The following is a 55,439-nucleotide window of genomic DNA, read 5'->3' as shown; positions in this document are numbered from 1 at the left end:
CTCATGGCCCGCGTGGTCACCGCACTGGCCACCGGGACCTTCTGGTGCGTCGGCGCGGTCGTGGCCACGACCGCGGCAGGGCCGGCAGCGACGTCACGGGCCCTGGGCATGCTCCTGGGAGGACTGACCGTGGCCACCGTGGCCGGCGTCCCGCTGGGCGCGTGGCTGGGGCAGCTGTCGGGCTGGCGCGGGCCGTTCTGGGTACTGGCCGCACTGTCGGCCGGCGCGGCGGCGGTCATCGGCCGGTACATCCCCGCCGACGAGCGACGCGAAGCGCCGTCCGTGCGGGCCGAGTTCGCCGCGCTGCGGGATGTCCGAATCTGGCTGACACTGAGTTCCATGACGCTGCTGATGGGCGGCGTCCTGGCGACGTACAGCTACATCTCTCCCCTGCTCACCGAACGGGCCAGCATCCCCGCTGAGGCCGTGCCCATGGTCCTGACCGGCTACGGCCTGGGCGCCCTGCTGGGCACCACGGTCGGCGGACGCCTGGGCGACCGCCGACCCCTTGCCACACTCCTCACAGCCGCCGCCACGACCACCCTGGTCCTGCTCTTGTTGACCGTTCTCTCCACAAGCCCCGTGGTGACTGTCGTCCTGGTGACACTCATGGGTGTGACAGGCTTCGCCGCGAACCCGGCGCTCGGCGCACTGGCCCTGCGCTTCGCCGGCTCCGCGCCCACCCTCGCCTCCGGCCTCAGCGGCGCCGCGCCCAACGTGGGCATCGCCATCGGCTCCTGGACGGCAGGCATCGCCCTGACCTCACCACTGCAGCAGGCCGGGCCCCCGCTGGTCGGCACAGCGGCGGCCGCCCTCACCCTCATACCGCTGACCGCACTCACACTGACGCACGCCACTCACTCCGAAACACCAGCCTCCCCGCCTCAGCCCCCAGCAGCCGCAGACCAGTCGGTCGGCTACAGCACCCAGGACGTTGGCTGACTTCGGGGTCTCCCGGAATTGCGGAGGAGGCGGGCCATGTCTCATGCGGTGTGATCGGCGTCGGTCACCGCCCGGCCCTTGACGTCACGCTCCTGGTGCAGCTTGACGCCGTGCATGCCCAAGCGTCGAGAGGCGTCCCTGCGGTAACGGGGTCCGACGTTGGTGGCGCACTGTGAGGCCGCAACACGGTACTGGCTCCCTCCTGCGCAAGGGGGAGGGAGCCAGTACCTGGTTCGGGGCGGACAGGGTGAGCGGGACGGGTTGCGTCAGCTCGATTCCACTCCCACCGTCAGGGTCCCTGCGTACCCGGCCGACGGTGAGCTGCCCAGGGACGTCAGGGTGAGCAGGCCAGAGGCGGCGCCGCCGCCGTCATAGATGGAGTCCTGGGTGAGCGTTGTGCGGGGGACCGTGTTGCTTCGGTACGGGGCGATCGCCGCGACCGCCCTGGTGACGGACTCCGCGAAGTAGAGCTGGCCGGTGAAGAGTTCACGTCCGCCGGTGAACGAGCCGTCGGGGGTGAGCCGGACGTTGACGTGGACCTTGAGGTGGATGTGGACGCACCGGCCGCGGTACCAGCCCGGGTAGACCGTGTTGATCCGCGCGATACCGCTGGAATCCGTCAGGACGCCTCCGCGTAGGAAGGTGCCGTTGTCGGGCTCGTTGTGGCCGTTCTCGCCGACGAACCCGGAGTACTCACCGAGCACGTCGGCGTGCCAGATCTCCACCAGAGCATTGTTCAGTGGGGCACAGGTGTCGTCGTCGACGACGGTGAGGGTGAGCTGGAACGGGATGCCCGTTTTGTTCTCGCGGATGTTGGAGCGGACGAACTGGCCGTCGAGGTAGTAGGGGCCTTCGGTCATCTCTCTCGTGAGGGTGCAGACGGCCGCGGCGGCCACGGGGCCCGTGTTCTCTGTGTCCATGTCGGCTGTGGGGGCTTCAAGTGTGACGGTGGCGCCCACAGACAGGGCGGCGGCCGTGGCGCCGGCGGCGATCAGGACGCTGCGGCGTCCGACCGTGGTCGGCTGTGGGGGTTCTGAAGTGTCTGTCATGTACTCGACAATAGAGTGGAACCTGTGGATCCGGTGTGGATTCCGTGAAGTGAATTGATGTCAAGTCCCTTCTGAGGCAAGCGAGTTGGGGAACCCGAACGGCTGCGGTACGACCGTTGGGGGTCACCTCGCTCCGCGGCAGGTTCTCGATATCGATGACAGCCGTGCCGCGTGTGGGATCGTGAAAAACGAGCCGTTCCGGTGTTCGGTGGCAGGCATCCTCGGTGAACAAGATGGGCTGTCGGTTGCTCGCAGACGAAGTGCGGGTCACCCCGACCGCATTGGCGCAGCGGCGCGGAGTTGACGGCACCCGCATCCGATGCCGGTCCTGGTGTCCGCTTTGTTGCCGCGTCTGCTGCGGCTCGGCATCAGGGAGACCAGGACGACTTCTTCCGTCGGACCAGGGGGCTCCTGCGAGAGCTCACAGGATGAGTTGAGCTATGCGCTTCAGCGGGGCTGATCGCCGCACTCCCGACCAGCCCCCACGGAGCAGCGCCTTGTTGAGTGGGCGGCTCAATGTCCGGCATGGAGGCCGGCCTCACCGGTTCCAGCAGATCCGTTCCCTACGGTCGTCGAGCGATCGTCAGGTCTGACGGGCGGTATGGGATGTACGCGGCGCCGTCGAGGTTGAGGGCGGTCGCTGACTGCTGGAGTGCGCTGGGAGTCGCGGCGTTGCCCCAGCGGCCGGTGTCCAGGCGGTGTTCCACGGCGTTGAGGGCGGCGACCGTTTCGGCGACGGTGAAGAAACAGTGGCCCTGGCGCTCGATGTATGCCTGGCGGAGGAGGGGGGCGTCTCCGGCGGCTCGGACCCGGGTGGCGAAGCGGGATTCCTGTTCGACGGGGACGAGGTCGTCGGCGACGGTGTGGATGTTGAGGAGGGGGACCGCAAGGCCCTGGCCTGCGGAGGACGTGCGTTCGGCCGTGGCGACGGCGGTGGGGTCGGCGGTGATGGTGGCGTTGGCGGTCAGGTTCCTGAGATCGGCTCGCAGGTCCAGGCCGGCCTGCTGGTAGAGAGCCTTGACCAGGGGCGCGTGCTGAGAGGTCGCGAGCACCCGCGCGTAGTCGACGCCCTTGTTGCCGGAGTTGTTGCCGCCCAGGGCCTTCTCGACGTGGTAGCGGGCAGGCTCGACGCGGTTGAGGACGCCCTGCGCGAGCCACTCGTACTGCTGGGCCTGCTGTTCCGCCCAGTCGCCGGCGGCGGGGCGGTCCTTGCCGGGTGCCCAGGCGGGCAGGTTGAGGTAGGCGGCGGCGAGGGCGATACGCGCGCGGCCCTCGGGGGTCCCCTGCGCGGCGACTACGGCGTCGGTGAGCTGCCGCCCGGTGACGGCGCCCTCGGCCTCGGAGGCGAAGTCCACCAGCTTCACAGGCGTGCCGGGAAGCAGGAGCCGGGCGATCGTGTACTCGGCGTCAAGCTGGTAGCTGTGCAGGTCGTTGGCGCCGGCCACGAGTCCGCAGAGGCCCAGGGCGCCGTCGATCCCACCGGCCCCGGAGCGGGCGAGCTGGGCGTTGACCAGGCCACCCATGGACTGGCCCATGGCGAGGGTGCGGGTGGGTTCGCCGATCTTCTCGGTGACCGCCGCGATGGTGGCGACCTGGTCGCGCTCCGCGCTCTCCAGGCCCCAGAGGGTCTCGCTCACGTCGTAGGAGGAGCCGGTGAGCGCGTAGCCCTCTTCGAGGAGGCGCAGGCGCACGGCCTCGCGGGGCGCGTTTTCGGCCGCTGTGCCGCCGAAGCCGTGGCTGAAGACGATCAGGGTGCCGTTCCAGTTCTCGGGAACGTCGGCGATCCAGGTGGCGCCGTCGGCGAGGATGCCGTTGAGACGTTGGACCGTCGCGGCGGTGGCGGTCGTGTCCGGGGCGTTCGCCGGTGCGGCCGAGGCGCCGGTGAAAGAGAGGACGACAGCTGCGGCCAGGGCGGTGAAGGTGCGAGCAGTTGAGCGGCGAGTCCGTAAAGCCATTGGGGGTGGCTCCTGTCTGCGGATAAGGAAGGGCGCGTGGCGCCCGGGGATTGGTATGCCCGAGAATGTAGGGCTGAAATATTGCGACCGTCGAGTCTATGCACAACATTCTGTGAGGCGTGGCGCGGAATCGATGATTCTCGTCGGCACTCCTCGGCCCGGGATCGCAGTGTGTGGCGCCGGTGTGACGGAGGCCCGCTGGTGGCCGCTCGGGTGGCCATCCCCCTGAGGTGTGGGGGTTTTTCTATGACGTCGCATTTTTGCGTGTCCTTACGGGGATGTTCGTCCCACTTGCGCGCCCGATGGCAGCGGGGTTGGGCCGAGACGAACCGGGGCGTGGCTCCGGACGCGGCATGTCGCAGCCGTGGTCGAACGATCGGCCGAAATCCGACGTTGGCGGCCCTGCGTGGTGCTGCTGGGCTCCGCGGAGACCCAGGGCAGCCTGCGAGCCGTCGCGGCGGGCCCGGGCGACCTCATCCAGATCCACACCATCGTGCCGCCAGTTGTCGGCTGACATCGGTGGAGAGGCAGTCGAGTTCGGCCCCGAACTTGTCGCGGCTGGTCATCTCCGGCGGGCCGCTCGGAGCGACTGGCACCAGCTTCTGCATCGTCTTCTCCGGCACACTGCGGCCTGGAGCAGGGCGGTGCCTTTCCCCGCGGCGGCCTCCGAGTCCATGACGAACGAGCCATCGGTCATCAGCCGCTCGCACGATGCATGGCTCCGGCTGACAGGAGCCAGTGAGATGACCGGTGGAACGAGCGCGTCGGTGGAAGCGACCCCCGCCCGCACGGCCGCCCGGGGGCGTATCAGATCCTCGTCGCACCGACCGCGTCGCCGGCGAGGCGGAGCGCAGCGGATCGGGATGAAGGGAAGGCGCGCAACTCGGCCGGGATACCGATGCTTCGGAGGAGAACATCCCTGAAGAAGCCGGTCCCGGGTCGACGAGGCGAGGCTGTCCGACTCGGCCCTCGGCCGTAGGGGGCTTGCGTCAACGGACGCCATGCTGTGCCCACGCACTGATGGGGCTCACCACCACCGAGGCGCGCACGGAAGGATTCCGCCAGGGACACGACGGTCACCCTGTCGTACAGCGGGGTCACTTCGTGCTCGGCATGCCGACATCGGCCAGGCAGTCCCCGCTGAGTGCGGCGGCCAGGGCCATATCCAGAAGGATCTTGCCCGGATCGTGCACCGTCCCGCGGCTTGCGCCACGGCGCCAGCGGCCCCGATATCGCGGTGTCCAGCCCCACACTCTCCGCTTATTTGATCAAGACGTGGACGAGCATGCTCATGAAAACGCGAGGCTAGAGGTCCAAGTCAGTGCCGGGGACCTGCCACCGGCGACGAAGGGGAGGCCGGTGGAACAGCGACGGCCGTGGTGGTGACGGAGGTGGTGTGCTGCGGAGCGGTCTGACGGGTTCCGGTTCCGTGGGCGAGTTCTTCGGCGAGGTCGGCGAGTAGGCCGGACGGGGTGTAGACGGAGGCGCGAATGGCCCAGGCGGGGTGGTCGATGCTGGGGCCGGCCCAGATGGTCCATGTGTCGAGGGGAGTGTGGGGTGCCTGGGCGGCGAAGGCGTCGAATTGCACGCCGGCATCCTCCTGAAGGGTCTGCCAGCGCAGCCAGCGTCCGTCCACGGTGTGCGTCCAGCCTGCTTCGGTGAGGGGGCGGGTTGCGTCGGTGACGGTCTTCTCGGTGACCGGGCTACCGACGGCTGTTTCCCATGCGTCTTCGGCGGCGAGGACGGTCAGCAGGGTGTTGAGGACGGTGGCGGGTGTGGTGGCGGCAATGGTCATGTGCCACATGCGGTCGCTGACCGGTGTCTCGTACGCGGCGATGGTCCACTTCGGGTCACGGGACCGGGCGTCGTGGTCGAAGAGGACGCGCAGGGTGAGCGATTCATGGACGGCGATGGTGGTGTTGTCGTCCCAGGTGCGGTACTTCTCCCAGTCGTTGTTCTGCGTGAGGAAGTCGTTGAGCAGGGCTTCGTGATCGCCGGGGCCGACGGCGTAGGAGGGGCCCCTCTCGATACGCGGGGTGGCGGGGGCTTGCGCCGTGTCGGGTGAACGGAGGCTGGTGCGTGCCTGGGCGGTCTGCTGTTCGATGTCGGTCATGGGTGCGGGTCCGGGGCGTACGGCGTCGCCGTGGAGGCGTTGGAAGGAGGCGAGGGCCTGGGCGGGGGATTCGAGTCTGTCGGCGATGGAGCGCAGGTGGTTCTCGCCGTGCAGGGCGACGGTCCCTCCGTCGAGGTAGGTGCCGATGGCGACGGTGGTCCAGCCGTCGTGGGCATGGGCGTGGATGATGAGTCGGCCGTGGCGGATGTCGTCGTAGATGGTCTGGGCTGCGTTGGAGACCTCCCGTACCTCGGCGCGGGTCAGCCAGTGCATGGGGTAGTTCGCCCAGGTCCATTCCTCGTCGATGGCTTCACGTAGCCGGGGTGTGATCTCGGTGGTGATGCCTTCGGCGTGCAGGGCGTGGGTGGCTTGGTGGGCCCAGTAGGGCTCTTCGTGGTCGATCCGGGCCAGGACCATGGTGTGGTCGTCGAGGTTCTCGAAGCCGCGGGCGGCCAGGAGGGCCTGAGCGGCGCGGTGGTGGGTGCCGGTGAGGGTGGCGGTCACGGCGCTGGTGTGGGCGGGGTGGGTGTCGAAGCGGACGTGGGCGTCGATCGGGTGGTCGGACATGGAGGTGGGGCTCGATTCGGGTTCGGTCCCGGATGTGGGTTGGCCGGGCCCGGTGGTCATCGGTGGGTGCGTGCGGAGGTGAAGGCCGGCCGGTGAGGCGGACCGGCCCGGGGGGCCGGGGCTGGGCGTGCCGAGGGCCGGGTGGCGGGCGACGGGGCTGGAGCGGTGGCGCGGTTCCAGCGGGTGCGCAGGGAATTGAGGTCGGCCAGGGCGCGGCGGCTGCCGGTGATGAGCTGGTGGGGGGTGTTCGCGGGGTCGTCGGTGTAGGCGGTGATCCGGTCGGCAACCGCGTGGGCGCGGGCGAGGAGGGCGCGCTTGAGGATTCTCTCGCCCCAGTACTCGGGGGAGCCGGCGGGTATGGAGACCAGGGCCATCAGGTCTTTGGGGGTGAGGGAGTTGGTGAGCAGTCCGTGGTGCTGGGCCTCGCCGAGGACGGTGACTGGGTCGACCATGTCGCCGCGGTGGACCAGCGCCGTGATGGACTGCCAGAGCGCGGCGTGCAGCGGCAGCAGGAAGTCCGCCTCGGTCAGCCACCGCATCTGCTGGACCTCTGCCGGATAGGCGGTGGCGGTCGCCAGGAGGAGGCGCTCTTCCTCGAGGTCCTCCTCGCTGGCTTGCCGTGGGACATCCGGGGGGAGTGCTGTGCGGGGGAAGGAGCCGGGGTGCGGGGCGAACTGTTCGGCGAGGGAATCCAGGACGCGGCCGATGTCGTTGGCCAGGCCGAGCGTTGCGGCTACCGGGTTGGGCAGGCCCGGGTCGGTTGCGGTGGACGCGAGGCGCTCGGCGTGCCCGCGCAGAATCCGGCGAGCGTTGTCGGCGTGGATCATCCTGGCGTATGCCGCAGCGTGCTTGGGCTGCGGGCAGAACTGGATGAGGGCGTGGAGGTAGGAGGCGCTCAGGCCGCGAGCGTGAGGACGGGCGTGGTCCAGCACCGCGTTGAGCCAGGCGGTGTCCTTGGCGTGGGCGGCGGGGTCGGGCGGCGGGAGCGTGCGGATCGCGGTGAACAACGCGGCGTGGGTGTGGCTGTCGAAGTGGTGGGCGATCAGCGGCTCGGTGTCGGCCAGACGCGCAGGCTCGAGGAGGAGGGCGCCGAGCAGGGCCTGCTCGGCGTAGTGCACGGGCTTCGGCGCCGGGACGCGGTCGAGGCCGTCGTCGTCATGGGGATCGGGGGTGTGGGGCATCAGGCGGCGAGAGTGAAGTCAGCAGGGTTGAAGGGCTTGTTGAGGTGCGGGGCGAGCAGGTGTGCGGCCAGGCGAGGGGGGACGGCGTTGCCGATCTGCGAGAACATCTGGCCCTTGTTGCCTTGCCACGGATAGTCGGCGGGGAAGCTCTGCAGCACACCCGCTTCCCGGGCGGTGATCTTGATCGGCTCCGGTGTCGACCCCGCTGCCTCGACGGTGGGTTCGGCGACCCAGGTGCACTCGTTGGCTCGGTGGCCGAAGAAGAGCGTGCCGGCGGGTTCGTTGGACCGGCGGATGGTGGCGTTGGTCTGGTTGTTGCTGCGCAGTGACCACGACCAGCGGTGCGCCTCGGCAGTGAACGTGGGGGTTGGAGCGTCTGCGGGGCGGTTGTCGCGGGCGCCGTGCCGGGCGGTCCAGCCGGAGCCCTCTCGCTGGGAGGCCAGGACGATCTCGGAGTCGGGGCGGGCTGCCCAGGTGCCGCGGGCGCGTGCGTCGGTGAGGGTCTTGCGGGAGCCGGAGGGGAAGGGTTCTGGGCCGCCTCCTGGTCCGCCGCCCGCGCACACAGTGGGCACGGGCCGGTCGGTGGCGCCCCAGCCCAGAGCCTCCGCCATGGACACCCAGCGGGCACGGCCGGGCCCGAACAGGCTTTCCGGCTCGGCCAGTTGTGCATGCGTGGGAGGTGGGGGCTCGGCGATCCGTACCCGGGAGGCGAGCAGGAGCGCCCTCCGCCGCGTCTGCGGGACACCGTAGTCGGCGGCGTTGAGAATGCCGACCCACACCGAGAAGCCCCAGGTGCGCAGGATGGCCGCGTACTGCTTCCACAACGGCAGAACGTCGGGGACCTCTTCCATGGCCACCCACTCGGGCTCGCCCACGGTGTTCAGGGCGTGCAGGTAGCGCATGGGCTCGGCCGCCAGGAGAGAGCGTTCGTCGGCGCACGCGGCGAGCAGCTGCTCGCGGGTGTCGCGTCCGGCCGCGAGGTCGGCGACGGCCTGGTGGACGAGCGGCTGGTCGACCAGGCCGAGCCGCTTGCCGGCCATGCTCCATGCCTGACACGGAGGGGAGGCAATCAGCCCGAGGATCCGGCCGGAGAAGATCCACGTCGGATAGCGGGCGACATCGGTCCTGATCGTCAACTGCCCTGCCATGGCCCGGGTCTTGCAGGCCCACTCGTCCCACTCCAGGCCGATGTCCCGCGCGCCGAGGACGGTGAGCGCGTGGCTCCAGCCGCCGGGCCCGGCGAACAGATCGAGGATGATCCTCCTCACGAGGCCAGTCCGAAGTCGTCCTGCACCGGCTCGTACTCGGAGGCTCCGCGGCAGGCCCAGGGAGAGCAGCCGTCGACCACGCCGTTCTCCAGCTCCTCCACCATGACGGCACCGTCGTCGAGTTCCTGCTGGCGCGCAGCCCACTCCGCGGCGGTGACGTGGTCGATGGGGGCCTGGTCGAGGGGGACGCGGGAGCGGTGCAGGAACGCCTGCCCGAGCAGCCGGTTCCCGGAGGCGTTGGCGCGGGCGTTGCCCTGGCGGATGGCCGCGTCGAACGCGACCACGTCCGCCCATTCCGCCGGACTGCTGTCCCGGATATTCCTCCACTGCGCGTTTCCGTGAAATGGACAGCCGAGGCAGCTCGATTTTGGAGTGTCGGCCAGGCCGATAGAGGTCAAATATCGGATGCAGTCTGCGCGTGACCAGCCGAGGTCTATGAGTGGATGCCGGTTGCGCATGTACTTGACGTCGGCGTCCTTGGCCCGGTGGAATTCATCCGTCGAGATGCCGACCCACTGTTCGACGAATATGTCCTTGGGGATGTGCTGGGGGTAGGGGTATCCGAGAAGTTCTCGGACCTTCTTCTTGATCGGTTTTATTTTATATTCCCCGGTGCACTGGCGCCTGGTCATGCCCTGTTTCCCGTCCTGGTTGAGGATGTACAGCGGCATGGACGCGAAGCGGTGCTCGGGATCCAGGGCGTCGTCTCGAATGTTTCCCGCGGTGACGCGCAGGACGGGTATGCCTGCAGGGGTGGCGATTTCCTGTTCGAGGCGGTCGAGGTGGGAATAGACGACTTTGGGTTCCCAGCCAGTGTCGGCGAAAATGGCGTAGTCGACCTTGGGGAGGATGCCTTCGGCGGACAGGGCGAGCATGGTGCTGGATTGAATTCCGGTGCCTAGTGAAATCGCATGGAAAGCGGGGAGCTTGGAAATAGCTGGTCCTGGGGGTGATGGGGCTGGCCCGGTTCGGCGGCGAGGCGGGCGATGCGGGCGCTGATGAGGGCGGCGTGGCGGATGGGCAAGGCGTGTGTGGTGCGGGGGAGGACGTCCAGTGCGGCGGCAGGGAGGTGGGCGGCCAGCTGCTTGGTGTGGGCGGCGGGGATGTGCCGGTCGTCGGCTCCCGCCATGAGCAGCAGCCGGTCGCCGAGCTGGCTCAGGACGGTGAGGTCGCGCGGCTTGTAGTCGCGCAGGGACTGCCACAGGGCGGCGAGATCACCGGTCGCGGTGTGGCGGACGCCGTGGCGGCACGGCGGTGGCCCGTCGGCCGACCGGTTGGGGCCTGGGGCGAGGCGGTGGGGGTGTGTGGCGGGCAGCCTTCGGCGCAGGAGATCCACCGCGCGAGGTGCGTGGGCGCAGGTCAGGGCAGCGAGGCTGCGCCCGGCGGCCAACAGCCAGGCGCACGGGCCGCGGCCGGGCAGCACCGTCGCACCGCGTGCGGTGGGAGACAGCAGCACCATGCCCCGTACGCGGGTCAGGTGTTGGGGGTGCAGGTCGGTGAGTTCCTGCAGGACCAGGGCGCCCAAGGAGTGGCCGGCGAGCACGAGCGGTCCGGAGGGGACGAGACGGGTCAGGATCTGGTGCAGGTCGTCGGCGAGCTGTTCGACCGTCAGAGGTGCCCGGCCTCGGGAGGTGTGGCCGTGCGCGCGCTGGTCGTAGCGCAGGACGCCCAGGCCCAGACCGGTCAGGTGCCGGGTGTGCAGACGCCACAAGTCGGCGGTGACGGACGCGCCGTGCACGAGGACGACCGTCGCGCCGTCGCGACGCGGGCGCACAGGCGTATCGCGGTAGACAGCCAGGGGTGTGCCGTCCGCGGCGGAGACGGACAACACCTCCGTGACAGAAGGCGGATGGGACATGGGCGTGGACTCCGGAAGGTGGGATCGCTGGAGGGGCAGCCGTGCGCTGAGGGCGGTGGAGACAGCTGTTGGACACCGCACTGCGCTTGTCGCTGTGAGTGGGTGTAGGCAGGTACCGGGGCCCCGAGACTCCGAGGGGGCCGGGCGTTCAGCCCCGTACCGCTGGCCTTTGGGCGCCGAGACGATTAGCGGTGGCGTGCCCAGGGCGGCGTAGCGGTGGGCGTGGCGGCGATGGCTGGAGCTTGGTCCCGAGCCGGTACCGATGAGGGCAAAGATCCGTCGGCACGGCTGATCGCTGAAGGCGTCGTGCGTGTAGTTCCAGCCGAACAGGTGGATCAACGGACCGAGCGTGTCGCCGATCCGGTCCAGTCCGCCGCCGGCCAGGTGGCGCGGGGAGGCCAGGACGCGGTCCGTCGGGGTGAAGCTCACCGTCTGCGGCACGCTCCCTGCTTCGTGGCAGGAGGCATCACGGCCGCTGCTCGGGCGGCAACTGTGGTGGGCTTGTGCTGGGCGAGGGCACGCCGGCCGTCGGCGGTGACGTCGAGGCGCTGGCCCTGGTGCAGGGGTGTCGCGGTGTCCACCTCGACGAGTCCTCGCTTGATCAGGGCGTTGAGGGTGGCGACGTGCACGGTGGCCCGGTCCTTGTCGATGGCCTTGAGCACGCCGTGCCGGCTGATTACGTAACGGGTGCCGCCTCCTGCGGACAGCCGGGCGAGGACGGCGTACTGGCTGGCCGTGATCTCCGGCACGGGTGTCGCCTGCTGCTGTTCGGCGTGCTGTTTCAGGTCCCGGGAGATACCACTGGCGAGGTAGTAGCAGCCGGTGTGGGCCAGGTCGAGCTGGTGGGCGGCGTCCGCGAGGTGCTCCGCAATGGCGGGGACGGCCTCCGTGTGCCGTACCGTGCGCACGGCTGCTTCATCGGTCGGCGGGCCGGGGAACGCGGCGCCCTCCAGAGGGTTGGCCTCCAGCGCGCCAGCCAAGTCGGATGCGGCGATACTGGCGGCGAAGACGACGGAGGCGAGCGCTTCCAGGGACGGGCGGCTGCCGGGTACGGCGGCGTACTGGCTGCCGTCGAGGGCGGCCAGGCGTTCCATGGCCTGTTGGACCAGCTCGTTCGTGGACAGGATCTTCGACGTGAGCTGCTGCCGGGCGTCGGTGCCGGGTGTGAGGGTGAGTGAGCGGACTTCGCTGTGCAAGTCCTCGAAGGCGCTGCCGAGTTGCCGCAGTTGGGCGATCTCGGCTTGCAGGTCGATCTGGTGAATGGTGCTGCTCCGGGTGAGGGCCGGGGGGCTTGGTGGTCAGCGGCTGCGTCGGTGGGCCTGGTCCGGGGAGGGTGCCGCGGGCGTGGCTGGACGGCGGGCGGGCGCGGGCGGGATGTCCTGGAGGGTCGGGATCCCGAGGTCGACGCGCACGCTGGCGCCGAGCGTGTAGAGGTGGGATTCGGCACAGACCACCGCACCCACGGCGTCGGATTCACCGAACTCGGCGGGAAGTGTGTACTCCCGCGTTGCCTTCGTCGAGGTGAAGCCGTGCTGGATGAGGACACCCCTTGCCCGGTCGGTGACCGCGGTGGCGGTGACCGTGCCGTTGCGGAAGCGCATGGTCGCCTCGGGCTCGGCGTCGGTGGTGCGGGGGTAGCGCGTGGTCCAGGCGAGGTCGACGAGGTCCATGGTGTGGGACAGGAGCCCGTAGAAGGCGACGCCGGCGCGCTCATGCGCGTCCTCGGCGGTCCCGGGCGGCAGGAGGTAGAGGGTGCGGCCCTGGTGCTGGCGGGCTGTGAAGCCTGCTGCGGTCAGGTGTCGGGCGGCGTTGCGGATGGGGCGGTTGAGGACGGCGAACGTCCATCCGTCATCGGTCGAGCCGATGAAGACGTCGTGGTGGTCGGTGATGGCTATCGGTCATCCCGGTGGCTGGGTACAGGTGGGGCAGCCCGGCGGGGTGCTCGGGCGTGGTGGGTGGTCAGGCGGCGGGGCCGTAGTCGCTTTGCTGCGGGGCGTGCTTGGCGATGGCGCGGGTGGTGATGGCCTTCGATGCGCGGGCGGAGGCGGCAGTCAGTGCGTCGGCGTCGGGCTCCGCGTACCAGGGGCGCAGGTCGAGCATGGCGGCGCGCATGCCGGTGGCGAAGCACAGGGCGGTGCCCTTGGGCAGGGCGCGGATCGCGTCCGCGGGCAGGATCCGTTCCTGCCGCATCGACACGGAGGTCGACTTGCCCGAGTCGGAGATGGAGGTCGAGGTGGTCTCCACGTCGTGGTCGCCGATGAGGCGGGAGAGTTTGTCGGCGAAGTCGGGATCGTCGATGCCGGAGCCGATCACCTTGACGGTGCTCGCGGACCACATGGCGTCCATGCCCGCGTCGCCCCAGACTTTCTGGCCCTGGCGGTAGGACTGCAGGATCGTGATGGGGATGATGCCGCGCGAGCCCAAGTGGCTGTACAGGTCGGGCAGATCGGAGATTTTGCAGACGTTGGCGGCCTCGTCGAGGATCGCGAGCATGGGCGGGTCGAGCCGTCCGCCGGCGCGCTCGGCCTGCGCGGTCGCCGCGCGCATGACGGAGTCCGCGCACGCCGCGATCAGGGCACTGGCGCCGCCGCCACCGTCCTTCGACAGCAGGTACAGAGTGTCCGTGGACGAGACGAACTCCGACGGCCGGAACTCGGACACGTCCTTCTGTGGGGTGACCCACGCCGCGATATCGCTGTTGAGGAGGGCTGCGGCGTACTGTCGGGCGGTTTCGTAGATGCCGTCCCGGGTTTCGGGCGGTCCTTCGACGGTGCCCTTGAGTTGGGCGGCGACCGCGGTGAACTGGTGGTCGCGCAGGATGTCGAGAGGGGTGCGGTCGGCGGGGAAGGCCAGCCACTGCATGACGTCGGTGATGGGCCGTTCGTCGAGAGCCGCGGCGAGGAACAGCTGCGACAGGATGTTGCTGCCGGCCTTGGACCAGAAGTCGCCCTGCTGGCTGGCGTCCATGGAAGCCGCGAGGAAGTGGCCGGCCAGACGGCCTGCGCCGTCGAGGGTCCTGGCGTCGGCGAGCGGGTTCCACCACATCTCCCGTTCGGCGTGGGCGATCTGCTGCGGGTCCATCGACCACGTCCGGCCGGTCCTCTGCCGTGCGTCGAGGGTGGCGGTGTAGGCGTCGCCGGCGGCCTTGTTGGAGGTCAGCAGGACGGGGCCGGGCGCGGCGAGGATCGAGGGGATCGCGAGCGAGGTGGTCTTGCCGGAGCGGGGCGCCATGATGGCGACGGCGACGTCCTCGTACCCCATGCGGACCTCGTGGCGGCTGCCCTGGAGGTTGCCGAGGAGGATGCCGGTGTCGGCGGCATCGATGTGCTTGACGTCCTTCAGGCTGGGGCGCAGGGAGCGGGCCTTGGCGGTGATCGCCCGGGCCATCAGCAGCTCGATGTCCTTCGCCTTGGCCATGCCGGCGATCTTCTTCTTCCGGCCACTGCCGGAGTTCTTGTGTCGTGACCAGACGACTGCGGCGGTGACGGCGAGGGCGATCATCACGGCGACGGGGATGATGCGGGCACCGATGAGCAGGGTCGTTTCTCCGGCGGTAGGCCAGAGCTGGTCGGGGTGCAGGAGGGCGTTGATGGGCTGGTACGGCGCCCAGGGACCGGAGTGGGTGATCCAGGCGGCGAGGTTGCCGCACAGCCAGGCGAGGTTGGACAGGGGGACGGCGATCGCGAGGGCGCCGAGGAGCACCTTGAAGGCGATGTCGTAGCCGTCGCTGCTGGAGGAGGCGGGGGAGGCGTGGGGCAAGGGCAGGATTCCGGAGTGAGAGGTGTGGCCGGGTCAGCGCGTACGGCGCGGTGGCGGCTGCGGCCGACGCGGCGGCAGCGAGGGCGCGCCACGCCGGCGGCGTGCGGCGAGGTCCTGGACGCGCTGCTCCAGCGGATCCAGCCCGCCCGGCGGGCCCGTCGGCGCGGGGGCCGTCTGCAGGTGGGGACGAGCCTGGAAGGGGAGGGCGAGCGGGTCGCGGCGCAGCGGTGCGGGGTCGGTGAGGGCGCTGGTGAAGGCGGCGACCAGGTGGAGCGGAGTGTCGGCGCCGAGGTGGGCGCGCCAGATCACCGTGTCGGGGTCGCCGGGCAGGGAGGTGGTGACGAACCAGCTGCCTTGCCCCTGGCCGGCGCGCTCGACACGGACGGGGCTGTCGGGGGACGAGGCCGAGACGTCGGAGTGTTCCAGCCAGCCGGCCGCGTACAGGATCTCGAAGGGATCACTCACCGCCGCCGCTCCGGGGGCGGGCTCGGTGAGGGCGTCGGTGAACGCGGCGAGGATCTCCACCGGGATGCGCGCCCCGAACCGGGCGTACCAGGCGGGTTGTTCGTCGGTGGGGGCGTGGAGGATCGTCCACCACGGCTCGTCCGGGTCCGGGTACAGGCTCAGCTCGGCCTGCTGGTCGGGCCGGACCAGATGGACGATCGGGGAGAGCGGAGTGTGGTCGTAGCGCCATCCCCCGGCCTGGTGGAGGGCCACGGTGACCCAGCGCGGGTCCCCGCCCCCGGCCAGGCAGGGCGGGGTGACGAGGAGTTCGTCGGCCGCATCGTGAGGCAGGAAACGCATGCGGCTCACCTCCGTGCCACGGGCGCCGCGGCAGCGGAGGCCGTTGGAGCGGGTCGAGGCGCGACGGCCTCCAGACGAGGCGGGGTGCGTTGGGTCGTCGTGTGAATGGCGAGGATCACGGGGGCGTGCAGGGCCAGCTCGTTGAGTGCGTGCCATGCCTCGGCGTTGCGGGCGTCGATGAGGTCGTCGTATGCCTCTGTCCCCGGCCGGGCGGAGGGCGGCAGGTCGTCGAGGCGGGCGCGATAGTCCTCCTCGAAGGCGTCGAGCTGGTCGAGAGCGTCTTCGGCGCCCGCCAGGTGCCACGCCCAGTGGGACTGGACGGCCCGGGCGGGGAGCTGCTGGAGCTGGACTTCGGCGGTGGAGACCAGCTCCCGGGCGAAGGGGCGGATCTGCGCGGCGGCGACCCAGGTGTCGGCGTCGCGGCGGGCTGCGCGCCGCCCGTAGGACTCGTCGTCGTACGGCCAGCTGTCGGGGTCGGTGTGCTGGTCGGAGTAGGCGTCCCACGCGGCCAGGATCTGTTCGCCGGTGTGGAGGAACGCGGCGAGCTGGTCGAGGCGCTGCTGGTGCATGACGCTCGGAGGGGAGGGTGGGGAGGCCACAGGGGGTCTTGCATCAGTCATCGGGTGCGAGCCGCCGAGGAGTTGGAGGCGCCGACGTGAGCCGAGGAGGGGGTGGTGTCCAGCCGCTGACGGCGTCGCGCGGCGCGGACCTGGGCCTGGATGTGCTTGAGGCGCTGCTGGTGAGCGTCGGCGACATCCGTGCCGGTCCGGCTGGTTCGCTCGTGCTGGACGTCGTGGTGCCAGTTGTGCCGCCCCCAGCCGCGCAGCAGCGGTTCGGCGCTGGTCAAGGCGGCGATGAAGCCGGCGATGGCTTGCGCGGGGGCGTGTCCGTCGAGCCAGCCGCTCCAGACCGGGCGACCGTCGAAAGCGGACTCGGCGGCGTCGGCGGGGTACTCCCGGGTGCGGATCCGCCAGGAGAACGAGGAGGAGATCTCGTCGTCGTAGGGGCGGCTGTATTCAACGACCGCCCGTCGGTCGAGCGAGCGGGCCTCGAAGCCGGTTCCGTTCTCGCTCTGGGTGACGCTCCAGCCCGCTGTGCGGAAGAGGTCCCACGGATCGGGCGGGTCCGCAGGGGCAGGGGTGAGGAGCGTGTCGGTGAGTCCGGCCAGGATCTCGGCCGGGACCTGCTGGGTGAACGAGGCATACCAACTACGGGAGTTGGGCGGCTCGACCGTGAGGCGCCACCAGCTGCCGGACGGGTTGAACTGGGGTGCGGCTTGCAGCCGGGCCTGCAGGTCGGGGCTGGTGACCTCAGTCTCGGGGGAAGCCGGGTCGGAGGTGATGGTCCAGCCGGCGGCGAGCAGGGCGTGGGTGACGTGGCGGGCGTCACCGGGACCCGCGAGGTGCCGGGGACTGGTGGAATGCAGGATCGTCGACTCGTGGTCGCGTCGGAGGCCGGCCAACTGTCGCTCGGTCACCGGCATGTACCGCTCCCCCCGCCGTCGCCGTGCACGGTACGGATCGGCGCCGGTTCCAGCAGGCTCAGTGTCTTGCTGAGCGGGTTGCGCAGCTGATCGACGGCCGTGGCGGCGTCGAGATACTCGCGCACCAGGTCGGTCACGGTCGCGTCCCACGGGACGTCGGCGTGCTGGGCCAGGAGCCGGGAGACCTCACGCAGGACCTGGGCGACGGTGTCGATGAGGGCGGGGGCGGCGTGGACGAGCGGGGCGAGCAGAGCGGCGGCTTCGGTGTTCTCCGGGCCGGTGCGCAGATGGGCGGTGAGCCGGGCCAGGCTGTGGACAGCCCTGTGGATATCTTCGGCGGTGAGGGCGTCGTCAAAGGTCAGGTCGGTCATAACTTCCTCGTGCGTGGGGGTGGGAAACGGGCGCCTGGCGAGGGCTGCCCGAGGCGGGTCAGCGGCGTCGGCCACCGGCGGTGGCGTACGGGCCCGCAGTGCGGGACGGCTTGCGGGCGCTGGTGGTGGCGAAGCGGGCCCAGGTAGCGGCGCGGGCGGCGGTGATACGGGCCTGCTGCCAGGCGGAGAGCTGGGAGGGCAGCACCGAGACGGACGTGGTGCGGACCCGGCTCGTGGGCGGGACATGTCCGCGCGGTCGCATCACCGGTTGCGGGTCGGCCAGCGCCGTGGCGAATGCCTCGATGAGATGCAGCGGGGTGGTGGGGGTGAACACCGCGTCCCAGGTCTGCCCGTGTTCCGTGCGGGCCCCGGCCCACCACAGGTCCTGGTCGCGCTCGCCGGGACGGTACTGCAGCCAGGTGTCGCGGCCGGGATGGACGGCGGTGAACGACTGGTCCTCGCCGCGCTCACTGGTCCAGCCCTGTTGCTCCAGCGGAGCCCAGGCGTTGGGTGCGTGTGCGGAGCGGGGGCGGGTGAGGGCGTCGGTGACGCCGGCCACGATCTCCACCGGGGTCTGCCGGCCGAAGGTGGCATGCCACGCCGGCTGAGCACCGGCGGCCTTGCCGGAGATGGTCCAGCCGCCAGGCTGGGTGTGCGGGTCGTAGCCGATACGGATCGTGCGGTCGGGGCTGTCGAAGACGAACGGGCCGCCTTGGTGGGAGGAGTCCTTCCAGCCGGAGGCGCGCAGGAACTCGGTGACGTGGCCGAGGTTGCCGCCGCCGGCGAGATGACGGGGTTCGATGAGGTAGTGCTGCTCGGCCTGTTCGCCTCCGGCGCGTGGTGTGCGCCAGCCGGTCCACTGTTTCCTGCTCACCGGCGTCTCCTCACGACCATGGCGGTCGGCACCGGTTTCGGCGCTGTCGTGGGAGCTGGTGCCACGGCGCTGGCGAGGGCGTCGAGGGCTTCGGTGTGTTCGTCGAGGTCGAGGCCGATGTCGTGGAGTTCGTTGGCGGCGCGGCCGACAGCGAGCCAGACCTCGGGCGGGAGGATGCCTTGCTCGGAGGTGCGTTTGGCGAACTGGGAGCCGGTGGCCATCAGTTGGGTGAAGTGGCCGAGGATGCCGACGTCGCGGTCGAGGACGGTGGCGAGGATGTGGGCGGCCTCGCGCGGTGGGGCGAGCGCGAGCTGCCTGGTGAGCTGGCCGAGCTGTTCGGCGATCGCGCGGGCGTGGGGGACGGAGTGGAGGGGCGGGTCGGTCACGGGCCTCCTGGAGGCAGACGCTGGGGGTCAGGTGTGGTGGCCGAGGCGCCGGGATTCATCCAGCGCGGCCTCGGGCCGCCCTCCGGCAAGCTGATGGGCCTGGGCGGGGGCGCGCACCATGCAGGCGCGCAGGTAGCGGCGGAAGAGGAAGACGGCCAGACGAGGCCGGCGCTCGGCGGTGATCGGCGGTGGAGTGGGGCGAGGGGAGGTGCGGGGTACGGAAATCTCCTGAACGGGGTGGTGCGGTGCACGTCGACGAGAGGGGTGAGGCTCACCGCGTGCGGGTGGCCGGCGTGCGTCCGATGGGGTTCGGCGGCGGTGTGGCGGTGCCTGGTCCGGTGACGCGGCGGCTGCGGACGTCGGCGATCCGGGCCTTGAGCAGCGCCTGCTCGTCTTCATACGTGTGTGGTGTCGGGGTGAGACGGGTGTAGGGCCCGCAGCCGTACAGCGGTGTTCCGATGGCCATCCGCGGCAGCGGATCGTCGCTGGCGAGGCTGCGGGTGAACGCGGTGACGATGCCGGGCGGGGTGCGGGTGCTGAAGGTGGCTGTCCACCACCGGTACCCGTTGACGGTGCAGGCGGCGCGCCAGGGTCTCGGTGCGCTGGGGTGAGCGGGTTCCTCGGTGAAGTGGACCAGGCCGTCCGGTGACACGGCCGAGGCCCCGGGACCGGTGGCCTGCTCGGTCCAGCCCGCTGCACGCAACGGGTCGAGGACCGCCCGGTCGCCGGTGGGCGGCGGCTGGAGCAGGGCGTTGACCATGGCGGTGATGTACTCGACGGGTAGGTGCGCGCCGAGGAGCACTGCCCAGTCCTGCCCGTCAGGGGTGGTGGCGTGCAGGGTCCAGGTCCAGTCCGCGCGTCGGTTGAGGATGACGTGGAGGCGTCCGTCGGGGCTGGCCAGGGCGGTGTGCTGGTCAATTGTGGACACGTTGCGCCAGCCGTGGCCGCGCAGCAGCAGCTCGGTCAGGTGTTCCCAGTCGCCGCCACCGGCGAGGTAGCCGGGCGCGGCCAGGACATACGGGACGGCCTGCGGCGGACGTTGGGGCACCGGGGGCGTGGACTCCTGTGGGACGGGCCGAGGGACGGGGTGATTCAGCCACGCGTACGGCGGGGCCGGGCGGTCGCCGCGGGCGAGGCGGTGGCCGGTGCCGCTCGCTGGGTGCGGAGCTCGTCCGCGGCGCTGAGGTAGGCGGCTTGGTCGAAGAGGTAGTCGGGGATGTGGACGACGTATCCGGCCGCGAGCAGTGGGGGGACGGCGCGGGTGGCCAGTCGCCTCTTCTCGTCCTCGCTGAGGTGGCTCGGGGCCTCGTGCCAGGCGTAGGTCTGGCCCGCGGTGCCTGCGGGCGAGACGGTCTTGCGTTCGAAGCCGAGCCGGTCGAGCAGGGCGAGGAGTTGTTCGGGGGCGCCGGTGGGGGTGTCGGCGTGGACGGTGTCGGTCAGGGGCTTGCGGTAGATCTCGACGTCGGTGCCTTCGTCGTCGGCACGGTTACCCATCGGGTGGATGCTCCTATGGCGGAAGAGGGGCGGTCAGCGGCTCCGGCCGGGCGCCGCGGGGACGGGCTTGGCCGTGGTGCCGGGGGATGGAGCAGATGCCGGGATACGGGCGGCCTGGTTGCGGATGTCTTGGAGCCGCTGGGTGTGGCGGGACAGGCCGTTGACCGTGTCGATCAGCTGCTCAGCGGGGGCCGCTGAGTGTCCGGCGTCGTGGAGGCGGTCGTCCCAACGCGTCCAGAGAGACATCAGGATGTCGCGCAGGCGGGGCAGCACACCGTCGTCGGGAGCGACGATCTCGGTGAGGATGGAGGCCCGTTCGTGGCCGCCGCTGGCGTTGCGGGCGCGTTCGGCGAGGTGGTCCAGGTAGCGGTGGGCGGCCTGCCGGTCCTCGTCCCGCCTGCTCAGGGTGTTGAGGGCGGGGTCGAGATGGACGCTGTATCCGGCCTGCAGCAGGGCCAGGGCCGCGGCGGTGGCGCCGGTGCGCTGCTCGTCGACAGCCATGGTGTGGGGCTGGCGGTGGTAGGGGCCGCGAGGGCCCGGGGCGTCGATGAATCCTCCGGCCGTCTGGACAATGCCGGCCGCGCGTTCGTCGCCGCCGATGGCGACGACGAGCTGCGTGCGCGGATCGCGGGTGATGGTGATGTAGCTGAGGACGAAGAACTCCGGCGCGCCACCAGGGGCCCGGCCTGTCACCGGGTTCGGTGCGGGGCCGGAGTCGGCGGGGTGGGCCGCTGGGCAGGTGTGATGTCCAGCGCGGCCCGGCCTGTCGGGCGGGACAGGAGGACGCCGACACCCAGCTCGGACAGACGGTGGCCGGCTGCGCGGACGGACGCGGCCACCCGGGCTGAGTCGCCGTCGGACAGTACAAACTCGTTCCGGCTTGTGTCGAAGGTGAAGCCGTACTCGGTCAGGGCCCGGGCGATGTCGTCGCGATCGGGCTTGGCGACGACGAGGTCCTCGCCGGACCAGGTCATCACGACGCGCTGCTCGTCGGCCAGGTCCGCAGCAAGGCGGGAGGCGTTGTCCCGTACCTGGGCGAGGGCCTGGTCGTAGCGGGGCAGCAGGCGCAGCCGGACGTGCTTGGCGGCGTGGAAGGGGTCCGCGTCGACGGCGATGCCGTCGGGCTCGCGAACGTCGCGGAACGCCTCGATGGGCAGGTCCTTGGGCGCCATGGCGGCGATGAGGAAGCCGTCGTCGTGGCTCTTGCGGTCCATGACGAACAGCCGCGTGCCGTCCACGTGCCGGGTCAGGACCGCGCAGTGGTCGAGGCTGTACTCGGCCATGGCATCGGCGACCTGGTCCATGTCCCAGACATCGACGGCCAGTTCGTCGTGGTCGTTGTCTTCGCGGTCAGGGTGGTACTGGCTGTTCCACTGGCCGGGCAGTTCGCCGGCGAGGACGGCGGCGAAGGAGGCGAGAGAGTCATCGGGGGCGTGCAAAGGTCTCCTCGGGAAGGGACAGGCGGGTCATCTCCGGCGGCTGGTGGGGACCGGCGCGGTGGGGAGGGGACCGGGGCTGGTGGGGATGCGGGGTGGCGGGCAGGCGCAGACGGCGGAGGCTTCCGTCTCGCCGGGGCCGGTCTCGGCCGTGCACGGCCGCCGGCCGGGGTGGGGCGTGTGCCGGCCGACGAGGTCGGTGCGGGTGCGCGCGAGGTCGGACCGGACGATCCGCAACCGTTCCTCGGCGAGGTAGCGCAAACGCCGGGCGGTGTACTGGTCGGAAGGCTGGCCGAGTCCTTCGAAGAAGTCGGCTGCCGCGACGAGTACGTCGCCGAGGGCGGGCAGGATGCCGTCGTGGGTGGCGGTCAACTCGGTGAGGACATCGGCGGCCTCGTCGGTCGTGGTCGCCTCGCGGAGACGATCGGCGAGGTTCGCGACCTGGGCGCCGAGGGGCCGGTAGTACGGTTCCCGGTTGTCGGTGTCGAACGCCTCGTCGCAGTCGACGTGGTAGCTCACCGCACGCAGCCGGGCTACCGCGCGGGTGGCGATCCGCTGCTCCTCGGCCTCGTCGAGGCCGGTGGGCAGGCGGTGGTAGCGCTCGTGGAGCCGGGCGACGAGGACGAACCCGGTGCGCTCCAGGATGCTGTGGGCTTTGGGATCTCCTCCGCGGGCAAGGACTTCGCCGGAATGAACATCGCGCCGGAGAGTCAACAGACGGTCGGCCAGGGCCAAAGGGACAGAAACTTTCTAGGGAGTTGAACGAGTACGAGCAGATGCGGTCGGAGGCCGCGGGACAGGCAGCGCGGGTGGCGGAGCTGTCCGGTCAGACGTGGCAGCCGCCAGGTCTGCGACAACGGCGTCGAGGTCCTGCTGGATGCCGTACAGGCGGCGGGCGATCCATCCCAGCTGGTGTTCCATGGCGGGACCGTAGGCGTGGGGAAGGGCGCCGAGACGGTGCGCCGCGAACTCGACGAGGCCGCGCCCGGTGACCAGCAGCCCGGTGGCCTCATCGGCGAGCTGGTGCAGCAGCTCGGCAAGCTGCCCCGTCGTCTCGGCAGCCGAGTGCACGGCGGCCGGGAGAGCGGCGGCGTGCGGCGAGGACCGGGCAGGCAAGGGCCCAAGGAGGCTGAGGGCCGTCTCCAGCCGCCGGCACTCCGCCGCCAGCCGGAGGAGCAGGCCGGGCTGGGAAGTCCACGTGCCGTTGGGAAGGATGAGGTTGGCGATCAGATCGAGGCGCCGGGGCTGAGCCTGGACTGCGATCCAGCGGCAGCTCCGCGTGTCGCCGGGCGTGGCGATGCCGACGGCGCGAGCGAGCCGGTGCGCGATCTCGGACCACTCCGGGCCGGTGAGCTGGCGGTCGCCGAGGGCGAGACGCACGTCGGCGTGCCAGATGGCGAATCGGTCCTTCCGGGGACTCGTGGCGCGGGGATACTCCCACGACGGCGTGTCCAGGTGGTCCGCCCAATCCTGCGATGTCCAGAGCTGCTGCTCGTCGTCAGGGGCGACAGGGGCCAGGCCCGGCCAGTGGGCGACCACCGTGTGCCCGGTCAGTCCCTCCTGATCGGACACGGGACGTCCGAGGGCCTCGGTCAGCGCTTCCGTGGCGTACGGGCTGCGGGTGTGTACGCGAGGGATCATTCCGGGCCTGCTTCCGCGTGGCGGCCGACGAGGCGCTGGACGTCGCGGGCCGAGGCGATCAGGGAGCGTTCGCGGACGAGGTCGGCGTGAACGGATACGTCGCCAGGCGGCAGCAGGTCCAGTGCACGGTCAATCGACTCCAGAGCGGCCTGATACTCGCCGAGCCCGCGCAGGGCGCCGGCCTCACGGAACAGGGCGATCGGGTCGGTGCGCGAGGCGAACGGCGGCTGGCCGAGGATCTGCAGCATGCTCTCCTCACGCCCGGGCAGATCGTGGCCGATCCACAGTCCGTGCAGCAGCACATGCAACGTCTTGACGTGGTCGCCGGCGTCGTCGAGAACCTGCTGCATGAGGGGGAGGCCCTCGGGCCGGGACTGCCCCAGCAGGGCGAAGGCGTACAGGGCGCGGCTGTAGCAGTCCAGGCCCTCTCGTTCCTGAAGCGAGAGCTGCTCGACGAGCAGAGCGAGGGTGGGGCAGCGGAAGTCGTAGCGCAGGGCGCTCAGGTACAGATGCCGATACGCCGTAGTCGTGATCGGGTCAGGCCCGGGCGCGAGGGCGTCATCGGGGTGCAGGAGGCCCAGCACGCTGTGGCCGGAGGCCCGTGCGGTCCACGCGGCGTCGGCGCACAGCTGCGCGGATTCCTGCCAGGTCGCGTCGAGTTCGCTGAGACGGGCGGCCAGCTGCGCGGGCCAGTGGGGTGCCGGGATGGCCGAGGCGGCTTCGGCACCGGCACGCAGCAGGGTCAGGGCCCTTCCGGGGCGGCGGTTGGGGAGAGTCACCGGCCACCTCGGGCGTCGGCGAGGTGGACGAGCTGGTTGAGGTGGGTGAGGGAGTACCAGCCGCAGTCGAAGGACCCGCTCCCGACGGGCACCTTGGGCAGGACATAGTCCTCCAGGGCGCGCCGGTAAATCAGGCAGTCGGGGCAGTGGCGGGAGAGATGGATCATGTAGCGGGGGTGGGCGGTGATGAAGGTGCGCTCGCCGCCCCTGGGGTTGCGCAGCCGCCAGCCGTCCTCGTCCGTCGGCAGGTGCCAGGAAGGAGCGACGATCGTCATGACGTCGCCCGACAGCCTGCCGTCGGCGACGCCGGTGGGGATCACAACGGTGTCGCCAGGGGCGAAGTGGGCGTGGGTGATGTCCCGTTGGGCGGTCAGCGGCTCCAGGGACGGTCTCCAAGCGGCTGGTATGTGCGAGGGGCCGGGAGCGTCGGGCACAGCAGGGGTCCTTCCACGAGCGGCACGGGGTGGCGGTGGAAGGTCAATGCTCCGGAGGATCCCCGGTTTCGATAACCGGGGATCGTCGGGTATAACCGCTGGTCGGCTACCGGTACGGGTTCTCGGTGCCGCGGTCGTTCTCGGTTGCGGCGTCGAGGAGTTCGGGCAGATCGGTGCCCTCGGCATCGCGCTGGTCGATCCACCATCCGGCCCGGGTGACGGTGCGGACCTTCTCCTCCAGGACGGTCCAGTCGGTCTCGTCCCAGGTGCCCTCGGTGACCAGGGCGGCGTATGCGCGGGTGACCAACTGATGGCGGGAGCGCTCGCCCCAGCCTTGGGCGCGTTCGGTGCCCTCCAGCGGCGGCATCTCGAACTGCTCGGCCCACACGGTAGCGGCCTGCTGTTCTTCGATTCGCTTGGCGGCCAGCCACTCCTCCTTTCCGGCGCTGTCGCCGTCGCGGGCGGCCTTCCAGCATTCGGTGCAGTCGCGTTCGGTGAGCCAGCGGGCGAATCCGGCGCGCCGGTCGGCGGGACGGTCAGACAGGTCATGCGTGATCTCGTGTCCACAGGCGTGGACAACGCTCCAGATCTTCTGGACGGCCATGGGCGGGGATTCTCCTTTGTGTGGGGGCGGCGCGGGCGCCGGCGGGGTCAGGGGGTGCGGGAGGCTGGTGCGTGTTGTTGGGCGAACTGCTCGGCGGCGCGTTCGAGGAGGTCCGCCTGGCGCCGCGGGGTCCTGCGGGCAGCGGTGGCCAGGACGCCGTCGATACGGGTGTCGAGGGTGCTGACGGCGTCCAGACCTGCGGCGCGGGCTACGGGCAGGCGCAGTTCGGCGTCGACCCAGGGCCAGTGCTCGGTCTTGGGCACCGGGGTGGTCTCGTCGCCGCCCAGGGACGAAGCCAGGCCGCGCAGGTAGTGGCCGCCGTCGCTGAGGATCTCGGCCAACGGGATGTCGTCCTCGACCATGAAGACGCCGTGTTGCAAGACCGTGAGGACGGCGCAGCGCAGCAGGGCTGGCTCGTCGCGGTCGGGTGAGGTGCAGACCGCACAGTCCTCGATGCGGTTTCCCAGACGGACGAAGACGGGTGGGCCAAGGCGGAAGGGCCTTTCAGAGGTGAGGGATGGGAAGCGGGGCGGCGGCGACATCCACGGGGAGGTGGGCGTGTCGGACTCGGACCAGCGGCAATAGCCCCATTCGGGGGCCCGCGGGTCGTGCCGCTGTTGCTGGGGTGGAAAACAGACGGGTGGGACGACGGCGGTGGGTTCAGTGGCCACCACGGGCGGTGATGCGGTGGCGGGCTGCGGCGAGGACCGTCAGGGCGAGGGCGGCTCCGGCCGCGGGCAGGGCCGCGGCTGTGAGGCGGTGGGTGGCGAGGGCCCCGGCCAGGGCGGTGCCGGCGGCCTGGCCGACGCCGACCGAGGCGATCAGCCAGGCGTACGCTTCGGTTCTCCGCTGAGTTGGCACGAGGGCGTCCGCGGTCGTGAAGCCGCAGGCGATCACCACAGTGAGGAACACGCCCGGCACGGTGACCACGACGGTGGCCATGTGAGGGCCGGGAAGGGCGAGCAGCGGCAACCACCCGGCGCAGAATCCGGCCGCGCCCGACAGCAGCTGGACGATGGGCGAGCCCGGCCAGGCTCGGCGGGCGTAGAGGAGTCCGCCGAGGAAGCTGCCGGTGGCGAAGGCGGCTGGGATCAGTCCGGACAGCAGTTCCACCTCGTGCAGTTCGGCCATGGCCACCGCCCAGACGTTCATCGCGCCGAGGGCGATCCCGAAGCCGGCATGAGCCAGGAAGACCAGCGACAGGGGCGTGCTGTGCAGCCCGGCCGCGGCGGAGCCAGCGGTGTGCTGCGGGCGCCAGGTGCGGGACGGGGGCGCGGTGAGCACCACGGTCGTGCCCACAAGGCCGAGCACGACGGTCGCGAGGATCGCGGCGCGGGGACCGTAGGCGGTGGCGAGCGCGGCGACCAGGAGCGGGCCGGCGATGTAGAGCAGGCCCTGGGAGCCGGTGTCGAGCGCGAGGGCGACCCGGCGCCGGCCAGGGTCGGGCAGGACGGTGGGCCACAGGGCCCGCAGTCCTCCCCTCCAGGGGAGGGGAGGACAGGCCCGCGGGCACGACCGCGGCTAGCGCGAGGGTCGGATCGTCTCCGACCAGCAGGAGCAGCAGACAGCCGGAGTTGATGACTGCGCCGGGTGCGGACACCGGCATCTGGCCATGGCGGTCCATCAGGCGGCCTTTGACCGGCTGGGAGAGTGCGCCAGCCAGCCCGTACAGGGCGCTCAGCAGTCCGGCTGAGGCAAGGGAGGCACCTTGGGAGGTGATCAGGAGCACGATGGCCACGGGCGCCATGCCGTTGGGCATGCGTCCGATGAGAGTGCCGCCGAGCAGCCGGGCGACATGCCGGCTGCCCAGCACAGCGCGATAGGAAGTCGAGGCGGCGGCCGGGGCCTGGCCCGCCGCATGATCAGTCGTGGTCAATTGAGGAGACGTGTTTCCATTCAAGGGATCAGCGGCGAGGGCGCCGGGTACTACCGGGCGGTGCGGGCTGGGCGGTCATCGCGGCCTTCGTACGGCGGGTCGTCGGCGGCGCGGATCCGTCGGGCGGGCCGGGTCGCAGGTCCGTGTCGAGGTCGACGTGGTAGCGGGCGGCGGTGAGCATGTCGGCCGCCCAGCTGGCGTGTTCGTTCTCCCAGGCGCGGCCGAGGTCGAAGGGCAGCCGGACCCACTGCCCGCGCAGCGTCGGAAAAGTCATGAATCCGGCGCGGGCCAGGATGCGTGCGGCGAACTCGTCGTACAGTCCTTCGACTTCGACCTCGCCGCCTTCGCCGCGGGTGATGCGGATCGGCTCGCTGGTCAGGTTCACCGGCTCCGTCCTTGACCGGCAGCCGGGGCTTTACCGGCGGCGGCCGGCGGCGCCGACGGTGCGGCGTTGGCCAGGGCTGTGATCCGGGAGGGGCGTACGGCGGCGGCCCGTGCGATGCGGGAGCGCCGTTCGGCCAGGTCGTTGCTGGCCGTCGGCCGGGGTGGAGCTGATGCGTGGGCGGGATCGAGTGCGCTGTCGTCCCGCACGCGGTAGCCGAGGTTGCGCAGGTCGTGGACGGCTTGGCGGGTGCGGCGCAGCCCGTCGCGGTTGGGCTCGGTGAGCCGGTACAGGCCCGGCGAGAAGGGGACGGGCTCGAACTGCTCGCGGACGAGCAACCATTCGGCCAGGTGGGGCGTGAAGCTCGGAGCGGCGGTGGCGACGAAGCCGTGTTCGGGATGGTGGCGGAAGCGGAAGTGGTCGGACAGAGAGGGATCCTTTCTGCTGGTCAGTGGCGAGGGGCTGGTGGATGTGAGGGGCGTGGTACGGCGGGCTGGGCGCAGGGAACGCTCCCGCCGACGGGCGGCCGGGCGGGGCCGCTGGGCTCGGCCGAGCGGGCGATGCGCACGAACGCGTCGCGTTGGGCGAGCCAGGTCTCGATGGCTGGCACGGCCTCAAGCCCGAGCCGGGTGCGTACCTCGGTCGGCGGCAGGAGGCGGGCGGAAGGCTGGACGGAGGCGGGGTTCTGGCTGTGCCGCCAGACATCAAGTGCCGCCTGGCTGGACGCGAGAGCCTCGCTCAGCTGGACCACGATGTCGGCGTCGGTAGAACGGCCGGTGGCCGCGGCACCGCACTGTTGCAGCAGGCCAGGCGCGTGAGTCAGGACGGGACGGAAGGTGCGCCAGGCGCGCTCGGCGAAGGTCCTGTTCGCCTCCCTCAGTCCGTGGCCGTCGAGGAGGGTGTCGTCGCTGGAGCGGCCGGATACCCAGATCGCCGTCACCTCGTCGTACTCGGCGCGCAGTTCGTCAAGTGCCGTGATCACGGCGTCCAGACGCCGTGCGTGCAGGGCCCGGTGGTAGGCAGGCAGGAACGCATCCGTGATGGCCTCGACCGCCAGGTCCGGCTGGGAGGGGAGCACGATGCTGGTCGGTGCGTAGGGGTTGTCGTAGCTGTCGTTGAACTCCTGGGGGGAGGCGAGCGCCCCGACCAGATAGCCGAGTTGGGGATCCTCGCCCCGTTCCGCGAGCAGCAGTTCGACGCCGGTGTCACTGGTGAGCGTCGCCGCGTATGGCACCCGCTGGTCCTCCACGGCCCGAACGAGTTCACCGCGGTCCCACAGCCAGGGCAGCAGATCGTCCTGCCAGACGGGATGGGCGTAGATCTCGACCTGCGCGGTCCACGTCCCGGGCAGCCGCGCGGCGATTCGGTCGGCGATGTCGCCGAGGAACGGACGGGGGCTGACGTCCACGGTGGCGTGGTGGCGGTGGGCGAGGGGCAGCAGCTTCGCGGCGGCAGCGCGGACGTCGGGGCCGGGCGTGCTGTAGCTTCCGTCGTCTCGTTTGGTGAATCCGGCCTGTTCCAGGGCGGTGTGGGTCCACCGGTACTGCTCGCCGTGGGCGATGGCGACCAGGCCGGCGGCACGGCTGTAGGCAAGCCGGATCTCGGCAGGAGGGTTCGGGGGCATCTCGGGGGTCCTTCGACAGGCTCAGTGGCGGTTCGGCTGCCGTGGCTGCGGGGCAGCAGCAGGCTGGGTCTGTAGCCCGGTCGTTCGTGGCGTGGATGACCCAGCCGGTGTGGATGCCGTGCGCAGGGCAGCTGCGGTGTGGCGCAGGCGGGCGCGGGCCGCTACGTATTTCTCGGCCGTCATGATCCGCAGGACCTCGGAGTCGTTGCGCAGAGGCGAGTGGGCGAGGTCCTCCACGGCCTCGCGCTGGAAGCCGGTCGTGGCATAGGTCAGGGCCTCGGCGAGTGTGTCCAGAGCTCGCGCGATACCGGCGGCGGCCCTGGCGAGCCGGACCAGGGCGACACGTTCGGGCGGATAGACCGTCTCCGGCGCGGTGAACCGTTCCTGCGCGCGTTCGATGGCGTGCTGCAGGTGGTGGCCCAGCGTGCCGATGTCGTCGGTAAGCGTGACCAGGTCGACAGCGTCCGGGCTGGTGGGGAATTGGGCTGCCAGCTCGTCCAGACGCTGAGCCAGGTAATCGAGCGTGGCCGGGGTGACGGAGGAGGACATCAGACCACCCCGGCTGCATCGCTCGTTTCCCGGCCGGAGAGAGTGGCTCGCAGGCTCGGCGCGAGACAGGTGACGCCGATCGCCGCCATGTAGTCCTCGCCCTGGACGAGTCCGCCCATCGGGGCTGCGCGTACGAGATCGGTACGCGCCAGGATCGTGGTCGGCCCGATCGGGATGGTGTCCTCGGGCCTCGTCCAGTAGGTCCACACGTCTCCGGCCTCGTGCCGGCCGGGCGGTGTCGGGCACCGCCACAGAGAGGCCGAACCGTCGGGGTGCAGGTCCTCGCTGTATCCCGCACACCAGCCCAGGCCGGTCATCTCCAGGGTGCGCAACCGTACGGCCATGGCATCGTCGGTGAACTCGTCATCGTCGTCCGCCCAGTTGACGAACTCGGTGCGCACGCAGCCCAGGGCGAGGTTACGGGCGCAGGCCGCGCCAACCTGCCGGGGCAGCGCGAGGATGCACACGCGCGAGTCACCGGCGAGGGGCGTCGGCAGGCGTGTGCGGTCGGCGCCGTCGAGCGCGATCACAGCCTCCCAGGGCACGCTCTGCCGGGTGAGGCTCTCGTACATGGCCGTCAGGTGGTCGAGCCTGTCGGGGCGTAGCTGGGTGGCGATGACGACTGTGATCTTGGCGGTGGGGGAGTGCAGGAGGTTCTCCGCGGCAGAGGGGACGAGAAGGGGTCAGCGGCGGGGCGCGGTACGAGGTGTGGCGGTCGGCGCTGGAGCTGTGGCTGGTGTGCTGGGGCCGGTCGCCCGAGGTGGCAGGGTGGCCGGGATCGGGTGGCCCGGGCGCCAGCGGTAGGTGCCGTTGCTGAACCGGGCCCGGGGGTCGGTGGCCCAGGCCACGAGGGGGCCGCGGTCTTCCGCGTGGAGGGAGATGACCTCAATGCCGTGCTGTGGGTGCAGGACGTACCCCCAGTCCAGGCCCCCGTGGGACTTCTCGGTGATGGTCCACGGCTCGGGCTCGGCTGCGCCGACGGTGATGACATGGACGTTGTCGTGCTTCCTGCTGGGGTGTTCGTCGCTGCCGACGAGTTCGGCGCGCAGGGGTTCGGGGGCGCCGTCGAGGAGGTCGGTGCCCAGCTGGGACCAGCCCTCGGGTGCCTCGTCGATCAGGTGTCGGCACAGGGCGTCGAGGTCACCGTCGAAACGGTACTGGTGGGCGCCGAGCAGCAGCGGGAGGTGGTGGCTGGGGTAGCCGTCCCAGTGGACGTAGACGCCGGCATATCCGGTGTCGGTGGGGCGGGCGATGAAGGAACGGGTGGCCAGGGAGTTCTCCAAGAACGTGCGGATGATGGGTGGTTGACGCATGCGCTTCAGGGGCGGCGGCGTGCGGGATGGGCGCCACCGGCGTCGGCTGCCCGGCGGTGCTGCTCGCTGACAGTCGGCATCAGGGAAGACGCCGAACCGGGTTGAGCCTCAGCGAGCGTGTTGGTGACGGCTTCGAGAGCACGCTGGAGGCTGCGCAGCGCGGCGGCATGGCCGAGAGTGATGCTCAGCTGGCTCTCAACCGGGGTGGCGGTGCCGGGGCGAGGAGTGAGCCGGTGGGTGTCGGCGAGACCGATCACCGTTGTGCTCAGGTGGGTGGCCGCGCGGTTGCTGTGCGCGAGGGCGGTGGCTAGCTGGGTCAGGTACTTACGTCCCGCGTCGGTCTCTGCGAGGGAGCTGTCGGTGGACTGCCGCAGATCGGCGACGAGGCCGGAGGACAGGTTGTACACGGCGACCAGCTGGTCCAGTACGGGTACGAGTGCAGCCTGTGCGCTGCCGGTCTGCGGCGGGAGCAGGCCGACGGCGGTCTCGTTGATGCGGCGCCGCCAGGTGGTCAGGCGGGCGTGGACGAAGGCGTCGTGGCTCTGGCTCATCGGCGGTTTCCCTTGCGCGGGTTGCCCCGTGGAAGGGGCGGGTGGGAGCGCGGGCCCTCGATGGAGTGCACGGTGATGTGGAAGTCGCGGTGCCGCAGGCGCTGGAGGCTCTTGATCAGCTGACGCCGGGTCTGCTCAGGGGTGAGGGTGTCCGGCAGGTGGCATTCGCCGGTGGCGGGGTCGAGCAGAAAGCCGCCGTGCGCGAGCAGTTCGATGAAGACGGTGATGTAGCCGGTGCGGATCCGTGGACGCCGCTGGGCGTCGAGGGTGACGTGGACCTGGAGGTGGCCGGGGCTGCTGCGCCGGATCGGGGTGGGGGACGCGAAGCGGTAGTCGGCCAGCAGGCGGCGGTGCATCCTGGCTGCGGCCCGCATGGGATCGGAGGGGACGGCGATGCCGCGCGGAGCTTTGAGACCCTGAACGTGCTGGTGGCTGGTGTTGGCGGGCAGCATCGGCAGGACGAGGTACTGGTCCGGCCGGTGGGGGCGGGGCATGACGTACAACTGCAGGCCCCAGTGGTGCGTCAGGACGCTGCGCTGGACGTCGTCTGTTTGGAACGCGGCGTAGGGCAAGGGGCCGCTGTCCCAGATCCGGTTGCTGGCAGGGTCGTCGGCGATGGGTACCGCGGTGGGGGAGGGCTGCCAGCCGGGCAGACGGTCGGCGAGCGCGTGGGTGAACTCGGTTATGTGCAAGGGCGGTTCTTCGTGCGGTGGGGTGTCGAGGGGGCCGTGGTCACGAGGAGGTGGTCATACCGTGGGCATCGGTGCGGCGGCAGGTGTAGCCGATCAGCGTCGACTTGCCCGGCGTGGTGGGGACGGTGGCGACATCGGAGCAGGTGAACGTGTACGTGAAGGACGGGCTGTTGGCCGTGCCGAGCCATGCGCGGTCCTTCTTCTCCGGCAGGATCTCGAGCCCGGAGTAGGCGACGGCGTCGCGCTGGGTGTGCGTGTGCGCGAAGACGACGAGGGCGTGGCCGTCGGCGGTCTTGAGGGCGTAGCTGTCGGTGAACTCCGGGGTGGCGGCGGAGAACGCAGTGGTGCCGCGGCTGCCGAACTTGTGGACGGTCGAGTCGTGGGCCTTGATCTGCCGGGCGGACGCCTTCGAGGAGGTGAACACCTTCTTGCCGGTGGTGTCGCCGCCGCTGGTGAAGTTGTCCGTGACAGCCGCGCGCAGGACGTCGAGCGGGGCGGCGACGTTCCTCGTTGAGGTGGCGTCGAGGGCGGTGGCGTAGCCGTCGGCGTCGAGAGCGATCTTCGGAGCCTGCTTCTTGTCGTCGAGGTCGACGGCCGCGACCATCTCCCACCGCTTCGTCCTGGTCTGCTCGGCCATGATCAGGACGCGGGCGTACTTGTCTTTCTTGCCGTTGTAGGTGACGGCGGCGAACCACTTCTTCTGGCCGGCGGTGAAGCGCGGGATGTAGAGGTTCGTGGAGGCGAGGTTGTACGACCACGGCTTGTACTTCTCGCGGTCGGCCTGGGGCAGGCCCTCGTTCTCCTTGTAGTCCGCGACCGACATCGCGTACAGCGGGCCGTCCTCGATGGTGCCGAGGAGCGTGCGGTTGTTGGCGTCGTTGGCCGCATTGTTGATCTTGGAGTAGCGGGCGATCTGGGCGAGGGCCTCCTGCTTCGTCAGCGCCGGGACGGCGGTCGGCGTGGGGGAGGCAGCGCGGGTGGCCTTGGCTGCGGCGTCAGGACTGCTGGTGTGGGAGGTGGTGCAGGCGGACGCGGTCAGCGTGACCGCCACGAGCGTGGTGAGCAGGAGGGCGGCGCGGCGGGCGGAGTTGTGCGGGGAAATGATGGTGCTCCGGGGGAGGGGATCAGCGGGAACGGGATGGGGTAGTGGTGGCCGACGGCGCGGAGGGCACGGTGGTAGCGGCCGGTGCCGTGCGAGTGTCGGCTGCGGCACGCAGGTGCTTCGCGGCGCGGGCGAGGTGGATGCGGCTGTCGCCGAGGCGGTCTACGAGCCCTTGGTGCGCGGCGGTGACCGCCTGATCGCGGGCGGGGCCGGGGGCCTGGCGGGTGAGGTCGGCGAGCTGGCCGAGGTGGTGGATGGCGGCGCCGAGGGCGGCGAGCGCGAGCCCGGTGGGTTCGGCGGCGCTCGCGAGCGCGAGGGTCGTGCGGCGCACCGTGGCCGTGGTCCGGGCCGGGTAGCGGGCGGCGGCCCGGTGACGGAAGGCGCTCTCCCCGGCCAGGAATCCCAGCAGGCGGGCCAGATGGCGGACTTCATCGTCCAGGATCTCGCTCAGCGCGGGATCCGGGCGGATCTGGTCGGGGAGCGGAAGCTGATCGGCCACGGTGTTGAGCCGGTCGGCCACGTCGTGCAGCAGCATCCGCTGGTCGGGATCGGACAGCGGCAACTCCTTGATGCAGGAACCGGGTTCTACCGCCGGGTGGCGGACGTCGGGGCTGCGGACACCGTCGTCAGCGCCTTGCTCGCGGCAGCTGATGCCGGAGGGGAAGAGAGGGGAGCGGCGCGGCGGAAGTTGACCCCGATGCCCTGGAGAGTGAGCCGCAGAGCGACGAGCTGGACCAGCAAGGCGCGCTCTTTGGAACTGTAGGAGGCCGGCAGCACGAAGGCGGACTCGTGCGGGCTGTACTGGAAGTTGCAGCCGAACAGCGTCATGCGTGCCTCCTCGGGCACCGAGTCGTACGGGGCGCCCACCACGCCGTCCGGGTACCAGACCAGCGTGAGGGCCTGGGCGACCTCGGGGGCGGGCTGGCGGTGTGGCGGCTCGGGCTGGACGAGGGCGTTGTGACGGACAGCGTCCAGGGCCACCTGGTAGCGGGGCAGCAAGCGTCGGATGACTGCGGCGGCGGCTCGGACCGGATCGTTGGGGACAGCGATGCCGTCCGGCTCACGCACCGGGGAGATCTGGTGGGTTTTGAAGCCCTCGGGCTCCAGCGGGGCCACCACGAACTGGTGGCGGTACAGGGGCCGGTCGGTGACGTAGAGCTGCTGTCCGTGGGGGCCGTGGAGGACGGCGTCATGGCCGAGGACGTACTGGCTGACGATGTAGTCGACGTGGCCGGCGTCCCAGAGCCCGTCGACGGTGGGGAACTGGTTCTCGTAAGCGGGATGGCGGTGATACTCGCTCGTCCAGGCGCCAGGCAGGCGTTCGGCGAGGGCGGCGGCGAAGGCGGACAGATCGGTGCGAGACGGGGGCATGGATTCCTGAGGTGCTGCGGCGGGTGGTTGATCCGTCGGCGCTCAGCGCCGCGGGCCTCCGGAGCCGGGCTGCGGTCCGGGCGGGGCCGGGGGCGTGCCGGGAGCGGTGCGGGTCTGCTTCATGAGCGCGTCGAGGTCCGGCGGCGGGTCGTAGTGCGCGCGGAGGGTCTTCAGTTCCGCTTCGGTTGCCATGGCCAGCGCTGAAGCGATGCTGCTGGCGGCGCCGCGCAGCAGCCAGGGCGGTGACTCGGGTTCGGCTCCGCGATTTCGGCCCTTCCACTGGGCAGTGGCGGCCAGGTGCTCGATGACCTCGTTGAGGAACGGCGCGACTGCGTCCAGCAGGGCGTTGAGGACGGTGCTGAACTCGGCCGGAGTCTCGGCCGCGTCCAGAGCCTCGCGGTAGGGACTCAGGTCCGGGGCGGGGAAGGGCTCGGGCGGCAGAGTGTGCTGAGCGCGGAAGGCTTCGGCATCGCGCTCCGCCCAGCGGTACAGGTCGTCCCTTGTGGCGGAGCGAGTGTGGTAGGCGCTGATCTGGTCGGCGGTGCGGCCGACGTTGTCGTACAGCTCGAAGTCGGGGTGCTGCAGGGGTACTCCAGGTCAGGTGGGTCAGAGTCGTTTCTGTCGCGCAGTGGGAGGGAACTCGCGGGAGTTCTAGTGCATGCGTGCGTCGGTGTCGAACAGGGCCAGCTCGTGAGGGTGGAGTTGATGTTGAACGATGAAAGATCGTCCGGCGACGCGCCACAGCCCGCGTCCGCGGTTGAGGCGGGCAATGGCGCCGGTCTCGACCGAGGTGAGCCCCAGCAGGGCTGCGGCGGCGTGGAGTTGGTCGGTTTCCTGGCGGTAGATGATGCGGGTGGAGCAGTCAGCCAGGAGGCCCTCGGCGAGGGCGCGGCCTTGTGATCCGGCGTCGCCGGCGGTGAGCAGGTCGGACAGCCGGTGGATGACCATGAGGTTGGCGATGCCCAGGCCGCGGGAGAGTTTCCACTGGGACTGCATGCGCTGGAGGAGTCCGGGGTGCCGCATCAGGCGCCAGGCTTCGTCGTAGACGATCCAGCGCCGACCTCCGTGCGGGTCGGTGAGGGCGGATTCCATCCAGGCGGATGCGCAGGTCATGGCGAGGACGAGGGCGGTGTCGTCGCCGGAGCCGCCGAGCCGGGACAGGTCGATGGTCAGCATCGGCGAGGTGGGATCGAATCGCACGGTGGAGGGGGCGTCGAACATGCCGGCCAGGTCGCCGTGGACCAATCTCCGCATAGCGTGGGCGAGGTCACGAGCGGCCTCGCCGAGCCGTCCGGACATGAGCCCAGCGGCGGCATCGAGCTGGTCGGGCTGGTTGAGGGTGGCCGCGATGTCGCCCAACAGCGGAGTGCGGTGGACAGTGGCGGCCTGGGCGACGACCGCGTCGAGGGCGACATCGAGCGCGGTGTGCTCCATCGGCAGCAGGTCGCGGCCGAGAACGGTGCGGGCGAGGGAGCCGAGCAGGAGCAGGCGGCGTTTGCGGATCTCGCCCGCCCAGTCGGCCTCCGGCACGTTGTCCGGCCGTGGGGCGGCGTCTAGCGGGTTGAGTTTGCCGGGCAGGCCGGGGCCGAGGGCGATGGAGGTGCCGCCGAGTGCGGAGGCGACGGGGGTCCATTCGCCCTTGGGGTCGCAGGGCACGTAGACGCGGTAGCCGTGGGCGATGGAGCGCAGGGCGAAGGACTTGGCCAGCGCGCTCTTGCCCTGGCCGATTACACCGGCGAGCAGGATGTTGGGGTTGGTGAACCCTTCGAGGCGCCCGTACAGGGAGAAGGGGTCGAAGGTGAAGGACGCTTCGGCGTGGACGTCGCGGCCGACGTAGATGCCCTCGGCGCCGAGACCGCCTTCGGCGAGGAAGGGGTACGCCCCGCTGGCGGTGGCGGTGGTCATGCGGTGCTGCGGCAGCTTCAGCCGGCTGCCGCGGGCGGAACCGGGGCCGGGACGGCCACGGGCCGGGTACAGCGGAGGCGGCATCTCGGGCTCGACCGGCTCGCTGCCGTCCGGGAGGGTGGTGGCTTCGGCGCGGGCCTTGGCGGCGGCTTCGGCGAGCTGACGGCGAGCGGTCTTGCGGCTGGCCCGGTCGGTGCCGTGGGGGGTGAACAGGGGGGATGCCGAGGCGCGGCGGGCGCGTCGGGCGGGCCGGTGGGTCATGGCGGGACGGGCTCGATTCGGCGCGGGTTCTAGATGGTGCAGCTGGTGGTGTGGCCGTGCAATGGCGTGGCCAGGTCGGCGGGGGTGGTCTTGCGGCGGATCGCGTGGGAGGCGGCCAGGTGCCGCTGGCAGATCGTGAGCACCAGCGGGCCGTCGGGGAGCCGCTCGGGTCGGCACTCCTCGGTTGCTGAGCCTTCGGTGCCGGTGGGCACAGTGTGGAAGGCGTCGTGGACGGCAGCGGTGGCCTGCCACAACCGCAGGTGCGCGGCGGCCAGATGACGCCCGGCGGCCGGATGCGGGGGCCGGGTGGTGTCGGTGAGCTGGTCGAGCAGCTGGTGGGCTGCGGTGAGGTGGGCGTGCAGCGTGTCCAGGTGGAGGCGGTCGGCCGGCGCGCAGGAGGTGGCGTGGCTACGGGTGTGGTGGCGCATGCCGGCGGTGGCTGCGCGGAGGTAGGGATGCGCGTCGGTGGTGGGGGGTGCGTTCAAGGGAGTCCTTGGTGCCGCAGAACGGCGAGGTCGGCGAGGGCGGGAACGGGTCCGGAGAGCGAAGTGGTGGTCGGCAGCGGCATATACCGGTGAGCGCGGATCGGCTGGTGGAGGCCCGGGCGGAGAGGGTCTGGGCGGGGCGAAAATCGACGTACTCACCGGAAGCGCTCAGTCCGGGGCGGCTCTGCCGGGGCAGGAAGACGATGTCCGGGCCATGCCATCTGGCGCAGCGGGAGCGTCATCCCGGCACCACTGTCACAGCGCCGTGCGGGCGAGCGGCAGGGCGGCGAGGGCGAACGCGTCGGGCTGCTGGAAGAAGAGCCTTCGCAGGTCGACCTGGGCGGTGACCGCGGCGGTCTCGATCTGCGCGCACGCGGCGTCGAGAGCGGCGTCCGTTGCGGCGCTGACGGTGAGCAGCCCGGTCAGGGCGACGTCGGCATGGCCGGCGATCAGCTGCCGCTCACGGACCTTGACGTCCGCGTACTCGACCGAGTCGGCCTCGGAATCCACCTGTCCGCGGCGGGCACGCTCGTTGGCGTCGGCGATGATCGCCGCCTTCTTACGCTGGACGTCGCGCAGCGCGGACTCAAGCCCCTGCGGCACGTAAATAAGAGACAGGCTGCGGCGGACCCCGGCGGTGAACATCAGCCCGTGCAGGAAGCCGGGAGTGGTCTCGGTGCGGGGCCAGTTCTCGATCCAGTACGTGGCGTGGCGGGCGCTGTCGGTGCCGAGGCGGTCGTACTCCTCGACCTGGACAACCGGCCCGGCAGCAGCAGGTTCGGCCTCGGCCCGCCCATTCGGCGACCACTGCTGCAGGGCGGACAGGGCGTGAGGGTCGTAGGAGGTGCGGATGACCGCGGCGATCTCCCGCGCAGTCAGCCAGCCCGTCACCATCAGCCCCGCGCTGCGCGCCGCGAGCGCGATGGCCGAAGTTGTCTGCTCCAGCACCGTGAAGGCGCCGGGGAGCCCGCCGCCGGCCTGGCTGATGAGGCGCTTGGCGGCCTTGAGGTCCAGGCTGATGGCCAGGTACGCCTCGTGCGGGGCGGCGGCTGGGCCGGCGGAGGCGACCAGTTCGGAGTACACCTGCCCGGCGACGGGGGTGTCGGGGCGGCCGTGCTGGGCCCAGTGACGGGCGAGGGTGTCGCCGGAGTCGGGGACGGTGCGTTCCAGCACCTGCACGGTGGCGACGTGTCCGGTGCGGGCGATGCCGGCCAGAGCCCGGCCCCAGCCCGCCACGTTCGAGTTCTGCGTGGCCGGATCGAGCAGGGCGTACGCGCGGCTGCTGACCCGGGCAATCGCGGTGAGCCGTTGGTGGTGCGGGTCGTGGACGGCGGCAGCCTGGTTGGCGGAGTCGCCGGGGGTGACGACCTTCAGGGAGGCGGCGGTGCCGGGCAGGTGGAGCACGCCGTCCTGGCGGGGCCGGGAGACCGGCCGGGCCAGCCACAGCGTCTGGCCGGTGCGGCGGCGGTGGGCGTAGCGGGAGACGATCGGAGCCCAGTCGATCAGGGACCTGCCGTCGCGGCGGACGGCGACCAGGGCAGCGACGACTGCCCATAGGGGGGTCAGGGCGATGGCGCCGAGCAGCCCGGTGGTCACCACTGTGATCAGCAGCAGCGCCAACGCAGCGGAGACGAGGGTGAGTTGGGGGAGGGAGAGGCCGAGGAGGATTCCGCGCCGTGAGCGGTGCGGGAATTTGACCGTGATCGGGGAGACGGATAGTTCAGACAAGGCCGGTTTCCGGGAAGGCGCGGGGCGGGGCCGGGACGGCACACCTGAAGGGGAGTGCGGGTGTGCCGTTCCGGCCTGCGGGCAGGGTCAGGGGCCGGTGGGCGGAGGGGGTGGAGTGCCGGTTCCGGCCGAAGGCGTGGAGGTCGGGGCTGGCGGGGCGCCCTGCGGCGGCGGGGTGGAAGCGTCGGCCGGAGACGCGGACGCGGACATGAAACCGCTGCCGGTGGGAGATCCCCCGCCGGAGGCCGGTCCAGGGCTGCCGCCGAGGTGGCCGCTGGTGTCCTCGCGCGGATTGGTCGGCGGTGGCTGCACGGCCTTCTCCAGACCGCTCTTGATCCCCTCGCCCCCGGATGACGGAGCGTCCGAACCGCCGCCTTCCTTGCCGGTGTCCGGCGTGGGGTTGGTGGCGATGTCGCCGGGGAAACCGCCCGGCACGGCGTCCGGGCCCTGGGGAGCGGCGCCCGCTCCGGCCGCGGCACCGCCAGTTCCTGCGGTGGCGACCGCGGCGGCGGCTTTGCGGCCGGCGCGTTCGGCGTGCTGGCGGGCCATCTGCGCGCCGGCTCCGCCGGAGCGGTGCAGCGTCTCGGCGTCGGAGCCTTCGGAGGCGGCCCAGTGGACGAACTTGAACGTGGCGTAGGGGCAGAGCAGGACGAGCGCCATGATGACGATGCCGGCCATGACGTCGGCGAGGGCGGCGACGCCGTCCTTGGCCTCCGTTTTGCCCATCGCCGCGATACCGAGCACGAAGATCACGGTCATCAGGAGCTTGGAGACGACCAGGGTGGCGGTGGCCTCGATCCAGCCCTTGCGCCAGCGCCGGGCGACCTCCCAGCCGCCGCCCGCTCCCGCGAAGACGGCGAGGGTGACCATGACGAGGATGCCGACCTTGCGGACCATCATCACGCACCAGTAGAGGAACGCGCCCAGGGCGGCGCCGACGCCGGCGAAGACGGCGACCAGCCAGCCCATCGCCGACAGGCCAGGGATCGCGGCGACCTTGACGATGCGGCGTACGGCGGAATCGATGGACAGGTTCGCCGCTTTGAGTAGGCCATCGGAGAGGGCGTCGACCACTTCGATGGCGACAGTGGTGAAGGCGATCGCGGTGAAGGCGAACAGGACGCCGGCGGCGGTGCCGGTGAATGCCTGCGTGAGGGCCTGGCCGTCGCGGCGGATCGCGGCGCGGACAAGCTGGGCGCAGAAGGTGGCGACAAGGACGATCAGGCCGATCGGCAGGATCATCTCGTAGTTGTCGCGGAACCATCCGGCGTTCAGGTCGACCTTGGTGGTGGTGTTGACCGCCTCGGCGGCCAAGTCGGCTCCGGCGGCGGCGAGTTCGCCCGCTGATTTGGCCATCCAGTTGCCGATGGCCGCGCCCGGGTCGGAGGCGAAGGAGACCGCGTCGCCGACCGCGCACAGTTTGTCCGCGAGGGGGAGGTCGCAGAAGCCCAAGGGGAGTCACCCCTCCTTTCTCTAGTGGGCTCGGGGCGCGTGTCAGGGCACGACGCGGGGGGAGATGGAGACCAGGGAGCAGTCGGCGTTGGGACGGCACTGCACGGCGAGGGTGATCGAGCGGTCCTCGGCGCCGGCGCCGCCCTTCTTCCAGGCGATCTGCTGCTTGCCGGTGACGGTGACGGCGTAGATGTACGCCTCGGTAATCGCCGACGGGTCGTCCGCCAGGGCCTGCTTGAACGCCGACGGGTAGTGGGCCTCGTCCACGGCGGCGGTGGCGTACTGGTCCTGGTCGGCCATCCGCGACCACAGCACCGGATCCGGTACCTGGGCAGTGAGGGAGGACCAGTCGGCGTACTTCGTCTCCGCCGTCAGCCACGCCTTCATCCCGGCGAGCTGCTGATCACGGCTGGTGGCCCGGGTGTCGTACGACCACAGCATCGCTGCGGCGGCCTTGGCGAAGTTGACCGGGTCGGCCACTGGCGGCGGCTTCGCCACCGAACCGGTCCCAGCCGACGCCGTCGGGTCGGCGGACGCGGAGGCGGTGCTGCTCGTGCTGGGCGGAGTGGAGGTCTGGCTGTCGCTGGTTCCGGTGCGGCCGGTGAACACAGCGACGGTGGCGGCGAGGGCGAGGAGGATGGCGAGGCCGATCGCGCTGACCGTGATGCGCTGCCGGGTCGACCAGCCGATGCCGTAGCCGGACAGGGAGGGGAATCGTTTCGGCATCAGTGGACTTGCGACCCGAGGGCGGAGAAGAACGCGACCACGCCGTTCGCGGCGCCGAGGCCGAGGGCGGCGCCGGCCGAAACGACCGCGCCTTTCTTGCCGTTGGCCTCGGCCTGGTGGCCGCCGGTGTGGTGGCCCCAGGCCCACACGCCGAGGGAGACGGCGAGCGCGCCGACCACAGCGACGATCGCGAACAGGTTGATCGAGTTGACCACGTTCTTCAGCACGGCGAGGCCGGGCAGGCCGCCACCCGAGGGTGTGATGCCGGGGTCGTAGGCCAGGTACTGCACAGTGTCGAGCAGGTGCAAAGGGAGGCTCCTTGCGCGCGCCGAAGCCGACGCGCGGGAATCAATGAAGAGAAGAGGAGGAGGTGCGAGGCGGCGGCCTCGGGGAGGCGGACGGCAGCCGTACGGGATCTGGCCGAGCCCGTCGACGCATGCGAAGCGTCGTCGCGCGCGAGGGCACAGCAGCGCTCGTTCCGAGGCTGGGGAGAGGCCACAACGCGGGCCGGTGCCGCTTCGACGGCGCTACGGCTCAGCCTCTGATCCGGCTGCTTGGCTTACTACTTCGGGATCGGCGGTGTGGGCGCGCCGTTGCTGCCGTACGGGTTCGCGCACTGGTAGATCACGTAGCCGCGGATCTTCTTGCCGTCGGACTTCCGGGTCACCGTGCCCCGGGTGTACCAGGTCTTCTCGGAGCGCTTGTACGCGAACTGGTTGTAGGCGATCTTGTCGTGCCGGTAGGCGACGCCCAGCGCAGTGGCGTTCTTCGCAGGGGACTTGCGTACCTTGACCGCGCTGCACGAGATCGTCGTATGGCCGGTGTCAGACGCCTGAGCCGTGGCGGCGGTGGCCAGGCCGCCAACTGCGACGGCCAGGCCCGTCGAGGCGGCCGCAAGAGCGCGCCGGACGCGGTGGTGAGGTATCACTCAGATGCTCCGTGATGTCGAGACAGAGGAGGGAGAGAAACGGGCAGGTCGTCCTGCCGATGGGCCGCATGCAGGCGGGCAAGGAAGCGGCCCAGGGGGATTGGGAGCCGCGATCCGGCTCACATGCCGTGCGTGGCCGTTCCCGCGCTGAACTGGTGATGCAGGCGGCATGTGGGGTCTGCGTCCCGACCAGGGGTCAGATGACACGGCGGGCGGCGAGGATGGCCCAGTCCGCCAGGGGCGTGATTCGAACTGGCTTGCCAGTCCGGGGTGCCTCGATCGCGAGGCCCGAGCCGATGTACATGCCGACGTGTTCGGGGCGGGCGGCGTTGCCGCGGGAGAAGATCAGGTCACCGGGCTTGAGCGACTTGGGGGAGACGGCGTTGCCCTCGTTGATCTGGGTGTACGTGGTGCGGGTGAGCTGGATGCCGGCATGGGTGTACGCCTGCTGGGTCAGTGAGCTGCAGTCGCAGCGGCCCATCGGGTCCGGGCCGTGCGGCGCGGTGCAGGTGCCGCCCCACTGGTACATCGTGCCGAGCTGCGCCATCGCCCAGGCGATCGCCTTGCGGGCCCTCGGGTCGGCGTCCTTGGGGATCGAGTAGCCCTTCGGTACGGACCCTTCGGGGATGGTGCCGTATCCGGAGCCGTCCTCGGTCGCCGTGCAGGACGCGGTGCTGGAGGTGGTGTCCGTCTCCGTGGCGTCCTGGTCGGCGTCGGGGAAGGTGGCGGCGATCGCCTTCTGCAGGGCGGTGGCCAGCTCCTCCCACTTCGCGTAGGCGTCGGGGTAGGCGGAGCGCTGGACCTTCTGCGCGGCCTGGGCGACGGTCAGTTGCTGCCATCCGTCCACCGCGAGCAGGTGCTCGTAGAACTGGGTGGAGGCGTAGACGGGATCGTGGATCTCCTCGGCGGTACCCCAGCCCTGGCTCGGGCGCTGCTGGAACAGCCCGAGCGAGTCGCGGTCGCCGGAGCTGAGGTTGCGCAGCCGTGATTCCTGCATCGCGGTGGCGAGCGCGATGATCTGGCCCTTCTTCGGCACGTGGAGGCTGATCCCGGTGGCCACGATGGTCTGAGCACTGGGGATCTGCTCCTCGGGCAGGCTCAGGCCCTCGACGTGGACGTCTTTGGCGGATGCGCCGTTGAGGATCCTGGTGACCTGCTCGACGACGGCGTCGGTGTCGACGTCGCCCACGCAGGTGAGGGACGAGTAGGTGCTCTGGGCGGCCTCGCTGGAGGAGGCCATCAGCATGGCCGTGCCGGCGAGGAGGAGAGGGGAGAGGGCGACGACGCCGATGCCGGCGGCTACGCCCTTCAACCGGGGACGCCTCCCGAGCGGCAGTCACGGTCCGGGGGCCGGTGTTCGGGCAGGGGAGGGTAGGGAGCTGTCACAAGGGGGTCCTTCGAAGGCACGGTCCCGGCCGCGCGGCAGTAGAGGCGGAAAGGGCGCTGCGGCACGGGAGTTGGGTGAGTCGGGGATGTACCTCGTGAGCGCTGGTTTCAGCTCACGAGGCGCGTGGGTGTCAGGTCACGTGTGCCGGGGCACGGGAAAATCTCCATGAAGGCAGGGGCAGGGATTGCGCCATCGGCGGTGTTCGCCGGGCAGTTCCAAAACAGTAAGGGCGGATCCCCGGTTGCCGAAATCGCGGGCGATCAAGCCCTGATTTCCTGGGCTGGAAGGCGGCGATGCGTCTCAACCGGGGATCGTGCCTTACAGTTTTGGCTCCTCCCCTCGCCACCCCACTTTCGTAGGTCAGCGGTGCCGTCATGCCCGCATTCGGCCTGCCCGGGGTTACATGCGTGAGCCGGAGGTCTTCCCCCTCATCTCACCCGACCCGAAATTGGGGTATCTCTTTGCCTTTTTCCCTGCACCAGGGCGACGCGCTCAGCGTCCTCGCCGAACTGCCGGAAGGCTGTGTCGACTCCGTCATCACCGACCCGCCGTACAACTCCGGTGGCCGGACGGCGAAGGAGCGCACCTCCCGCAGCGCGAAGCAGAAGTACACCTCCGCCGACGCCGGCCATAACCTGCCGGACTTCACCGGCGAGAACATGGATCAGCGCTCGTACGGGTTCTGGCTGACGCAGATCATGACCGAAGCACACCGGCTCGCCAAGACGGGTGGCACGGCGCTGCTGTTCACCGACTGGCGTCAGCTCCCCACCACGACGGACGCGATCCAGGCGGCCGGGTGGCTGTGGCGTGGTGTGCTGGCCTGGCACAAGCCGCAGGCCAGGCCCCAGAAGGGCCGCTTCACGCAGAACTGCGAGTTCATCGTCTGGGCCTCCAAGGGTGCCATCGACGCCTCCCGCAACCCGGTCTACCTGCCCGGCCTCTACAGCGCGTCGCAGCCGTCGGGCAAGAACCGCCAGCACATCACCCAGAAGCCGGTCGAGGTGATGCGCGAGCTGGTCAAGATCTGCCCCGAGCAGGGCACGGTGCTCGACTTCTGCGCCGGCTCCGGCTCGACCGGCGTCGCCGCCCTTCTGGAAGGCCGTGACTTCATCGGCGTCGAGAAGACCGAGCACTACGCGACGATCGCCGAAGCTCGGCTTTTGGAAACGATGCAACAGACCGCACGGCGCGAGGACTTCATTCTTGCTGGTCCCGAGGAATAGTGACGTCCTGAGCGAGGCGAGTCTGGAGCATTCGGTCAGGGCACTTACCGCTCAAGCAGCGCAGTGCAACAATTTTGCGTTGTATGCATCATCCGGAGTGGGTGGTGAGCATGATCGAGGCTCCGGGCTCGGCGCTGCTGGTGTTGGCGGACGATGTCGTGCCGTTGGACCCGGAATCGACGGTGTTTCGGGCGATGTTGGAGGGCTGGGCCTGCCAGCAGCGGGCGCGGTTTCTTGACGAGCGAGAGACCGTCGATCCGCGTCTGGCTTGGTGCGGCGGATGGTGGCGTTCACCGGGCTGTATCCCTGGCAGTGGACGCCTGCGGAGGCGGAGGCGTTCATTAGCGATCTCGGCTCGGGGCCACGGCCGATAACGGTGTCCATGGCGCGGAGTTACGAGATCACGCTCCAGCTGTTCTGCGCGTACTTGACCGATGCCCGCTACCAGTGGGGCCGGGTCTGCTCGGAGCATTCGGGATGGCGCCGCAGCAGGTGTTCCACGAGTGGAACAGCGTGAAGCACGTCGTGGACTATGAAGGCGACCCGCGGCGACGGCCGTTGGACTACGACGAGGTCCAGGCCCTGTTCGATGCGGCGGACGGCCGGGTGGAACAGATCCGGTCCCGGCGCGTCACAGGTCCGCATCTCGACACGCCACCACCCTCCTTCGGACCTCCACGTGCTGACGAACGCCGAGGTCCACCGCTGACGGACGATCACCTCCTACCGATCACACACCAGACCGCATGAGCATTCCAACCGTTCCCCATGCCAGCCCCATGACCAGCGGATTCAGGTTGAACAACGCTCAGTAGCCGGGAGAAGCCCAGTAGGCTGCCCGGCGGACCTTGACCCATCAGTGACGTCAATCATGCGCCTCGTACGAACCGGCCCGCTGGCGCTCTGCTGCTGTACGCCGTGTGCGCCCGCCAACGCTCCTTTGCGCCCTTTGGGATATGTGTGGAGCGCAGTGGCCCGGGGACGGAGTTGTCCTGGCGTGCGTTGTGGCGCGAAGTGGGGGGCCGCATGGTCCGAAGAGAGCAGCGCTCAAAAAAGATTCGGTGCTTCGTTGCACGGATGTGCCCCGCGAGTCGTCAGTACTCCGACTCCGGCAGATGCCGGTGGTGAACGGAAGGGGACGGCATGTCCTGGGTGGAACCGGTTGTGGTGATCGTCGTGTTGGCGGCGCTGAGGCTTGGGGGCGAGGTGGTCCGCTGGTTGCGGGCGAAGGCGAAGGACGAGGCACGGGCGGCGATGCTCGTCGGGATCCTGCGGGAGTGCGGGCCCGGCGCGGTCCTGACCGAGCGTTCCGGAGAAGCGGCACTGACCGTCCGCTCCGGCGGGACGCCGACCGCCGGACTCCCGGAGGAGGGCTCCAGTCGTGGCTGATGTGTCTCCCGGCGCCGACTTCGCCGAGTACTGTCACGCCAACCGGGACCGCTTGGTCGCCATGGGCATCCTCATCTGCGGCAGTCGCCAGCAGTCGGAGGACGCCGTCCAGGAGGCCATGCTCGCGGCGATGGAGCAATGGGAGTCGATCAAGGAACCACATGCCTGGTTCTCCACGGTGGTACGCCGCAAGCTCATCGACGAAGCCCGCAAATGGCGTAATCGCCTCTGGCGTCCACGCCCCGACAGTGAGTTGCCGCTCCCCGCTTCCTGCCCGTCCGCGCAGCGGGAGGCCGTCCTCGCCGTGCTCGGCACCCTCCATCGCCTGCCGGCCCGTCAGCGCCAGGTCGTGCACCTTCAAGCCCAGGAGCTGACGAGTGAGGAGATCGCCGTCCGTCTGGGCATGACTGTCCCCACGGTCAGGTCCCACCTCCGCCACGCCAGGAAGCGGCTTCGGCTGCTGCTGGACATGCCGCCCGAGATCGACTCCTGCGGTGACTGGCTCGACACCGAGGGCAGGACCGACCGGATCGCCGAACGACTGCGCGAGGCCGAGGAGTGGCTCGCGCTCGGCCTGCGGGCCCAACGGCTCGCCGAGGGAACCCGACGATGACCCGCCGGGTACGCATCGCGACAGCCTCAGTGCTGCTGCTCGGGTTCTACGTGCTGGTCGCCGGAGGCGCCCTGCTCTGGCTTCTCCTCTTCGGCGCGGCGCTGTGGCTGACCGTGTTCACCAGCCAGCCGTTCCCCGCCCAGGTGTTCGTGGTCTGCGCGGGAACGGCGCCATTGGCGGTCGCCCTCGCGGACGCCGCGTACCGGACGATCTTCCTCACCACCGACACCCCGGAAGACGAGGTCCTGGCCGATGTCGGGCAGGCACCGCAGCTGTACGGGCTCGTCCAGGAAGTGGCCGCGGAGTTGGGCACCGAACCGCCCTCGATCATCAGGTTCACCACCAACGCCAACGCCGCGGTCATCGAGACGGACACCCGTTTCATCGGCCTGGGTGAAGGAAACCGCTGCCTGGTCATCGGCCTGCCGCTGCTGGCCGTGCTGACGCAAGACCAGTTGCGGGCCGTCCTCGCCCACGAACTCGCGCACTTCTCCCTCGGCCACAGCCGGGCCCGCGCCTTCACACTCAGGCTCGACACAAGTCTGCGACTCGCAGAAGACTCTCTCGACCGGATGGGCGACGCGAACGGGCTGGTGCGGCAGTATCGCGGGCTCCCGCGGCTCTTCGTCGCGGGTTACCGGCGATTCGCGCGCATGCTCACCGCCGCCACCCGCAGGCGGCAGGAGGAAGAGGCCGACAGGGAGGCCGTCCGGCTGTACGGCGTGGACCTCCTAGCGGACGCTTTACGGGCCAGAGGCGATGTCGAACTCGCTTGGCCCGCCTTCCGGAAGACGTTCCTGGACCGCAAGCGCGAGCCGGTGGGCCGACGGCCCGACGACCCCTTCCGGGTGTTCGCCATGATGGCCGCCTCGCCCGAGATGCGGCCCGCCTTCGAGCGCCTGCGAGCGCAGGTGGTGTCGGACCCTCGGCACTCCCCGTGCGACGCTCCGCACGCGGACTTCGCCGCCCGGATCAGAGCCGCCCGTACGGCCGGACCACGGACGGGCCGGACTGCGGCGATCGCTGCCCGTGCCGGGGATCTGCTGCCGGACATGCTGTACGAGAACGACCTCGTTCGGTTGCTTCCCGAGTGCGAGGTGGCGCAGCTCATGCCCTGGCAGGACTGGGTTGCAGTGCTGGCCGAGCGGCGAGCCGTCCGGCTGGTCGGGGCACTGATGCGGGCGGTCGACGACGTGGCCGGTGGCGGACCCGACGCGCTGTCCCTCCGGCGGGTGATCGCCGTTCTCGACTCCGGCGAGCGCATGCCTCTGGCCTGGGCTCTCGGGTCGCGCCTGCCGCGCAACCGCCGACGGAACGACGACCCACTGGCGGTACTCGTCACTGCCGTCACCGCGCTCGTGTCGGCTCTGCTCGTCTCCGGGTGCGGTGCATCCTGGCGGTTCGACTGGACGGGCGGAGTTATCGCTGAACCCGCCGACGGCACACCGCCGGAGGACGTGGCGGCGTGGGTCGAGGAGGCAGTGTTCCAACCTGACCGGACCGCCTGGCTCACCTTCCGTCTGGCGGAACTGGGGCTCGACGACAGGACCCCGGCGTGCCGGCTCTCCGCCCCGTCCGCGACCGACGGCGGAGCCGCAGCGGACTTCGTCCTGGGCGAGGTCGACACGGAGCTTCCGGAGAAGACCAGCAGCCTGGTCTTCGTGCTCAGGTCTGCGGCACTGTCAGTGATCGTCGGGAGCGTCCTGCTGGGTCTCGCCGTCTCCTGGGGCCAAGGCAGGGAGTGGCTACGGCACGACACCACCCGAAGCGACACTTTCGACTCGGGCGGCGGAACTGGTCACGTCCCCAGTGCTACGACCTCGGGCCCGTTCCCGAGCTGGTCGCCGACACCCCTGATGCCGGTTCCTGGGGCCGAGGCGCCGCCGTCGCTGCCCTTGTCGACACCCCTCGATGTCGGCCCCTTAACCGTCCCCTAACCCTTGTCCACGCGAGTCCTTTCCTGGGCGTAGGAGGGACTCGCGTCACGGGTAGGTGCACGTGCCCCTGTTGCCCGATGGACTCATGCCGACCTCCCGAACAGACCGTCCACGGTGTGACCTGCACGCGGCGTCCGTAACTGCAGGGCTTCAGGGCCACCCAGACTGTCAAACCGGGTGTGCCCGCGATGACCTGCGCGGGTGTGTAAGCCGCAGCCTGGAGCGCGACTGTTGGGCGTTGACACTCGTGACTGTGAGTAACGTAGGAATACCTGCATGAGGGACAACCACACTCCGCCGGTAGCCGACCGGCTGACCGAGACCCTGCAACAGACCCTGAATCAGGACGACTTCGTCCTGTCCTCCTGACCCGCAGGGGCTGTCCGACCTGGGCGGAATCTGAATTACCGGATTCCTTCCCGGTCATGAGTGCAAGCGTTATAGCACCGGATCCCCGGTTAGCGAAACCGGGGATCGTCCGGATGGTTGGAGCCGCCATCCCAGCCCATGGGAAGCGGCTTCAAGGAGGACCCTTTCGTGCCTGAATCCATAAACCCCACCGATGACGGGGAAATGGAACCGGTCCGGTTGCCGGACACGGATCTGGAAAGTATCGAGGCCAGCGTGCGCAAGCTGCTCAAGCAGTCGGCCCAGCAGGCCCAGCAGCTCGACAGCCTGTCCACGGAGCCCGGACCACGCGCGTTCGACGGCTTCGGCCTTCCGGGATTCGCCGGCCTGCCGGTACCGCCTGCCCCACCGGAGCCGCGCCCGATCCTGGAACTGGATGGCGAGGAGTACGAGGACGAACTCGACGGCCTCAGCGACTGGGTGGACGACTTCCTCATGCCCATTTACGGCGCGGAGGTCACCACGGCCACGCCCTGGTGCCAGCAGTGGCAGGAACACGACTGTGTCGTCGCCTGGCTGCATGCCCTGTGGCTGGCCTACCAGCAGCACAAGGACCCCGAAGCCGGACCCAGCGGCTTGTTCGTGTGGCACCGTGACTTCCTCACCCATGCCTTGACCACCGTTCGCGCCCCTGGCGGGCCGCTGTCCGCGTGCATGACCGACCCGGACCGGCCCGCCCACCGCCTGCTGCCCGGGCCCAAACCCTCCACCCGGGCGGCGAGTTCCCCCGCCGACGAGCCACCCACGGTCGGCGAGCCGGGCCAGGCCGCCGTATGAGCGATCCCGAACCCCGACCGGCCTTCGGCCTGTCCTTCGACCCGAGGGCTCTGACCGACCTGCTCCAGGCCCCGGGCGACATCCGCGACTTGGCCCTCGACCAGCTCCAGAAGGTCGTCAACGCCCAGTTGTTCGGCGGCAAGCTGACCGAGGAGCTGACCGGGTGCCGCAAGCTCTATGTCGATCACCGCAACGCCTGGCGCATCGTCTACGCCCAGCGCCCGGCCCCACCCGGCGCGACGCACCGCACCGAGATCCACGTCGTCGCCGTACGCCCGCGCGCCCGGCACGACGTGTACGAAACGGCCCGTGCCCGCCTCGGTATCGCCCGGCGCCCGACCGGCGCGCGCACCCACGCCGCCCGCGCCCGCTCCCCGCAACTGGACACGCAACGGCCGCCGATCCCCAAGCCCGGCCCGCCGCCCTACGCGGTGCCCGGCCTTCCCGCAGCCGCACCCACGCACACTCCCCTGAAAGGCCCTGTCCGTTGACCCGCCTGTCCTTCATCCTCGACCGTGTCGCCGAGGCGCTGGCTGTCGAGCCCCCGTCCGCCAATCAGCATCACCTGGCCATCTTGGAGATCGCCCGGGACTGCTACGACCTCGACGAGGCACTCGACGCCCTCGTCGGCGACCACGCAGATGGTGTCCTCGCCATCGAACGACCCGACACCTTCGCCCACCGGCTCGCCGAACGCCTGCGGCTCGAAGTGGAGTTGACCCGGCTGGTGTCCCAGCCCTGCTGCTGCGCGCCGGTCTCCGAGGCCACCGAAGCCCAGGAGGACTTCGCGCTGCACTGCGGGAGCGAGCCCGAAACGATCCTGCATGCCTGCCGTGACGCCTTCGCCGCCGCCGGCGATCCGCCCGCCCTGACGGCAGCGGACCTCATCGGCTTGCTCAGCGACCTCGCCGGAGGCTCCGACGGGCGCGGCCCGTACGCCGGACTGACCGAGGCCCGCCTGGCCAAGCTCCTGGCCCTGAACAACGTGTACGCCTGCGCCATGGACGAAGACAGGGAAGTCAAGGGGTACCGGCGCGGTGCCGTGCTGATCGCCCTGCAGGGCTTCGCCCCCTGATCCACCAGCCGTCCCTCGCCACGATCCACCCAGCGACCGAGGCGGACCGGCCGCTGGCCGATTCCCTCCACCAGGACTGCTCCGAGTCGAACCTGCTCCTGCGCTGGGGGCGGACCCGAATCACCCATCGCGACTTCACCCGGCTGCTGGACCACTGCGATGTCTGGATCGGCCTTGACGCCGAGGGCCGTCCGCTTGCGATGGTCTCGGCCGGGCTCGTCAGCCACGAAGCTGGCGTCGTCGATCTCGGACTGCAGGTCGCCGACGCCCACCAGCGCCGCGGCATCGGCACCCTGCTGGCCCGGCACGCCGCCGACCACGCCCGCCGCAGTGGCGCCCACACCCTGACTGCGTACCTCCACGCCGCTAACACGCCGATGCTGCGCCTCCTCGCCCGGCTCGGCCCCGCCGTACACACCCGCGACGGCTCTCACCTCGATGTCCGCATTCCCCTCGGCGACATCCCCGCCGGCCATGCGCCGTCGTGATCGCCCCCACCGAGAAACCAGTCCTATTTCATGCCTGCCACTCCTGCCCCCGCGCCGGCGAAGAAGGCGCTCACGGCGCTCGATCACCGCATCGAGGCGGCCGTCGGCCACAGCATCGACCAGCTGTGGCAGCACCGCGACCGCGACCTCCTCGACGAGCCACGCAGCCGCCTGGTCGACGCCCACCGCACTCTGGTCCAGGCCGAACACGGCGTGACCTTCTACCGGGTCCAGCTCCAGCGGCTGGCCTCCGGGGAGTTCGCGGTCGACCAGGCCCTGTTCTCGCGCATCAACCGCACCGTCGCCACGCTGGAAGAGGCCGCCGCCATCCGCGACGAGCGCGAGCAACAGGTCGTGGCGGCGCTCGAACCCATCGAGGCTGCCGTTCGTTCGAGTGGAACAGGTCCGGCGGCGGAGCTGCCAGCGTCGGATCAGGCGGCCCTGCTGGCCATCGCCCAGGGCGCCAAGCTGCGCGAACACCTACTCACCCAGCGCCTGTCGGTCGTGACCGCATCCGGTACCCGCCTCGCCTACAGCCAGTTTCAGCGACTTGAGGCGGCCGGTCTCGTCGTGCGCGACGACGCTCATCCGCTGCACGCCGGGCAGCCCGTCACCCTCACCGACACCGGCCGTGCGCTCCTCGCCGCACCGCACCGGCCGGCCACGCGGACTGCACCGCCCGCGCAGCGTCCCGGAACCTGGCCAGCCTCTTCCGCCCCCCGCCGCTGACCCGGGCGCCAGGACCGCCACTTCAACCGCTGATCGATCCGAAAGCATCTATGGCCCAAGACACCCCGGACTTCCGTCTCGATGGCTACAGGGCTGTCAACGACTCCGTCGACGAACAGTTCTGGCAGCACATCGGCATCGACGAGGACCAGCTCACGGTCCTGGCCAAGCACCACACCAGCGACGGCCGGCACAGCTACTTCGTGCTCCACAACGGGGCCGTCACCTGGGGCATCCCAGGTGACGCCCAACTCGTCGCCCTCCACCTCCAGCGCGACACCGCCACAAGGACCTTCCGCTTCGACCACGCCACGCTGCCCTTGCCGGCGATGGCCCAGTCCTGGCTGATAGCCCGCGGCTGCTCCGAGGACAAGATCCTGCTGCCCGAGGGACTGGGCGGCACACCCGCCGACGACGCCACTCGTGCGCTGGAGGAGCGGTTGCGTGGCGACGGCGATCACTTCGCCCTCCTGACCAGCTACACCAAGGACGACGCGCCCCTGCAGACCATGGTGCTGCTGCGGGCGCTGGACGAACGAGTCCCCCTGCCCTTCCGGGTGCTGCTGGAAGAAGTCGACACCGACACCTGGACACGAACCCTGCGCGAAGGCGGCTTCGCCACCTTCGAAGCCGCCACGACGTGGTGGGAAGCGCACTGGAGCGGCCAAGACCTCCCGCTGCCCACGACCGCGCCTCCCGCCCGCCAGAGCCCCCGGCCTGTGGCTGCGGCACGCGTCGTGTCATCTGAACCACCGCGCCGGCCCGGCCGGTGAGGGCTGCGGCAACGCCCGTTGATTTCCGTGCGATTCACGCCGCTCCCGTCCGGCGGCGGCGAAACATAGCACTCCATCCCCGGTTAGCGAAACCGGGGATTCTCCGGACTCTTGAATCCGGCCCGCACAGGCAACTGTCCGGCCTGCATTCTCTGTTCCTTCTTCCTGACATGGAGCCCAATTCCCCATGCGCTCAACCCGAATTGCGATATCCGCCGCACTGCTCGGCGCGCTCGCACTGCCCCTCGCGTCGGCTTCTGCGGCCACCGCAGCGCCGAGGTCCGTCGCCACTGCGGTGCCCGCGTCATCCTGCACCAGCAAGCCGTACCTCCCGTGGGCGGTCCACGGCACCAACGCCGTGACCATCCGCAAGAAGGCGACGACCAAGTCCACCGCCGTCGGCATCCTCTACAAGTCGCACAAGTTCACGGTGCACAAGACCACCAAGGGTGCGAAGTGGGTGTACATCACCGACAAGACCACCGGCGTCAAGGGCTGGGTTTCCGGGACCTACGTCTATCGCGACGTCCGCATGTGCCTGGACTAACCAGTCTGCCCCTCTCTCCCGAACGGCCCTGAATCGCACTCGTCTGTAAGGCGGTTGGGCCGTGGAAATGCCACGCCCTGTCTCCTCGAATCCAACGGAAAGGAATTGCGCTGTGCCTGACGCCGACGACGTGCTGGGCGTCCTGACCGAGCAGATCCAGTCCCGCTTCCAGATGCCGATTGCCGAGCTGCGACGCGCGGTAGTCGCCGCCCCGCAGGCCCACCCGGAAGCCACCACGATCGTGCGCTGGCACGGGCTGCTTACCGAGGCCCAGCAGGTGTTGAACAGGGCCGAAGACGCCCTTGCCCAAGCCCTCGCCCACCACGTCGACACGGTGCCCGACGGCGAATTCGTCGAGCTGCCCGAACACGTCATGCGGCTCGCGGACTCGGTGAACAGCGCGCACACCGTGCGGGAGGGACGCGCCATGACGGTGCGCCACCTCCTCGACCCTCAGGCGATCGGGAACCGCAGCCCGGGGGCGTGGCGCGGGACGGCGCCCACCGCCCGCCGGGGCCCGGCCCTGCCCACCACCGCACCGTCCGTGCCGGACACCGCGCAGGCACCCGTACGCGGGGCGGCCCGGTGAGCGTGGCCGACAAGACCTCCAGCCAGGACAGCCTGCTGGAGCAGACGTTCGGCGCCGCCGTGCGTGAGCTGTACACGCAGGCGTCCGGCCGCGATGCGTCCGCGGCGCTGCGGCGGGCGCTGGAGCTGCGCTCCTTCCTCGTGGTGGCCGAGGAGCAGGTGGCCTGGGTACGGGACCGCGTCCACGAGGCCACCGCCGCCGATCGCGACATGAGCGAACTGTCCGCCGACGACCTGCGCTTCGACGCCCAGTGGATGGAAGCGGCCCTGGCCGGGCGCAACGGCTACGTCGCCGCCCTCGGCCAGCTGCTGCGCACCATGCCTCCACCCGGGCCGGTGCCACGCCGTCCCGTACGGCTCACGCAGCCGACGACCACCACCGCCCTTCCGCCTGCCCCGGCCGACATCCGAGCCGGGGCAGTGCGAGGGCCCCGACCGTGAAAGCCCCGATTGCCCGCACCTGACGCCACGGCCCAGACGATCGCCGAGCGCATCGAGGACCTGTACGCCCAGCCGCTGGCCGACCTCGGAACCTTGGCTGGCCTCAACCCCGACGGCAGCATGCTCGCCGCCCTGATCGCTGGCCTCACCGACCTGCAGTTCGCCGAGCGCAACATCGACTTCCAACGCCAGCGGCTGCTTCAACTGGCCGATCCGGAACGAGAGATCGGCACCTTCGAGGCAGGTCACATCCTCGACTGCGCGCGCCGGATCTCCGACGCCGTCGCCACCCGCGACGCCCACGCCAAGACCCTGAGCGGAGTCCTGGCCAGCCTGCACCGCGTCCCCGCCCCGGACGCGAAGCCCGAGCCCGCGCCGGCCGCCCCCACTGCCGCACCGGTTCCCGCTCCCGCGCGTGCCGTCGCCCGCACCCGCTGACCCATCGCCCCGCCTGAGGAGATTCCCCCTTGGCCGCCACCGGTCTGTCCCGCACCAACCTGAACGACCTGTCCCGCGTCACCGAGAGCCTTCAGATGCTTGCCCCCAACTGGAGCGTGTGGGTGCTGATGACCCTCGCCGCCCAGCCGCTGCGCTACAGCGAGGCCAAGGCAAAGCTCGCCCTGCTTGCGGACGGCCAGCTCCACCCGAAGCTGGGCAAGCTCGTCGACGCCGGTCTCGTCGAACGCACCGAGCACACCCCCCGGCACGTCACCTACGGACTGACCCGTCGCGGCGCCGACCTGATGCCCGTCCTGCCCGTGCTCGCCGCCTGGGGGGACACGCATCTGGAGAAGCCTCTCGTACGGAACAAGGCCACCGGCGAACTTCAGCCGCAGCCGGTCGCGGTGGCACAGAACATCGAGGACACGATCGCTCTGATCAGCCCGCGGCACTCCACACCGCTGGTGTGGGCGCTGAAAGCCCGCGGGCTGGCGAGCGCCAAGGCACTGGCCGCAGAGGTCATGCCCACCTACAGCCTCAGCCGCGTCTACCCGCCGCTGCGCCGGGTGATCGACGACGGACTGGCCGAGACCACACCGTCCGGCGACTACCAGCTCTCCGCCAGCGGGCGGGCCCTCGCCCCGGTCTACCAGGCCCTCTCCGCGTGGGCGGCCGGA

General features: G+C 70.5%; 64 protein-coding genes and 1 pseudogene (2 of these 65 cut by a window edge). 17 read left to right on the top strand and 48 right to left on the bottom strand.

The features are described from left to right. Window positions 1-942 carry the 3' portion of an MFS transporter gene (locus tag K1J60_RS08630; RefSeq protein WP_220645669.1) on the top strand. 315 nt of this gene lie to the left of the window's left edge, so only the last 942 of its 1,257 coding nucleotides appear in the window; its start codon lies beyond the left edge, outside the window; its stop codon occupies window positions 940-942. Between the two features lie 266 nt (window positions 943-1,208). Here K1J60_RS08630 and K1J60_RS08625 read toward each other — a convergent pair whose 3' ends face one another. Continuing rightward, window positions 1,209-1,991 carry an intradiol ring-cleavage dioxygenase gene (locus K1J60_RS08625; RefSeq protein ID WP_220645668.1) on the bottom strand — a complete coding sequence of 261 codons (783 nt, stop codon included), beginning with the start codon at window positions 1,989-1,991 and terminating at the stop codon, window positions 1,209-1,211. 563 nt (window positions 1,992-2,554) lie between these two features. After that, window positions 2,555-3,946, bottom strand: a complete 1,392-nt coding sequence (locus K1J60_RS08620) for an alpha/beta hydrolase (RefSeq protein ID WP_220645667.1) — start codon at window positions 3,944-3,946, stop codon at window positions 2,555-2,557. 364 nt (window positions 3,947-4,310) lie between these two features. Here K1J60_RS08620 and K1J60_RS08615 point away from each other — a divergent pair, with 364 nt between their 5' ends. Further along, window positions 4,311-4,460 (top strand): hypothetical protein, encoded by a 150-nt coding sequence (locus K1J60_RS08615; protein ID WP_220645666.1) that lies wholly within the window; start codon window positions 4,311-4,313, stop codon window positions 4,458-4,460. A 598-nt stretch (window positions 4,461-5,058) separates the two neighbouring features. Here the strand turns inward: K1J60_RS08615 and K1J60_RS45705 are convergent. The 46 genes and pseudogenes from K1J60_RS45705 to K1J60_RS08390 all read right to left on the bottom strand — a co-directional run. Then, a pseudogene (locus tag K1J60_RS45705) lies at window positions 5,059-5,206 on the bottom strand (IS1380 family transposase); the annotation flags it as partial. A gap of 58 nt (window positions 5,207-5,264) precedes the next feature. Continuing rightward, complete coding sequence (locus tag K1J60_RS08610; protein WP_220645665.1) at window positions 5,265-6,626, bottom strand: DUF317 domain-containing protein; 1,362 nt, start codon at window positions 6,624-6,626, stop codon at window positions 5,265-5,267. A gap of 56 nt (window positions 6,627-6,682) precedes the next feature. Next, entirely contained in the window at window positions 6,683-7,807 is a 1,125-nt protein-coding gene (locus K1J60_RS08605; protein ID WP_220645664.1) for a DnaB-like helicase N-terminal domain-containing protein, read from the bottom strand. Further along, entirely contained in the window at window positions 7,807-9,066 is a 1,260-nt protein-coding gene (locus tag K1J60_RS08600; protein ID WP_220651366.1) for a DNA cytosine methyltransferase, read from the bottom strand. The genes K1J60_RS08605 and K1J60_RS08600 overlap by 1 nt, the downstream gene beginning before the upstream one ends. 5 nt (window positions 9,067-9,071) lie before the next feature. Further along, window positions 9,072-9,950 (bottom strand): adenine nucleotide alpha hydrolase family protein, encoded by an 879-nt coding sequence (locus K1J60_RS08595; protein WP_220645663.1) that lies wholly within the window; start codon window positions 9,948-9,950, stop codon window positions 9,072-9,074. Window positions 9,951-9,973: 23 nt separating this feature from the next. Next, complete coding sequence (locus K1J60_RS08590; protein ID WP_220645662.1) at window positions 9,974-10,933, bottom strand: alpha/beta hydrolase; 960 nt, start codon at window positions 10,931-10,933, stop codon at window positions 9,974-9,976. 425 nt (window positions 10,934-11,358) lie between these two features. Beyond that, complete coding sequence (locus tag K1J60_RS08585; RefSeq protein WP_220645661.1) at window positions 11,359-12,129, bottom strand: hypothetical protein; 771 nt, start codon at window positions 12,127-12,129, stop codon at window positions 11,359-11,361. Between the two features lie 102 nt (window positions 12,130-12,231). Continuing rightward, complete coding sequence (locus K1J60_RS45700; protein ID WP_259407629.1) at window positions 12,232-12,603, bottom strand: hypothetical protein; 372 nt, start codon at window positions 12,601-12,603, stop codon at window positions 12,232-12,234. Window positions 12,604-12,892: 289 nt separating this feature from the next. Further along, the gene (locus K1J60_RS08575) at window positions 12,893-14,692 is read right to left on the bottom strand and encodes a type IV secretory system conjugative DNA transfer family protein (protein ID WP_220645660.1); all 1,800 of its coding nucleotides are present in this window, start codon (window positions 14,690-14,692) and stop codon (window positions 12,893-12,895) included. Between the two features lie 33 nt (window positions 14,693-14,725). Beyond that, window positions 14,726-15,496 (bottom strand): DUF317 domain-containing protein, encoded by a 771-nt coding sequence (locus K1J60_RS08570; protein ID WP_220645659.1) that lies wholly within the window; start codon window positions 15,494-15,496, stop codon window positions 14,726-14,728. A gap of 5 nt (window positions 15,497-15,501) precedes the next feature. After that, on the bottom strand, window positions 15,502-16,065 hold the full coding sequence (locus K1J60_RS08565) for a hypothetical protein (protein ID WP_220645658.1): 564 nt from the start codon (window positions 16,063-16,065) through the stop codon (window positions 15,502-15,504). 47 nt (window positions 16,066-16,112) lie between these two features. Beyond that, window positions 16,113-16,979 (bottom strand): DUF317 domain-containing protein, encoded by an 867-nt coding sequence (locus tag K1J60_RS08560; RefSeq protein ID WP_220645657.1) that lies wholly within the window; start codon window positions 16,977-16,979, stop codon window positions 16,113-16,115. Further along, a complete protein-coding gene (locus tag K1J60_RS08555; RefSeq protein WP_220645656.1) occupies window positions 16,970-17,350 on the bottom strand; it encodes a hypothetical protein in 381 nt (126 codons plus the stop codon). The genes K1J60_RS08560 and K1J60_RS08555 overlap by 10 nt, the downstream gene beginning before the upstream one ends. Before the next feature lie 58 nt (window positions 17,351-17,408). Beyond that, window positions 17,409-18,224, bottom strand: a complete 816-nt coding sequence (locus tag K1J60_RS08550) for a DUF317 domain-containing protein (protein ID WP_220645655.1) — start codon at window positions 18,222-18,224, stop codon at window positions 17,409-17,411. Beyond that, window positions 18,221-18,610, bottom strand: coding sequence for a hypothetical protein (locus K1J60_RS08545; protein WP_220645654.1), 390 nt, complete (start codon window positions 18,608-18,610; stop codon window positions 18,221-18,223). The genes K1J60_RS08550 and K1J60_RS08545 overlap by 4 nt, the downstream gene beginning before the upstream one ends. Window positions 18,611-18,881: 271 nt before the next feature. After that, window positions 18,882-19,658, bottom strand: a complete 777-nt coding sequence (locus K1J60_RS08540; protein WP_220645653.1) for a DUF317 domain-containing protein — start codon at window positions 19,656-19,658, stop codon at window positions 18,882-18,884. Between the two features lie 44 nt (window positions 19,659-19,702). Beyond that, entirely contained in the window at window positions 19,703-20,104 is a 402-nt protein-coding gene (locus tag K1J60_RS08535) for a hypothetical protein (protein ID WP_220645652.1), read from the bottom strand. A 33-nt stretch (window positions 20,105-20,137) separates the two neighbouring features. Beyond that, the gene (locus K1J60_RS08530) at window positions 20,138-20,797 is read right to left on the bottom strand and encodes a hypothetical protein (protein WP_220645651.1); all 660 of its coding nucleotides are present in this window, start codon (window positions 20,795-20,797) and stop codon (window positions 20,138-20,140) included. Then, window positions 20,794-21,543 (bottom strand): hypothetical protein, encoded by a 750-nt coding sequence (locus K1J60_RS08525; RefSeq protein WP_220645650.1) that lies wholly within the window; start codon window positions 21,541-21,543, stop codon window positions 20,794-20,796. The genes K1J60_RS08530 and K1J60_RS08525 overlap by 4 nt, the downstream gene beginning before the upstream one ends. Window positions 21,544-21,570: 27 nt before the next feature. Further along, window positions 21,571-22,275, bottom strand: a complete 705-nt coding sequence (locus tag K1J60_RS08520) for a hypothetical protein (RefSeq protein ID WP_220645649.1) — start codon at window positions 22,273-22,275, stop codon at window positions 21,571-21,573. A gap of 15 nt (window positions 22,276-22,290) precedes the next feature. Continuing rightward, window positions 22,291-23,181, bottom strand: coding sequence for a hypothetical protein (locus K1J60_RS08515; RefSeq protein WP_220645648.1), 891 nt, complete (start codon window positions 23,179-23,181; stop codon window positions 22,291-22,293). Continuing rightward, the gene (locus tag K1J60_RS08510; RefSeq protein WP_220645647.1) at window positions 23,178-23,960 is read right to left on the bottom strand and encodes a hypothetical protein; all 783 of its coding nucleotides are present in this window, start codon (window positions 23,958-23,960) and stop codon (window positions 23,178-23,180) included. Before K1J60_RS08510 ends, K1J60_RS08515 begins: the two co-directional genes overlap by 4 nt. Next, window positions 23,957-24,394: a hypothetical protein gene (locus tag K1J60_RS08505; protein ID WP_259407628.1), complete on the bottom strand. Its 438-nt coding sequence runs from the start codon at window positions 24,392-24,394 to the stop codon at window positions 23,957-23,959. Before K1J60_RS08505 ends, K1J60_RS08510 begins: the two co-directional genes overlap by 4 nt. 106 nt (window positions 24,395-24,500) lie before the next feature. Continuing rightward, window positions 24,501-24,998: a hypothetical protein gene (locus K1J60_RS08500; RefSeq protein WP_220645646.1), complete on the bottom strand. Its 498-nt coding sequence runs from the start codon at window positions 24,996-24,998 to the stop codon at window positions 24,501-24,503. Window positions 24,999-25,045: 47 nt separating this feature from the next. Continuing rightward, window positions 25,046-25,360, bottom strand: a complete 315-nt coding sequence (locus tag K1J60_RS08495; protein ID WP_220645645.1) for a hypothetical protein — start codon at window positions 25,358-25,360, stop codon at window positions 25,046-25,048. 298 nt (window positions 25,361-25,658) lie between these two features. Then, window positions 25,659-26,381: an MFS transporter gene (locus K1J60_RS08490; protein WP_398684235.1), complete on the bottom strand. Its 723-nt coding sequence runs from the start codon at window positions 26,379-26,381 to the stop codon at window positions 25,659-25,661. A gap of 521 nt (window positions 26,382-26,902) precedes the next feature. Further along, entirely contained in the window at window positions 26,903-27,259 is a 357-nt protein-coding gene (locus tag K1J60_RS08485) for a hypothetical protein (RefSeq protein ID WP_259407627.1), read from the bottom strand. Beyond that, entirely contained in the window at window positions 27,256-27,594 is a 339-nt protein-coding gene (locus K1J60_RS08480) for a hypothetical protein (protein ID WP_220645643.1), read from the bottom strand. Before K1J60_RS08480 ends, K1J60_RS08485 begins: the two co-directional genes overlap by 4 nt. 110 nt (window positions 27,595-27,704) lie before the next feature. Then, the gene (locus K1J60_RS08475) at window positions 27,705-28,880 is read right to left on the bottom strand and encodes a hypothetical protein (protein ID WP_220645642.1); all 1,176 of its coding nucleotides are present in this window, start codon (window positions 28,878-28,880) and stop codon (window positions 27,705-27,707) included. Window positions 28,881-28,901: 21 nt separating this feature from the next. Next, window positions 28,902-29,429: a hypothetical protein gene (locus tag K1J60_RS08470; protein ID WP_220645641.1), complete on the bottom strand. Its 528-nt coding sequence runs from the start codon at window positions 29,427-29,429 to the stop codon at window positions 28,902-28,904. Then, window positions 29,429-30,058, bottom strand: coding sequence for a glycosyltransferase family 2 protein (locus tag K1J60_RS08465; RefSeq protein ID WP_220651362.1), 630 nt, complete (start codon window positions 30,056-30,058; stop codon window positions 29,429-29,431). The genes K1J60_RS08470 and K1J60_RS08465 overlap by 1 nt, the downstream gene beginning before the upstream one ends. Window positions 30,059-30,112: 54 nt before the next feature. Beyond that, entirely contained in the window at window positions 30,113-30,742 is a 630-nt protein-coding gene (locus tag K1J60_RS08460) for a hypothetical protein (RefSeq protein ID WP_259407626.1), read from the bottom strand. A gap of 5 nt (window positions 30,743-30,747) precedes the next feature. Continuing rightward, complete coding sequence (locus tag K1J60_RS08455) at window positions 30,748-31,293, bottom strand: hypothetical protein (RefSeq protein WP_220645640.1); 546 nt, start codon at window positions 31,291-31,293, stop codon at window positions 30,748-30,750. Continuing rightward, the gene (locus K1J60_RS08450; RefSeq protein WP_220645639.1) at window positions 31,290-31,985 is read right to left on the bottom strand and encodes a hypothetical protein; all 696 of its coding nucleotides are present in this window, start codon (window positions 31,983-31,985) and stop codon (window positions 31,290-31,292) included. The genes K1J60_RS08455 and K1J60_RS08450 overlap by 4 nt, the downstream gene beginning before the upstream one ends. 40 nt (window positions 31,986-32,025) lie before the next feature. Further along, window positions 32,026-33,036, bottom strand: a complete 1,011-nt coding sequence (locus K1J60_RS08445) for a hypothetical protein (protein WP_259407625.1) — start codon at window positions 33,034-33,036, stop codon at window positions 32,026-32,028. Between the two features lie 73 nt (window positions 33,037-33,109). Further along, a complete protein-coding gene (locus tag K1J60_RS08440) occupies window positions 33,110-33,649 on the bottom strand; it encodes a hypothetical protein (protein ID WP_259407624.1) in 540 nt (179 codons plus the stop codon). Between the two features lie 23 nt (window positions 33,650-33,672). After that, on the bottom strand, window positions 33,673-34,458 hold the full coding sequence (locus K1J60_RS08435; protein WP_220645638.1) for a hypothetical protein: 786 nt from the start codon (window positions 34,456-34,458) through the stop codon (window positions 33,673-33,675). Window positions 34,459-34,500: 42 nt separating this feature from the next. Continuing rightward, window positions 34,501-34,650: a hypothetical protein gene (locus tag K1J60_RS45695; RefSeq protein WP_259407623.1), complete on the bottom strand. Its 150-nt coding sequence runs from the start codon at window positions 34,648-34,650 to the stop codon at window positions 34,501-34,503. Between the two features lie 459 nt (window positions 34,651-35,109). Then, complete coding sequence (locus K1J60_RS08425; RefSeq protein WP_220645637.1) at window positions 35,110-36,624, bottom strand: TraC family protein; 1,515 nt, start codon at window positions 36,622-36,624, stop codon at window positions 35,110-35,112. 29 nt (window positions 36,625-36,653) lie between these two features. Next, complete coding sequence (locus K1J60_RS08420; RefSeq protein ID WP_220645636.1) at window positions 36,654-37,109, bottom strand: DUF6238 family protein; 456 nt, start codon at window positions 37,107-37,109, stop codon at window positions 36,654-36,656. Window positions 37,110-37,364: 255 nt separating this feature from the next. Then, complete coding sequence (locus K1J60_RS08415; protein WP_220645635.1) at window positions 37,365-38,837, bottom strand: SCO6880 family protein; 1,473 nt, start codon at window positions 38,835-38,837, stop codon at window positions 37,365-37,367. Between the two features lie 87 nt (window positions 38,838-38,924). After that, on the bottom strand, window positions 38,925-40,289 hold the full coding sequence (locus tag K1J60_RS08410) for an SCO6881 family protein (RefSeq protein WP_220645634.1): 1,365 nt from the start codon (window positions 40,287-40,289) through the stop codon (window positions 38,925-38,927). 42 nt (window positions 40,290-40,331) lie between these two features. Further along, window positions 40,332-41,015, bottom strand: coding sequence for a hypothetical protein (locus K1J60_RS08405; protein ID WP_220645633.1), 684 nt, complete (start codon window positions 41,013-41,015; stop codon window positions 40,332-40,334). Beyond that, a complete protein-coding gene (locus K1J60_RS08400; RefSeq protein WP_217570564.1) occupies window positions 41,015-41,323 on the bottom strand; it encodes a DUF6112 family protein in 309 nt (102 codons plus the stop codon). Before K1J60_RS08400 ends, K1J60_RS08405 begins: the two co-directional genes overlap by 1 nt. 254 nt (window positions 41,324-41,577) lie before the next feature. Then, a complete protein-coding gene (locus K1J60_RS08395) occupies window positions 41,578-41,943 on the bottom strand; it encodes a hypothetical protein (protein ID WP_220645632.1) in 366 nt (121 codons plus the stop codon). A gap of 196 nt (window positions 41,944-42,139) precedes the next feature. Further along, the gene (locus tag K1J60_RS08390) at window positions 42,140-43,255 is read right to left on the bottom strand and encodes a C40 family peptidase (RefSeq protein ID WP_220645631.1); all 1,116 of its coding nucleotides are present in this window, start codon (window positions 43,253-43,255) and stop codon (window positions 42,140-42,142) included. A gap of 536 nt (window positions 43,256-43,791) precedes the next feature. Here K1J60_RS08390 and K1J60_RS08385 point away from each other — a divergent pair. The 15 genes from K1J60_RS08385 to K1J60_RS08315 form a co-directional block, all read left to right on the top strand. After that, entirely contained in the window at window positions 43,792-44,556 is a 765-nt protein-coding gene (locus K1J60_RS08385; RefSeq protein WP_220645630.1) for a DNA-methyltransferase, read from the top strand. A 1,143-nt stretch (window positions 44,557-45,699) separates the two neighbouring features. Next, on the top strand, window positions 45,700-45,945 hold the full coding sequence (locus K1J60_RS08380) for a hypothetical protein (protein WP_220645629.1): 246 nt from the start codon (window positions 45,700-45,702) through the stop codon (window positions 45,943-45,945). Continuing rightward, complete coding sequence (locus K1J60_RS08375) at window positions 45,938-46,558, top strand: RNA polymerase sigma factor (protein ID WP_220645628.1); 621 nt, start codon at window positions 45,938-45,940, stop codon at window positions 46,556-46,558. Before K1J60_RS08380 ends, K1J60_RS08375 begins: the two co-directional genes overlap by 8 nt. Beyond that, window positions 46,555-48,495, top strand: coding sequence for a M48 family metallopeptidase (locus tag K1J60_RS08370; RefSeq protein WP_220645627.1), 1,941 nt, complete (start codon window positions 46,555-46,557; stop codon window positions 48,493-48,495). Before K1J60_RS08375 ends, K1J60_RS08370 begins: the two co-directional genes overlap by 4 nt. Window positions 48,496-49,068: 573 nt before the next feature. Then, window positions 49,069-49,680, top strand: coding sequence for a DUF4913 domain-containing protein (locus tag K1J60_RS08365; protein WP_220651357.1), 612 nt, complete (start codon window positions 49,069-49,071; stop codon window positions 49,678-49,680). After that, the gene (locus K1J60_RS08360; RefSeq protein ID WP_220645626.1) at window positions 49,677-50,171 is read left to right on the top strand and encodes a type II toxin-antitoxin system RelE family toxin; all 495 of its coding nucleotides are present in this window, start codon (window positions 49,677-49,679) and stop codon (window positions 50,169-50,171) included. Before K1J60_RS08365 ends, K1J60_RS08360 begins: the two co-directional genes overlap by 4 nt. Beyond that, window positions 50,168-50,755: a hypothetical protein gene (locus K1J60_RS08355; protein ID WP_220645625.1), complete on the top strand. Its 588-nt coding sequence runs from the start codon at window positions 50,168-50,170 to the stop codon at window positions 50,753-50,755. Before K1J60_RS08360 ends, K1J60_RS08355 begins: the two co-directional genes overlap by 4 nt. Further along, the gene (locus K1J60_RS46860; protein WP_317619747.1) at window positions 50,674-51,243 is read left to right on the top strand and encodes a GNAT family N-acetyltransferase; all 570 of its coding nucleotides are present in this window, start codon (window positions 50,674-50,676) and stop codon (window positions 51,241-51,243) included. Before K1J60_RS08355 ends, K1J60_RS46860 begins: the two co-directional genes overlap by 82 nt. A gap of 30 nt (window positions 51,244-51,273) precedes the next feature. Further along, window positions 51,274-51,972 carry a hypothetical protein gene (locus K1J60_RS08345; RefSeq protein ID WP_220645624.1) on the top strand — a complete coding sequence of 233 codons (699 nt, stop codon included), beginning with the start codon at window positions 51,274-51,276 and terminating at the stop codon, window positions 51,970-51,972. A 50-nt stretch (window positions 51,973-52,022) separates the two neighbouring features. Then, a complete protein-coding gene (locus K1J60_RS08340) occupies window positions 52,023-52,745 on the top strand; it encodes a hypothetical protein (RefSeq protein ID WP_220645623.1) in 723 nt (240 codons plus the stop codon). Between the two features lie 187 nt (window positions 52,746-52,932). After that, the gene (locus tag K1J60_RS08335; RefSeq protein WP_220645622.1) at window positions 52,933-53,292 is read left to right on the top strand and encodes an SH3 domain-containing protein; all 360 of its coding nucleotides are present in this window, start codon (window positions 52,933-52,935) and stop codon (window positions 53,290-53,292) included. A gap of 112 nt (window positions 53,293-53,404) precedes the next feature. After that, entirely contained in the window at window positions 53,405-53,881 is a 477-nt protein-coding gene (locus K1J60_RS08330) for a hypothetical protein (RefSeq protein ID WP_220645621.1), read from the top strand. Next, window positions 53,878-54,321: a hypothetical protein gene (locus K1J60_RS08325; RefSeq protein WP_220645620.1), complete on the top strand. Its 444-nt coding sequence runs from the start codon at window positions 53,878-53,880 to the stop codon at window positions 54,319-54,321. The genes K1J60_RS08330 and K1J60_RS08325 overlap by 4 nt, the downstream gene beginning before the upstream one ends. A 9-nt stretch (window positions 54,322-54,330) precedes the next feature. Next, window positions 54,331-54,759 carry a hypothetical protein gene (locus K1J60_RS08320; RefSeq protein WP_220645619.1) on the top strand — a complete coding sequence of 143 codons (429 nt, stop codon included), beginning with the start codon at window positions 54,331-54,333 and terminating at the stop codon, window positions 54,757-54,759. A 29-nt stretch (window positions 54,760-54,788) separates the two neighbouring features. Further along, on the top strand, window positions 54,789-55,439 hold the 5' portion of the coding sequence (locus tag K1J60_RS08315; RefSeq protein ID WP_259407622.1) for a winged helix-turn-helix transcriptional regulator. 237 nt of this gene lie beyond the right edge of the window; the window shows 651 of its 888 coding nt (coding positions 1-651); it begins with the start codon at window positions 54,789-54,791; the stop codon falls past the right edge of the window.

It is taken from the genome of Streptomyces akebiae (assembly GCF_019599145.1).
Taxonomy (GTDB): Bacteria; Actinomycetota; Actinomycetes; order Streptomycetales; family Streptomycetaceae; genus Streptomyces; species Streptomyces akebiae.
The sequence above is the reverse complement of the archived record's forward strand: the minus strand, read 5'-3'. Positions and strand labels throughout refer to the sequence as shown.

Bases quoted from the DNA above. Each gene is read 5' to 3' on its own strand.
- K1J60_RS08455 (WP_220645640.1), bottom strand. From the start codon at position 31,293: ATGAGCCAGAGCCACGACGCCTTCGTCCACGCCCGCCTGACCACCTGG.
- K1J60_RS08560 (WP_220645657.1), bottom strand. From the start codon at position 16,979: ATGCCGGTGACCGAGCGACAGTTGGCCGGCCTCCGACGCGACCACGAG.
- K1J60_RS08555 (WP_220645656.1), bottom strand. From the start codon at position 17,350: ATGACCGACCTGACCTTTGACGACGCCCTCACCGCCGAAGATATCCAC.
- K1J60_RS08335 (WP_220645622.1), top strand. From the start codon at position 52,933: ATGCGCTCAACCCGAATTGCGATATCCGCCGCACTGCTCGGCGCGCTC.
- K1J60_RS45695 (WP_259407623.1), bottom strand. From the start codon at position 34,650: ATGGCAACCGAAGCGGAACTGAAGACCCTCCGCGCGCACTACGACCCG.
- K1J60_RS08365 (WP_220651357.1), top strand. From the start codon at position 49,069: ATGGAACCGGTCCGGTTGCCGGACACGGATCTGGAAAGTATCGAGGCC.
- K1J60_RS08475 (WP_220645642.1), bottom strand. From the start codon at position 28,880: ATGCCCCCGAACCCTCCTGCCGAGATCCGGCTTGCCTACAGCCGTGCC.
- K1J60_RS08590 (WP_220645662.1), bottom strand. From the start codon at position 10,933: ATGTCCCATCCGCCTTCTGTCACGGAGGTGTTGTCCGTCTCCGCCGCG.
- K1J60_RS08595 (WP_220645663.1), bottom strand. From the start codon at position 9,950: ATGCTCGCCCTGTCCGCCGAAGGCATCCTCCCCAAGGTCGACTACGCC.
- K1J60_RS08425 (WP_220645637.1), bottom strand. From the start codon at position 36,624: ATGACCCACCGGCCCGCCCGACGCGCCCGCCGCGCCTCGGCATCCCCC.
- K1J60_RS08565 (WP_220645658.1), bottom strand. From the start codon at position 16,065: ATGCACCAGCAGCGCCTCGACCAGCTCGCCGCGTTCCTCCACACCGGC.
- K1J60_RS08405 (WP_220645633.1), bottom strand. From the start codon at position 41,015: ATGCCGAAACGATTCCCCTCCCTGTCCGGCTACGGCATCGGCTGGTCG.
- K1J60_RS08460 (WP_259407626.1), bottom strand. From the start codon at position 30,742: ATGCGTCAACCACCCATCATCCGCACGTTCTTGGAGAACTCCCTGGCC.
- K1J60_RS08380 (WP_220645629.1), top strand. From the start codon at position 45,700: ATGTCCTGGGTGGAACCGGTTGTGGTGATCGTCGTGTTGGCGGCGCTG.
- K1J60_RS08360 (WP_220645626.1), top strand. From the start codon at position 49,677: ATGAGCGATCCCGAACCCCGACCGGCCTTCGGCCTGTCCTTCGACCCG.
- K1J60_RS08435 (WP_220645638.1), bottom strand. From the start codon at position 34,458: ATGCCCCCGTCTCGCACCGATCTGTCCGCCTTCGCCGCCGCCCTCGCC.
- K1J60_RS08340 (WP_220645623.1), top strand. From the start codon at position 52,023: ATGGCCCAAGACACCCCGGACTTCCGTCTCGATGGCTACAGGGCTGTC.
- K1J60_RS08625 (WP_220645668.1), bottom strand. From the start codon at position 1,991: ATGACAGACACTTCAGAACCCCCACAGCCGACCACGGTCGGACGCCGC.
- K1J60_RS45700 (WP_259407629.1), bottom strand. From the start codon at position 12,603: ATGGACCTCGTCGACCTCGCCTGGACCACGCGCTACCCCCGCACCACC.
- K1J60_RS08535 (WP_220645652.1), bottom strand. From the start codon at position 20,104: ATGGGTAACCGTGCCGACGACGAAGGCACCGACGTCGAGATCTACCGC.
- K1J60_RS08610 (WP_220645665.1), bottom strand. From the start codon at position 6,626: ATGTCCGACCACCCGATCGACGCCCACGTCCGCTTCGACACCCACCCC.
- K1J60_RS08370 (WP_220645627.1), top strand. From the start codon at position 46,555: ATGACCCGCCGGGTACGCATCGCGACAGCCTCAGTGCTGCTGCTCGGG.
- K1J60_RS08620 (WP_220645667.1), bottom strand. From the start codon at position 3,946: ATGGCTTTACGGACTCGCCGCTCAACTGCTCGCACCTTCACCGCCCTG.
- K1J60_RS08605 (WP_220645664.1), bottom strand. From the start codon at position 7,807: ATGCCCCACACCCCCGATCCCCATGACGACGACGGCCTCGACCGCGTC.
- K1J60_RS08495 (WP_220645645.1), bottom strand. From the start codon at position 25,360: ATGGTCGAGGACGACATCCCGTTGGCCGAGATCCTCAGCGACGGCGGC.
- K1J60_RS08470 (WP_220645641.1), bottom strand. From the start codon at position 29,429: ATGTCCTCCTCCGTCACCCCGGCCACGCTCGATTACCTGGCTCAGCGT.
- K1J60_RS08515 (WP_220645648.1), bottom strand. From the start codon at position 23,181: ATGATCCCTCGCGTACACACCCGCAGCCCGTACGCCACGGAAGCGCTG.
- K1J60_RS08500 (WP_220645646.1), bottom strand. From the start codon at position 24,998: ATGGCCGTCCAGAAGATCTGGAGCGTTGTCCACGCCTGTGGACACGAG.
- K1J60_RS08345 (WP_220645624.1), top strand. From the start codon at position 51,274: ATGCCTGCCACTCCTGCCCCCGCGCCGGCGAAGAAGGCGCTCACGGCG.
- K1J60_RS08570 (WP_220645659.1), bottom strand. From the start codon at position 15,496: ATGCGTTTCCTGCCTCACGATGCGGCCGACGAACTCCTCGTCACCCCG.